60 protein-coding genes and 2 pseudogenes are annotated in these 54,218 nt (G+C 67.2%); 37 read left to right on the forward strand and 25 right to left on the reverse strand.

Annotation, left to right across the window (positions count from 1 at the left end; translation table 11 throughout):
- The coding region (locus E1261_RS08685) for an MFS transporter (RefSeq protein WP_132404589.1) at positions 1–1,386 on the reverse strand (1,386 nt) is incomplete at its 3' end.
- Between the two features lie 121 nt (positions 1,387–1,507).
- Here E1261_RS08685 and E1261_RS08690 point away from each other — a divergent pair.
- From E1261_RS08690 to E1261_RS08710, 5 genes are read left to right on the forward strand one after another with little or no spacing between them, the layout of a single operon-like run.
- A complete protein-coding gene (locus E1261_RS08690; RefSeq protein ID WP_132404591.1) occupies positions 1,508–2,698 on the forward strand; it encodes a cytochrome P450 in 1,191 nt (396 codons plus the stop codon).
- Positions 2,698–3,345, forward strand: coding sequence for a TetR/AcrR family transcriptional regulator (locus E1261_RS08695; RefSeq protein ID WP_202874512.1), 648 nt, complete (start codon positions 2,698–2,700; stop codon positions 3,343–3,345). Before E1261_RS08690 ends, E1261_RS08695 begins: the two co-directional genes overlap by 1 nt.
- Positions 3,342–4,535 (forward strand): NAD(P)/FAD-dependent oxidoreductase, encoded by a 1,194-nt coding sequence (locus E1261_RS08700; protein WP_132404593.1) that lies wholly within the window; start codon positions 3,342–3,344, stop codon positions 4,533–4,535. The genes E1261_RS08695 and E1261_RS08700 overlap by 4 nt, the downstream gene beginning before the upstream one ends.
- Before the next feature lie 25 nt (positions 4,536–4,560).
- The gene (locus E1261_RS08705; RefSeq protein ID WP_132404595.1) at positions 4,561–5,775 is read left to right on the forward strand and encodes a cytochrome P450; all 1,215 of its coding nucleotides are present in this window, start codon (positions 4,561–4,563) and stop codon (positions 5,773–5,775) included.
- Between the two features lie 20 nt (positions 5,776–5,795).
- Positions 5,796–5,990, forward strand: a complete 195-nt coding sequence (locus tag E1261_RS08710) for a ferredoxin (RefSeq protein ID WP_132404597.1) — start codon at positions 5,796–5,798, stop codon at positions 5,988–5,990.
- Between the two features lie 75 nt (positions 5,991–6,065).
- Here E1261_RS08710 and E1261_RS08715 read toward each other — a convergent pair whose 3' ends face one another.
- Positions 6,066–7,262, reverse strand: a complete 1,197-nt coding sequence (locus tag E1261_RS08715) for an IS110 family RNA-guided transposase (RefSeq protein WP_202874498.1) — start codon at positions 7,260–7,262, stop codon at positions 6,066–6,068.
- Between the two features lie 1,089 nt (positions 7,263–8,351).
- Here E1261_RS08715 and E1261_RS08720 point away from each other — a divergent pair.
- Positions 8,352–9,410 (forward strand): IS110 family RNA-guided transposase, encoded by a 1,059-nt coding sequence (locus E1261_RS08720; protein ID WP_132404599.1) that lies wholly within the window; start codon positions 8,352–8,354, stop codon positions 9,408–9,410.
- A 150-nt stretch (positions 9,411–9,560) separates the two neighbouring features.
- Here the strand turns inward: E1261_RS08720 and E1261_RS08725 are convergent, their stop codons facing one another.
- On the reverse strand, positions 9,561–9,869 hold the full coding sequence (locus E1261_RS08725) for a DUF6506 family protein (protein ID WP_132404601.1): 309 nt from the start codon (positions 9,867–9,869) through the stop codon (positions 9,561–9,563).
- 71 nt (positions 9,870–9,940) lie between these two features.
- Here E1261_RS08725 and E1261_RS08730 point away from each other — a divergent pair, with 71 nt between their 5' ends.
- From E1261_RS08730 to E1261_RS08745, 4 genes are all read left to right on the forward strand, one after another.
- On the forward strand, positions 9,941–10,435 hold the full coding sequence (locus E1261_RS08730) for a MarR family winged helix-turn-helix transcriptional regulator (protein ID WP_132404603.1): 495 nt from the start codon (positions 9,941–9,943) through the stop codon (positions 10,433–10,435).
- A 251-nt stretch (positions 10,436–10,686) separates the two neighbouring features.
- Entirely contained in the window at positions 10,687–11,202 is a 516-nt protein-coding gene (locus E1261_RS08735; protein ID WP_132404605.1) for an RNA polymerase sigma factor, read from the forward strand.
- Positions 11,199–11,762 carry a hypothetical protein gene (locus tag E1261_RS08740; RefSeq protein WP_132404607.1) on the forward strand — a complete coding sequence of 188 codons (564 nt, stop codon included), beginning with the start codon at positions 11,199–11,201 and terminating at the stop codon, positions 11,760–11,762. Before E1261_RS08735 ends, E1261_RS08740 begins: the two co-directional genes overlap by 4 nt.
- A gap of 48 nt (positions 11,763–11,810) precedes the next feature.
- Positions 11,811–12,521, forward strand: coding sequence for a VOC family protein (locus E1261_RS08745; protein WP_132404609.1), 711 nt, complete (start codon positions 11,811–11,813; stop codon positions 12,519–12,521).
- On the opposite strand, the gene E1261_RS08750 is transcribed toward E1261_RS08745, so the two are convergent.
- On the reverse strand, positions 12,522–12,875 hold the full coding sequence (locus tag E1261_RS08750; RefSeq protein WP_132404610.1) for a hypothetical protein: 354 nt from the start codon (positions 12,873–12,875) through the stop codon (positions 12,522–12,524). It lies immediately after the preceding gene.
- 96 nt (positions 12,876–12,971) lie between these two features.
- On the opposite strand from E1261_RS08750, the gene E1261_RS08755 reads away from it, so the two are divergent.
- Positions 12,972–13,661: a GAF and ANTAR domain-containing protein gene (locus E1261_RS08755; protein WP_238176084.1), complete on the forward strand. Its 690-nt coding sequence runs from the start codon at positions 12,972–12,974 to the stop codon at positions 13,659–13,661.
- 19 nt (positions 13,662–13,680) lie between these two features.
- On the opposite strand, the gene E1261_RS08760 is transcribed toward E1261_RS08755, so the two are convergent.
- The 3 genes from E1261_RS08760 to E1261_RS08770 all read right to left on the reverse strand — a co-directional run bounded on the left by E1261_RS08760 (position 13,681) and on the right by E1261_RS08770 (position 15,372).
- A complete protein-coding gene (locus E1261_RS08760; RefSeq protein ID WP_132404612.1) occupies positions 13,681–14,403 on the reverse strand; it encodes an ANTAR domain-containing protein in 723 nt (240 codons plus the stop codon).
- Positions 14,400–15,098, reverse strand: coding sequence for a GAF and ANTAR domain-containing protein (locus E1261_RS08765; protein WP_132404614.1), 699 nt, complete (start codon positions 15,096–15,098; stop codon positions 14,400–14,402). The genes E1261_RS08760 and E1261_RS08765 overlap by 4 nt, the downstream gene beginning before the upstream one ends.
- 70 nt (positions 15,099–15,168) lie before the next feature.
- Complete coding sequence (locus E1261_RS08770; RefSeq protein ID WP_132404616.1) at positions 15,169–15,372, reverse strand: ANTAR domain-containing protein; 204 nt, start codon at positions 15,370–15,372, stop codon at positions 15,169–15,171.
- A gap of 99 nt (positions 15,373–15,471) precedes the next feature.
- Between E1261_RS08770 and E1261_RS08775 the strand changes: the two genes are divergently transcribed.
- The gene (locus tag E1261_RS08775; protein WP_132404618.1) at positions 15,472–16,644 is read left to right on the forward strand and encodes an alcohol dehydrogenase catalytic domain-containing protein; all 1,173 of its coding nucleotides are present in this window, start codon (positions 15,472–15,474) and stop codon (positions 16,642–16,644) included.
- On the opposite strand, the gene E1261_RS08780 is transcribed toward E1261_RS08775, so the two are convergent.
- Entirely contained in the window at positions 16,634–17,812 is a 1,179-nt protein-coding gene (locus E1261_RS08780; protein WP_132404620.1) for an MFS transporter, read from the reverse strand. The genes E1261_RS08775 and E1261_RS08780 overlap by 11 nt on opposite strands.
- Positions 17,809–18,309 carry a MarR family winged helix-turn-helix transcriptional regulator gene (locus E1261_RS08785; protein WP_132404622.1) on the reverse strand — a complete coding sequence of 167 codons (501 nt, stop codon included), beginning with the start codon at positions 18,307–18,309 and terminating at the stop codon, positions 17,809–17,811. The genes E1261_RS08780 and E1261_RS08785 overlap by 4 nt, the downstream gene beginning before the upstream one ends.
- Between E1261_RS08785 and E1261_RS08790 the strand changes: the two genes are divergently transcribed.
- Positions 18,308–18,907 (forward strand): DUF1360 domain-containing protein, encoded by a 600-nt coding sequence (locus E1261_RS08790; protein ID WP_202874500.1) that lies wholly within the window; start codon positions 18,308–18,310, stop codon positions 18,905–18,907. The two genes, E1261_RS08785 and E1261_RS08790, sit on opposite strands and share 2 nt — an antisense overlap.
- A gap of 4 nt (positions 18,908–18,911) precedes the next feature.
- Here the strand turns inward: E1261_RS08790 and E1261_RS08795 are convergent, their stop codons facing one another.
- On the reverse strand, positions 18,912–19,607 hold the full coding sequence (locus E1261_RS08795; protein WP_132404624.1) for a GAF and ANTAR domain-containing protein: 696 nt from the start codon (positions 19,605–19,607) through the stop codon (positions 18,912–18,914).
- Between the two features lie 197 nt (positions 19,608–19,804).
- On the opposite strand from E1261_RS08795, the pseudogene E1261_RS47085 reads away from it, so the two are divergent.
- Positions 19,805–20,146: pseudogene (locus E1261_RS47085) on the forward strand (CinA family protein); the annotation flags it as partial.
- Between the two features lie 60 nt (positions 20,147–20,206).
- Here the strand turns inward: E1261_RS47085 and E1261_RS46820 are convergent.
- Genes E1261_RS46820 through E1261_RS08815 form a run of 3 tightly spaced genes read right to left on the reverse strand, consistent with a single transcriptional unit; the run spans position 20,207 to position 22,855 of the window.
- Positions 20,207–21,022, reverse strand: coding sequence for a phytoene desaturase family protein (locus tag E1261_RS46820; protein WP_132404626.1), 816 nt, complete (start codon positions 21,020–21,022; stop codon positions 20,207–20,209).
- Positions 21,015–21,323, reverse strand: a complete 309-nt coding sequence (locus tag E1261_RS08810) for a hypothetical protein (protein ID WP_132404628.1) — start codon at positions 21,321–21,323, stop codon at positions 21,015–21,017. The genes E1261_RS46820 and E1261_RS08810 overlap by 8 nt, the downstream gene beginning before the upstream one ends.
- Positions 21,324–21,352: 29 nt before the next feature.
- The gene (locus E1261_RS08815; protein WP_132404630.1) at positions 21,353–22,855 is read right to left on the reverse strand and encodes an FAD-dependent oxidoreductase; all 1,503 of its coding nucleotides are present in this window, start codon (positions 22,853–22,855) and stop codon (positions 21,353–21,355) included.
- 91 nt (positions 22,856–22,946) lie between these two features.
- Between E1261_RS08815 and E1261_RS08820 the strand changes: the two genes are divergently transcribed.
- Positions 22,947–23,399: an SRPBCC family protein gene (locus E1261_RS08820; protein ID WP_132404632.1), complete on the forward strand. Its 453-nt coding sequence runs from the start codon at positions 22,947–22,949 to the stop codon at positions 23,397–23,399.
- 54 nt (positions 23,400–23,453) lie between these two features.
- Here E1261_RS08820 and E1261_RS08825 read toward each other — a convergent pair whose 3' ends face one another.
- Both E1261_RS08825 and E1261_RS08830 read right to left on the reverse strand, forming a co-directional pair.
- Entirely contained in the window at positions 23,454–23,678 is a 225-nt protein-coding gene (locus E1261_RS08825) for a DUF7218 family protein (protein ID WP_132404634.1), read from the reverse strand.
- The gene (locus E1261_RS08830; RefSeq protein WP_132404636.1) at positions 23,678–24,235 is read right to left on the reverse strand and encodes a hemerythrin domain-containing protein; all 558 of its coding nucleotides are present in this window, start codon (positions 24,233–24,235) and stop codon (positions 23,678–23,680) included. Before E1261_RS08830 ends, E1261_RS08825 begins: the two co-directional genes overlap by 1 nt.
- A 190-nt stretch (positions 24,236–24,425) precedes the next feature.
- Here E1261_RS08830 and E1261_RS08835 point away from each other — a divergent pair, with 190 nt between their 5' ends.
- The 3 genes from E1261_RS08835 to E1261_RS08845 are packed head-to-tail and all read left to right on the forward strand — an operon-like array spanning position 24,426 to position 27,216.
- Positions 24,426–25,232, forward strand: coding sequence for a sigma-70 family RNA polymerase sigma factor (locus E1261_RS08835; RefSeq protein WP_238176085.1), 807 nt, complete (start codon positions 24,426–24,428; stop codon positions 25,230–25,232).
- 15 nt (positions 25,233–25,247) lie between these two features.
- On the forward strand, positions 25,248–26,423 hold the full coding sequence (locus E1261_RS08840; protein WP_132404640.1) for an MFS transporter: 1,176 nt from the start codon (positions 25,248–25,250) through the stop codon (positions 26,421–26,423).
- A complete protein-coding gene (locus E1261_RS08845) occupies positions 26,416–27,216 on the forward strand; it encodes an endonuclease/exonuclease/phosphatase family protein (protein WP_132404642.1) in 801 nt (266 codons plus the stop codon). The genes E1261_RS08840 and E1261_RS08845 overlap by 8 nt, the downstream gene beginning before the upstream one ends.
- A 7-nt stretch (positions 27,217–27,223) precedes the next feature.
- On the opposite strand, the gene E1261_RS08850 is transcribed toward E1261_RS08845, so the two are convergent.
- Positions 27,224–27,460 carry a hypothetical protein gene (locus E1261_RS08850; protein ID WP_132404644.1) on the reverse strand — a complete coding sequence of 79 codons (237 nt, stop codon included), beginning with the start codon at positions 27,458–27,460 and terminating at the stop codon, positions 27,224–27,226.
- 152 nt (positions 27,461–27,612) lie between these two features.
- Here E1261_RS08850 and E1261_RS08855 point away from each other — a divergent pair, with 152 nt between their 5' ends.
- Genes E1261_RS08855 through E1261_RS08865 form a run of 3 tightly spaced genes read left to right on the forward strand, consistent with a single transcriptional unit; the run spans position 27,613 to position 29,700 of the window.
- Positions 27,613–27,945 carry an ArsR/SmtB family transcription factor gene (locus E1261_RS08855; RefSeq protein ID WP_132404646.1) on the forward strand — a complete coding sequence of 111 codons (333 nt, stop codon included), beginning with the start codon at positions 27,613–27,615 and terminating at the stop codon, positions 27,943–27,945.
- The gene (locus tag E1261_RS08860) at positions 27,945–28,679 is read left to right on the forward strand and encodes an SRPBCC family protein (protein WP_132404648.1); all 735 of its coding nucleotides are present in this window, start codon (positions 27,945–27,947) and stop codon (positions 28,677–28,679) included. The genes E1261_RS08855 and E1261_RS08860 overlap by 1 nt, the downstream gene beginning before the upstream one ends.
- Before the next feature lie 46 nt (positions 28,680–28,725).
- The gene (locus tag E1261_RS08865; RefSeq protein WP_132404650.1) at positions 28,726–29,700 is read left to right on the forward strand and encodes a helix-turn-helix transcriptional regulator; all 975 of its coding nucleotides are present in this window, start codon (positions 28,726–28,728) and stop codon (positions 29,698–29,700) included.
- Positions 29,701–29,747: 47 nt separating this feature from the next.
- On the opposite strand, the gene E1261_RS45875 is transcribed toward E1261_RS08865, so the two are convergent.
- Positions 29,748–30,545, reverse strand: coding sequence for a M4 family metallopeptidase (locus tag E1261_RS45875; protein WP_202874510.1), 798 nt, complete (start codon positions 30,543–30,545; stop codon positions 29,748–29,750).
- On the reverse strand, positions 30,542–31,957 hold the full coding sequence (locus E1261_RS45880; RefSeq protein WP_132404654.1) for a M4 family metallopeptidase: 1,416 nt from the start codon (positions 31,955–31,957) through the stop codon (positions 30,542–30,544). Before E1261_RS45880 ends, E1261_RS45875 begins: the two co-directional genes overlap by 4 nt.
- A gap of 302 nt (positions 31,958–32,259) precedes the next feature.
- Between E1261_RS45880 and E1261_RS08880 the strand changes: the two genes are divergently transcribed.
- Entirely contained in the window at positions 32,260–32,544 is a 285-nt protein-coding gene (locus tag E1261_RS08880; RefSeq protein WP_132404656.1) for a hypothetical protein, read from the forward strand.
- A 138-nt stretch (positions 32,545–32,682) separates the two neighbouring features.
- Positions 32,683–33,165 carry an NlpC/P60 family protein gene (locus E1261_RS08885; RefSeq protein ID WP_132404658.1) on the forward strand — a complete coding sequence of 161 codons (483 nt, stop codon included), beginning with the start codon at positions 32,683–32,685 and terminating at the stop codon, positions 33,163–33,165.
- 23 nt (positions 33,166–33,188) lie between these two features.
- On the opposite strand, the gene E1261_RS08890 is transcribed toward E1261_RS08885, so the two are convergent.
- Genes E1261_RS08890 through E1261_RS08900 form a run of 3 tightly spaced genes read right to left on the reverse strand, consistent with a single transcriptional unit; the run spans position 33,189 to position 35,061 of the window.
- A complete protein-coding gene (locus E1261_RS08890; protein ID WP_132404660.1) occupies positions 33,189–33,608 on the reverse strand; it encodes an arsenate reductase ArsC in 420 nt (139 codons plus the stop codon).
- 20 nt (positions 33,609–33,628) lie between these two features.
- On the reverse strand, positions 33,629–34,705 hold the full coding sequence (gene arsB / locus E1261_RS08895; RefSeq protein ID WP_132404662.1) for an ACR3 family arsenite efflux transporter: 1,077 nt from the start codon (positions 34,703–34,705) through the stop codon (positions 33,629–33,631).
- Positions 34,702–35,061 carry an ArsR/SmtB family transcription factor gene (locus tag E1261_RS08900; protein ID WP_132404664.1) on the reverse strand — a complete coding sequence of 120 codons (360 nt, stop codon included), beginning with the start codon at positions 35,059–35,061 and terminating at the stop codon, positions 34,702–34,704. Before E1261_RS08900 ends, arsB begins: the two co-directional genes overlap by 4 nt.
- A 94-nt stretch (positions 35,062–35,155) precedes the next feature.
- On the opposite strand from E1261_RS08900, the gene E1261_RS08905 reads away from it, so the two are divergent.
- Both E1261_RS08905 and E1261_RS08910 read left to right on the forward strand, forming a co-directional pair.
- Positions 35,156–36,496 (forward strand): FAD-dependent oxidoreductase, encoded by a 1,341-nt coding sequence (locus E1261_RS08905; protein WP_132404666.1) that lies wholly within the window; start codon positions 35,156–35,158, stop codon positions 36,494–36,496.
- Between the two features lie 122 nt (positions 36,497–36,618).
- On the forward strand, positions 36,619–37,146 hold the full coding sequence (locus E1261_RS08910) for a Fur family transcriptional regulator (protein WP_238176086.1): 528 nt from the start codon (positions 36,619–36,621) through the stop codon (positions 37,144–37,146).
- Positions 37,147–37,165: 19 nt separating this feature from the next.
- Here the strand turns inward: E1261_RS08910 and E1261_RS08915 are convergent, their stop codons facing one another.
- Positions 37,166–37,504, reverse strand: a complete 339-nt coding sequence (locus E1261_RS08915; protein WP_132404668.1) for an ArsR/SmtB family transcription factor — start codon at positions 37,502–37,504, stop codon at positions 37,166–37,168.
- Between the two features lie 87 nt (positions 37,505–37,591).
- Here E1261_RS08915 and E1261_RS08920 point away from each other — a divergent pair, with 87 nt between their 5' ends.
- From E1261_RS08920 to E1261_RS08965, 10 genes are all read left to right on the forward strand, one after another.
- Positions 37,592–38,695, forward strand: a complete 1,104-nt coding sequence (locus E1261_RS08920; RefSeq protein WP_132404670.1) for a cation diffusion facilitator family transporter — start codon at positions 37,592–37,594, stop codon at positions 38,693–38,695.
- Between the two features lie 59 nt (positions 38,696–38,754).
- Positions 38,755–39,768 (forward strand): LacI family DNA-binding transcriptional regulator, encoded by a 1,014-nt coding sequence (locus E1261_RS08925; RefSeq protein ID WP_132404672.1) that lies wholly within the window; start codon positions 38,755–38,757, stop codon positions 39,766–39,768.
- 140 nt (positions 39,769–39,908) lie between these two features.
- Positions 39,909–41,153, forward strand: a complete 1,245-nt coding sequence (locus E1261_RS08930; protein WP_132404674.1) for a polysaccharide pyruvyl transferase family protein — start codon at positions 39,909–39,911, stop codon at positions 41,151–41,153.
- Positions 41,153–42,076 carry an ABC transporter permease gene (locus E1261_RS08935; RefSeq protein ID WP_132404676.1) on the forward strand — a complete coding sequence of 308 codons (924 nt, stop codon included), beginning with the start codon at positions 41,153–41,155 and terminating at the stop codon, positions 42,074–42,076. The genes E1261_RS08930 and E1261_RS08935 overlap by 1 nt, the downstream gene beginning before the upstream one ends.
- Positions 42,073–43,023, forward strand: a complete 951-nt coding sequence (locus tag E1261_RS08940; RefSeq protein ID WP_132404678.1) for a carbohydrate ABC transporter permease — start codon at positions 42,073–42,075, stop codon at positions 43,021–43,023. Before E1261_RS08935 ends, E1261_RS08940 begins: the two co-directional genes overlap by 4 nt.
- 36 nt (positions 43,024–43,059) lie before the next feature.
- The gene (locus tag E1261_RS08945; RefSeq protein ID WP_132404680.1) at positions 43,060–44,688 is read left to right on the forward strand and encodes an extracellular solute-binding protein; all 1,629 of its coding nucleotides are present in this window, start codon (positions 43,060–43,062) and stop codon (positions 44,686–44,688) included.
- Positions 44,685–45,749 carry an alginate lyase family protein gene (locus tag E1261_RS08950; RefSeq protein WP_132404682.1) on the forward strand — a complete coding sequence of 355 codons (1,065 nt, stop codon included), beginning with the start codon at positions 44,685–44,687 and terminating at the stop codon, positions 45,747–45,749. The genes E1261_RS08945 and E1261_RS08950 overlap by 4 nt, the downstream gene beginning before the upstream one ends.
- A gap of 12 nt (positions 45,750–45,761) precedes the next feature.
- Positions 45,762–46,709, forward strand: coding sequence for a heparin lyase I family protein (locus E1261_RS08955; protein ID WP_132404684.1), 948 nt, complete (start codon positions 45,762–45,764; stop codon positions 46,707–46,709).
- 53 nt (positions 46,710–46,762) lie between these two features.
- Positions 46,763–50,188: an alginate lyase family protein gene (locus tag E1261_RS08960; RefSeq protein WP_132404686.1), complete on the forward strand. Its 3,426-nt coding sequence runs from the start codon at positions 46,763–46,765 to the stop codon at positions 50,186–50,188.
- Between the two features lie 103 nt (positions 50,189–50,291).
- On the forward strand, positions 50,292–50,822 hold the full coding sequence (locus E1261_RS08965; protein WP_132404688.1) for an RICIN domain-containing protein: 531 nt from the start codon (positions 50,292–50,294) through the stop codon (positions 50,820–50,822).
- 90 nt (positions 50,823–50,912) lie between these two features.
- On the opposite strand, the gene E1261_RS45180 is transcribed toward E1261_RS08965, so the two are convergent.
- The 3 genes from E1261_RS45180 to E1261_RS08975 form a co-directional block, all read right to left on the reverse strand.
- Entirely contained in the window at positions 50,913–51,056 is a 144-nt protein-coding gene (locus E1261_RS45180; protein ID WP_165952429.1) for a hypothetical protein, read from the reverse strand.
- A 63-nt stretch (positions 51,057–51,119) separates the two neighbouring features.
- Complete coding sequence (locus tag E1261_RS08970) at positions 51,120–51,539, reverse strand: DUF4259 domain-containing protein (protein ID WP_132404690.1); 420 nt, start codon at positions 51,537–51,539, stop codon at positions 51,120–51,122.
- Positions 51,540–52,130: 591 nt separating this feature from the next.
- Positions 52,131–52,775 carry a hypothetical protein gene (locus E1261_RS08975; protein ID WP_132404692.1) on the reverse strand — a complete coding sequence of 215 codons (645 nt, stop codon included), beginning with the start codon at positions 52,773–52,775 and terminating at the stop codon, positions 52,131–52,133.
- A 182-nt stretch (positions 52,776–52,957) separates the two neighbouring features.
- Here E1261_RS08975 and E1261_RS08980 point away from each other — a divergent pair, with 182 nt between their 5' ends.
- Together E1261_RS08980 and E1261_RS08985 are read left to right on the forward strand one after the other, a co-directional pair.
- Complete coding sequence (locus E1261_RS08980) at positions 52,958–53,314, forward strand: M20/M25/M40 family metallo-hydrolase (protein WP_132404694.1); 357 nt, start codon at positions 52,958–52,960, stop codon at positions 53,312–53,314.
- Between the two features lie 148 nt (positions 53,315–53,462).
- Positions 53,463–54,218, forward strand: a pseudogene (locus E1261_RS08985) (hypothetical protein); the annotation flags it as partial.

A 54,218-nucleotide genomic window follows, 5' to 3' on the forward strand; every position in this document is an offset into this window, starting at 1 on the left:
GGTGGGGATGCAGGCGGCTATGGCCAGGGCTACCAGGGCTGCGGCGGCGCCGGTGATGAGGACTACTCGGAAGCCGTTCTCCGACGGGAGGGTGTAGGTGCCGAGGTTGATGGTGAGTTGGGCGAGGATGACGCCGGCTACTGCGCTGGAGACCGAGGTGCCGATGGAGCGCATCAGGGTGTTGAAGCTGTTCGCGGCGGCGGTCTCGGAGACGGGGACGGCGGACATGATCAGGGCGGGCATGGCGCCGTAGGCGAGGCCGATGCCGGCGCCGATCAGGAGCGAGACCAGGACGATCTCCCAAACCGAGCCCATGAAGACGCTGCCGACGCCGTAGCCGGTGGCAACGACGATCGCGCCGAGCATCAGGGTGATCTTCGGTCCGCGGGCGGCGGAGAGCTTGGCGGACAGCGGTGCGGTGATCAGCATGATCAGGCCGGACGGGCCCATCACGAGACCGGAGGCGAGCATCGACTGGCCGAGTCCGAAACCGGTTGCCTTCGGCATCTGCAGCAGCTGCGGGACCACCAGCGACATCGCGAACATCGCGAACCCGAACACCATCGACGCCAGGTTCGTCAGCAGTACCTGTGGTCGCGCGGTCGTCCGCAGGTCGACCAACGGCTCGCTGGTACGGCGTTCCCACCAGCCCCACATGACGATCGTGGCGACTGCCAGCGCGAACAGCCCCAGTGTCGGAGCGCTCGTCCAACCCCAGTCGGCACCCTGAGAGATTGCCAGCAGCAACGAAATCAGTCCGACCGAAAGACCGACACCACCCAGTACGTCGAAGCGGCCGCCCGAGCGGACGGTGGATTCGGGGACGAACCGCAGTACCAGCCCGAAGATGACGATGCCGAGTCCGGCCGACACCCAGAACAATGCGTGCCAGCTGAGGTTCTCGGCCAGCAAGGCCGCGGCGGGCAGCCCGAGTGCCCCGCCGACCCCGAGTGACGCGCTCATCTGCGCGGTCGCCGTACCGAGGCGGTCGGACGGCAGTTCGTCGCGCATGATGCTGATCCCGAGCGGGATCACGCCGGCCGCGAAGCCCTGCAGGGCGCGGCCGACGACCAGCGGGATGAGTGAGCTGCTGAGTGCGGCGACGATCGAACCGGCGATCAGCAGGCCGATGCTGATCAGCAGCATCCGGCGCTTGCCGTACATGTCGCCGAGCCGGCCCATGATCGGGGTGGCGACCGCGGCCGCGAGCAGGGTGGCGGTGATGGCCCAGGCGGTCGCGCCGGCCGAGGCGTTCAGGAGCCGCGGCAGTTCGGGGATCACCGGGATCACCAAGGTCTGCATCAGCGCGACCGTGATGCCGGCCGACGCGAGCACTGGAACCACTGCACCAGTGCGCCCCGGCGCAGTAGTGGGGACTGCGGACATCGAACGCCTCCGAGAGCCGAAGAAATAGTTGGTTTCTGCAACCATAGATTAAGTCAGGCAGTTGACTTAAACAAGCTGCCGAGGCAAAGTGGGAGTCAGACCCACACGGAGGTGATGTCTCGTGACCGAGCGTGACGCGATTGACTATCCATTGGCACCCATTGCGGCGATCGAACCGCCGGCGGAGTGGGAGGAGCTGCGGCAGCAATGCCCGGTGGCCCATGTCCGGCTGCCGAGTGGTGACCAGGCAGCCCTACTGACCCGGTACGACGATGTCCGCCAACTGATCGCCGATCCGCGGTTCGCGCGGAACTCCAGCGAGAAGGACGCGGCGCGGATCTCGATGCTGGACCAGCAGGAGTCGCCGATCCCTCGGCTCGGTGAAGGGCATCAGCGCTGGCGGCGGATGCTGACCAAGTGGTTCACCGCCAAGCGGATGGCGGAGCTGCGGCCGCGGATCGAGGCGATGGCCGAGCAGCTCGTCGACGAGATGGTCGCTCAGGGGCAACCTGCCGATCTGCGCGCGAGCTTCGGCTTCCCGCTCCCGGTCTGGGTGATCTGCGACCTGCTCGGCGTGCCCAACGAGGACCGCGATCGCTTCTCACACTGGTCCGACACGTTCCTGAGCGTCAGTCGCTACACCCAGGACGAGGTCGACACCGCGCAGGCGGAGTTCACGACGTACATGGCCGGCCATGTCGCCGCCAAGCGGGTCGCCCCTGGCGAGGACCTGCTCGGCGATCTGATCACCCGCGCCGACGCCGCCGGCGAGTATCTGAGCGACGACGCACTCGTTGCCACTGGCAAGGGTCTGCTGATCGCCGGGCACGAGACAACCACGAACATGATCGGCAAGATGATGGCGATGCTGCTCGCCGATCGCACACACTGGGAGCAGTTGCTGGCCGATCCGACGCTGGTTCGCACCGCGGTCGAGGAGACGTTGCGGTACGACGCGAACGCCGGCTTCGGCCTGACCCGGTACGTCGATGAAGACGTGGAACTGCCGGGTGGAACACTGCCCGCCGGTACGACGGCGATCTGCAGCCTGGGTTCGGCGAACCGCGATGAGTCGGTGTTCCCGGATGCGGCTGACTTGGATCTGTCTCGCAGTCCGAACCTGCATATCTCCTTCGGCGTCGGACCGCACTCGTGTGTCGGCCAGTCGTTGGCGCGGACCGAGTTGCAGGTCGTGCTGGAGGTCCTCCTGCGGCGACTGCCGACGCTGGCTCTCGGCGTACCGGTGGGGGAGTTGCCGCCGGTCAAGGGTCTGCTCGTCGGCGGGCTGCAGAAGGTGCCGGTGGTGTGGTGATGATGATGGCCAAGACGGTGCGGACCCAGCGGGTCAACGCGACGCGGGAGCTGATTTTGGCTACCGCTGAGCGGATGTTCGCCGAGCGCGGTCTGCATGAGGTTTCCAACCGGCAGATCAGCGAGGCCGCTGGGCAGGGCAACAACACCGCGGTCGGGTATCACTTCGGGACGAAAGCCGATCTGGTCAGGGCGATCCTGCAGAAGCACTCGGTGCATGTCGAGCGGCGCCGGGCCGAGCTGATCGCCGAGGCGGGGGACAGCCAGGACCTGCGGGTCTGGGTCGGCTGCCTGGTGCGGCCGAGCACCGACTACCTCGCGACGCTCGGCGTCCCGAGCTGGCTGGCCCGGTTCAACGCGCAGTTGATGAACGACCCGGTGTTGCGGAGTCCGCTGGTCGACGACCTGCTGACCTCGCAGTCGATGCAGTGGATCGTCGAACGGCTCGACGTGATCCTCGCCGATCTTCCGTTGGAGGTCCGGATGGAGCGCGGCGCTATGACCCGTCTGCTGATCCTGCAGATGTGCGCCGAGTACGAGCGTGCGCTCGCGATCGGTGAGCCGACCAACCGGGCGACCTGGCACGACATGGCGACCGGGCTGATCGATGGGATCGTCGGGGTCTGGAATGCGCCGGTAACGAAATGAGCGTGTTGATCGCCGGGGCGTCCGCGGCTGGGTTGTCGACGCTGGAAGCCCTTCGTAGGCAGGGATATCAGGAGCCGATCACTGTGCTCGGCGCCGAGACCCACCTGCCGTACGACCGCCCGCCGCTGTCCAAGCAGTACCTCTGTGGTGACTGGGACGAGGTGCGCACCCGGCTGCGGCCGGAGGAGATGCTCGCCAAGCTCGACGCCAACTTCGTGCTGGGCGACCCGGCAACCGCCCTGGACGTAGAACGCCGCCTGGTGAGCACCGAGTCCGGCCGCGAACTGTCAGCCGATTCAATCGTCATAGCCACCGGTCTTCGCGCCCGCATGCTGCCGGGGCAAGAGGGTCTCGCTGGGGTGCACGTCCTACGCACGCTAGGCGATGCGGACGCTCTGCGCCGCGACCTGGCAGGCGCATCCGGGGCGGGGGACCTTGGCGACGACTCCTCCAGGACGCAGCCGCGGTTGGTGGTGGTTGGAGACGGCGTACTCGGGGCTGAGGTGGCTGCTACTGCTCGCAAACTCGGTTGCTCGGTGACTCTGGCCGGGCCGCAGGGGGCTCCTTTGGAGAGCTTGTTCGGGGCGGTAGTGGCTGGGTTGCTGGGGGAGCTGCATGCGGCCGAGGGGGTGGAGCTGAGGTTGGGTACGGCGGTCAGTGGGTTGACCTCGGCCGGTGGCCGGGTGACCGGCGTACAGCTGGCTAGTGGTGACCATCTGCCGGCTGATGTTGTGGTCGTGGCGCTCGGGGCGACGCCGGCTACGGAGTGGCTGGTGGATAGCGGGCTCACGCTCGACAACGGCGTGGTGTGCGACTCGCAGTGCCGGGCGGCCGACGGGATTTACGCCGCCGGTGATGTTGCGCGGTGGCGGCATGACGGGCTGGATGCCTTGCTGCGCTTGGAGAATCGGACCAACGCCACCGAGCAGGCCGCCTGTGTCGCCGCGAACATCCTCGGCGAGAACCGTTCCTACGCACCGATCCCGTACTTCTGGACCGACCAGTTCGCCACCAAGATCCAGGTGCACGGCCTACCGAGCGCCGACGCCGACGTCACAGTCGCCGAAGGGGCGATCGACGAACGCCGGTTCGTCACCCATTACCGCCGCGACGGCCGCACTGTCGCCGTACTCGGCTGGAACATGCCCAAACAAACCCGCCTGCACCGCGCACACCTGGTACAGACGTAAACCCTCTTCTGGGGAAGGGAATGCGATGACCGCAACACAGCAAGCTCCGGAGTATCCGATGGCCCGCGCGGCCGGATGCCCGTTCGATCCGCCACCGAAGTTGCGGGAGCTGCAGGACGAGGCGCCGCTGGTGAAGGTGGATGTCTTCGGCCAGTCCGTCTGGCTGGTCACCCGGTACGACGAGCAGCGCCGGCTGATGTCGGACCCGCGGCTCAGCTCGGATGTCACGAAGCCGGGCTATCCGAACCAGCAGCCGGTGCAGCTGCCGAAGGATGACGACGGTCCCGGGATCGGGTTCATCCTGATGGACGACCCCGAGCACGCGCGGCTGCGCCGGATGGTGACTGCGCCGTTCATGATCAAGCGCGTCGAGGCGATGCGCCCGCAGGTGCAGAAGATCGTCGACGACCTGATCGACGACCTGCTGGCCGGGCCGAAGCCGGTCGATCTGGTGCAGGCGTTCGCACTGCCGATCCCGTCGCTGGTGATCTGCCAGTTGCTCGGCGTTCCGTACGAGGACCACGACTTCTTCCAGGTCAACAGCAGCATCCTGCTGCGCACGACCGAGACGATCGAGGCGCGGAACAAGGCCCGCGGCAACATCGGCGGCTACCTGCACGAGCTGATGGGCGACAAGCTGGAGAACCCGAAGGACGACCTGCTGTCCGGGCTCGCCGAGCGGGTCCGGGCCGGTGAGCTGAGCCGCAAGGACGCGGCCGGGATCGGTGTCCTGCTGCTGATCGCCGGTCACGAGACGACCGCGAACATGATTGCCCTCGGCACCCTTGCGCTCCTCGAGCACCCCGACCAACTCGCCAAGCTGCGCGACACCGACGACCCGAAGCTGATCGCCAGTGCGGTCGAGGAGCTGCTGCGGTACCTGAACATCACCCACAACGGCCGTCGCCGGGCGATTCTCGAGGACATCGAGTTCGACGGGCAGATCCTGAAGGCCGGCGAAGGGGTGATCTTCCCCAACGACATCGCCAACCGGGACCCGGAGATGTTCCCGGAGCCGGACACGCTGGACCTGACCCGGGACGCGCGCCGGCATGTCGCGTTCGGGTTCGGCGTTCATCAGTGCCTTGGGCAACCACTTGCCCGGCTCGAACTGCAGGTCGTCTACGGCACCCTCTACCGGCGGATCCCGACGCTGCGCCGGGCGATCGAGCTGGACGAGGTCCCGTTCAAGCACGACGGCGCCGTGTACGGCGTCTACTCCCTCCCTGTCACCTGGTAACTCGAGAAAGAAGCAGAACCATGAAGGTCATCGTCGATCAGGACAAGTGTGTCGCCTCGGGTCAGTGCGTGACCGCGGCCATGGACGTCTTCGACCAGCGGGACGAGGACGGCATCGTCGTCCTCCTCACCGACACCCCGCCCGACGAACTCGCCGTCGACGTCCACCAGGCCGCCGCCGTCTGCCCGGCGCTGGCAATCGTCGTCGAGGACTGACCCGCCCGCCGGCCGGCCCGCTCACGTGTCGGTAGCGACACGTAGAGGTGTGGGGGGGTGTCCCTATGGGTTTCGTCAAGCGGCTGTTGGGGTTGGGTGTTGGTAGAGGGTGCGGGTGCGGAGCATGGCGTGGAGGACGTCGATGCGGCGTCGTGCGAGGCAGATGAGTGCGGCGTTGTGTTTCTTGCCGGCGGCTCGTTTGCGGTCGTAGTAGGCCCGTGAGGTGGGGTCGGACAGTGCTGCGAACGCGGCGAGGAAGAAGGCTCGCTTGAGCTGTTTGTTCCCGCCCCGGCTGGGGTGCTCGCCACGGATCGAGGTGCCGGAGCGGCGGGTCACGGGCGCGAGTCCGGCGTAGGCGGCGAGGTGTCCGGAGGTGGGGAACGCGGTGCCGTCGCCGACCTCGAGGAGAATCCGTGCTCCGGTCCTGACGCCGATCCCCGGCACCGAGGTCAGGACCTTGGAAAGAGGGTGCGCATCGAGCATCTCCTCGATCTGCCGGGCGGCATCAGCTCGCTGGGTCAGCAGCCCGGCGAGGGTGGTGGCGAGCTGGGGCAGGACGAGCTCGGCAGCGCGGGTGCCGGGCACGGTGACGGTCTGTTCGGTCAGCGCCTGCTCGATCGCGTCGACAAGCTTGGCGTATGAGCGGGGAGCCCGGGGCTTGGTGGCGGCGACCAGCTGCCGTCGCGTCGCGGTGGCGAGTCCTTGAGGGCCGCCGAAGCGGGTCAGCAGTTCGAGCACGGCGGGGTGCTGGACCTTCGGGCCTAGCGCCCGTTCCAGCGCTGGGTGTATCTGGGTCAGCAGGCCGCGGATGCGGTTGCTGACCCGGGTGACCTCGCCGGCCAGGTCGTCGTCGTAGCCGACGATGACCTGCAGGTCGGCCAAGGCATCGTCGTCGGTGCCGACCCGGCGCAGCGTATGCGGCATCGACCGGGCGGCTTCGGCGATGATGTAGGCATCACGCGCGTCGGTCTTGGCGTTGCCCGGGTGCAGGTCCGCGATCCGGCGCATCGCCAGCCCGGGCAGGTAGGCCACGTCGATACCCAGCTCGCGGGCCACCGTGACCGCCAGCGCTCCGATCGAGGCCGGCTGGTCGACGACCACCAGCACGGAACCGCGGACCGACAGCGCCTCGAACACCGCGCGGATCTTCGCCTCCGACTGCGGCAGCACCTTGTCGTGGACCCGCTGGCCGTCCGGGTCCAAGCCGCAGGCATGGTGCTCCTCCTTGCCCACATCCAGACCCAGGAACACGGCGTACTCGCGACGGCCCACACTGCCTCCTCAAAACGGAATCGACCTGGCCACCAGATCAGGCGAAGGATGCCGGCACCCACGTTACGAAGAGACCTACCCATCGGTGGCCCTGTCCCTATCAGCGGTCAACCAACGCCACCAGACCTGGCGACAACACCCCCCGGATCATGCACACGACAGGGGCAGTAAGTCATACCAGGCCCGGCGACCAGACACCGCTTGTTCACGGTGCACGAAGAAGGTAACGGGGTGGATCCTCCCCAGATCCCCTCGCGGCCGGTGCCAGCCCTCCCCAAACCGGTTTGGGGAGGGACATGGGCCGGGCAGGGCCAACATCCACCCCACCTTCAGCAGCGGGTCACTGGTGATGCGACGGAACCTCAACTTCCCAGCCATGGCCCAGCGACCCCGGCTTCATCTTGCCTGGGGCTGACGGGCTGTGGCTGAGCTAACGCACCCCGGCCGCCCCGGCACCCGAGACCGTCGTCCAGAGCCACCTTGTGCACCCACCAACCACCCGACCACCCGCCCGGATGGTCGAACCGTGCTCAAGGTCGGGCGGGCGGCTCACCTTGGGCGCCCGTCGACCAGGTTCTGAGTGGGTGGATGGTCGAGTCGTGCTCAACGTCGTACCGGTTCGCCTTGGGCGCCCGTCGACCAGGTTCCGAGTGGGTGGATGGTCGAGCTGTGCTCAACGTCGTACCGACTCACCTTGGGCGCCCGTCGACCACGTTCCGAGCAGATGGATGGCTGAGCCGTGCTCAAGGTCGGGCGGGCGGTTCACCTTGGGCGCCCGTCGACCACGTTCCGAGCGGGTGGGTGGTCGAGCCGTGCTCAAGGTCGGGCCGGCGGCTCACCTTGGGCACCCGTCAACAGTGATGATGTGGGTGTGGCTCCGCAGCGGCCGTCCTGACTCACCCTTCAACTGACTTCGGGTCTTCGTCTGGATCTGTCGGTCGGCTTGCTGCGGAGCCACTGCACTCACCGGACCAGAGGATTCGTGACTTCATAGGAGCCTGTGCCAGCAGGCACCCATCACTGTTCTGTCCGCTTGCCTCGGCTGGTGCGTGCCGCCCTAGCCCTAGCAAGAGGACGGCAACAACAACGATGACACGCGAAAACACCCAGCTCCAGTCCACGGTCACCGGCGGTGTCGACACCCACCGAGACACCCACACCGCCGCCGTGATCGACAGCGTCGGCCGGCTCCTGGGTCATCGGATGTTCCCCGCGACAACACCGGGATACCGCGACCTGCTGGCCTGGCTGAACAGCTTCGGGACACTGCTGAAAGTCGGCGTGGAAGGAACCGGCGCCTACGGCCACGGCCTGACCAGATACCTCACCAGCCAAGGCATAAAGGTGATCGAGGTCGACCGACCCGACCGCAAAACCCGCCGATCCGCCGGAAAATCCGACCCCCTCGACGCCGAAGCAGCAGCCCGGTCCGCACTGTCCGGGAATCGCACCGGAACACCAAAAATCCGCACCGGCCACATCGAAGCACTACGCAACCTGCGAGTCGCCCGCCGCAGCGCGATCACCCACCGCGCCGACTGCGTCCGCAGAATGAAATCACTCATCATCACCGCACCCGACCAGCTCCGCGACCAGCTCCGACGCCTCACCATCGCGCAACTCATCAAAACCTGCACCGCGCTGCGCCCCGACACCACCCAAGCAGCCGACCCCGCCCAAGCCGCCAAGATCGCACTCCGCAGCCTCGCGCGCCGCTACCGACACCTCAGCGACGAGATCACCGACCTCGACGCCCTCATCACCCCACTCACCCACGCCGCCAACCCCGACCTGCTCAAACTCCACAGCGTCGGCCCGGACAGCGCCGGCCAACTCCTCGTCACAGCCGGCCAAAACACCGACCGCCTCCGCTCCGAAGCCGCCTTCGCCATGCTCTGCGGCGTCGCCCCCATCCCCGCATCCTCAGGCCAAACACGCCGCTACCGCCTCAACCCCGGCGGCGACCGCCAAGCCAACGCCGCCATCCACCGCATCGTCATCTGCCGCCTGCGCTGGGACCCACGCACCCGCGCCTACCTCGAACGACGCACCGCCGACGGCCTATCCAAAAAAGACGCCATCCGCTGCCTCAAACGGATCGTCGCACGCGAGATCTACTACGTCCTCACCAAACCACAGACCACTTGACATCTATAGGAGCGTCCACGTGATGCCCGCCGGAACGGTCGAGCCGTGCCCAAGGTCGCGCGGCCGGCTCACTTTGAGCGCCCATCAACCACGTTCTGGGCGAGCAGGTGACTGACCCGTGCTCAACGTCGTACCGGCGCTGACCAATCGTCAGGAGGTCGGGAAGAGGGCGGCGAGGCCGTGGATCGACTCGACGCCGTAGTTGGTGCCGCCGACCGGGACCTTGCCGTCGGTGGCGGCGAGGACCTCGGCCACCACGGACGGGCCGAGGCCGCCGCAGAGCTCGATGAGCTGGGCGCCGTCGGCCACCAGTTGTACGGCGACCTCGGTGGCCGCGGCCCGGTCCGGTACCGGCACGATCGTGGTGGTCAGACCGCCGACACTGATCACCGCGCGGTCGCGGACCGGGTCCTCCGTGCCGAGTCCCAGGTAGATGAAGGCCCAGTTGCTGAACGCCATGTGAACTCTCCCGATGCTAGATAGCTTGATGCCAAGCTAATTTGACTTGATGCCAAGCTAAACTGCGGAGGGTGCAGAAAGATTCCGTGGACCGGATGATCGACGCGTGGGCCGGCACGCAACCCGACCTCGACGTCAGCCCGCTCGAGGTCGCCGGCCGCCTCCTGCTGTGTGCCCACCACCTCCAGCAGTCCCTGACCGAGGCCCTCCAACCACTCGGCCTGACCTTCCCCGACTTCGACGTCCTGAACACGCTCCGCCGCCGCGCCGACCCCACCGGTACGAACCCGACCGACCTGGCCGAGTCGGCGCTCATCACCACCGGCGCCATGACCACACGCCTCCACCGCCTCGAACAGGCCGGCCTCATCCGCCGCGTCCCCGACCCCGCCGACGGCCGCGCGGTCCGCGTCAACCTCACCCCCCGAGGCCGAGCCCTGGCCAAGCGAGCCCTCACCAAGGTCCTGGCCGCCGACGAAGCCTTCCTCAACCCCCTAACGCCCACCCAACGCCAAACCACCGCCACAACCCTCCGCCACCTCCTCCTCCCGTTCGAACCCGAGTAGCCGAGCCGACGCCGCCGAGGTTGGTGAGTGGTGGCGGTCCGCATCACCCGAAGGACAGGACGTACCTGGGTACGTATGCGCTCTCGCCCGCCTGAGGTGAGCGGGGGACGGGCGATCGCGGGCTATACGTCCTGTCGGTCGGGTGATCGGCCGCCGAGATTGGGGACTGCGGATGCATGCGGCCTACTGGGGTCGCCAGCAGTGCACTGAAAGAATGGGCGAGGGGCCGGACAGGTGGGGGTGTGACTTCCATGCGTGAGCCTCGGTTCGAGGCGTTGGTGCGGGCGGTCGGCGTGCCGTTGCATCGTTACCTGGTACGGCGAACTGACCCGGCCGCGGTTGACGACGTACTGGCCGAGACGATGCTCGTGCTCTGGCGGCGGATCGACGACGTTCCGCACCTGGACGACGTACTGCCGTGGTGCTACGGCGTGGCCCGCGGCTGCCTCGCCAATGCCCGACGTGCCGAGCGACGCAGACTTCGGCTGGTCGATCGGTTGTCCCGGACGGAGCCGGTGGCCGAGCCTGCCGAGCACATCGAGCTGTACGACGCGTTGCGCACGCTCGGCGAGCTCGATCGCGAGGTGGTCATGCTCTGGGCGTGGGAAGGACTCGCGCCCCGGGCCATCGCCGAGGTCATCGGCCTGACGCCGAACGCGGTGAGCATTCGGTTGCACAGGGCAAAGAAAAAGCTGGCCGTCCAGCTCGACCGAAAGAACGGCGCGACGGCCGGACAGGAACAGGTCAAGAGAGGGAGTGAACTGTGAGCGACGACGAACTGCTGGCCCGGTTGAAGGCCGCCGACCCGGCGTCACGACGGGATGCTCCCCAACCAGACCTAGACCGCCTGCTGGAGATTCCCATGACCACAACCACCCAACGCCGCCGCCGTCTGTTCCCCGCCGTCGCCGCCGGCCTCCTGATCGCCACCGGCGGCCTCATCTGGGGCATCACCACCGCCAACGACCAGCCCCCCGCTGCCACACCCGCCGTCAAACTGACCGTCGGCAGCGGAGCCGAGGGCAAATGCCGCGCCCCCGAGGTCGCCGATCTCCAGCGACTCCCCATCGCCTTCGAAGGCAAGGTCACCGCGGTCACCGGCGACCTCATCTCCCTACAGGTAGCCCACTGGTACCGCGGCGGCCCCGCCGGCAACGTCGAGGTCCAAGCCATGCCCGAAGACGTCGCCACTCTCCTCGCCGTCGACTTCCAGGTCGGCGAGACCTACCTGGTCTCCGCCGCCAACAACCAAGTCACCATCTGCGGCCTCAGCGGCCCCGCCACCCCCGACCTCCGCCACCTCTACGAACAGGCCTACACAAGCTAGTCGTACGCCGTACGGTACAGTGGACGGTTCAGGTGAGGAGGCGTTTGGATGGCTGGTGAGGTGTCGGTGCCGTGTCTGCCGTGTGAGTCGATCGACGAGGTGGTGGCGTTCTACAAGGTGCTGGGGTTCGAGCAGACCTACTACCAGCAGCGGCCGAACCCGTACGTCATGCTGCAGCGGGAGGACCTGCAGCTGGGCTTCTTCGGGATGCCGGGCTTCGACCCGGCGAACTCGTACGGGACCTGCGTCGTGATCGTGGCGGACACGGGGGAGATCTACCGCGCGTTCGCGGACGGGATGCGGGCGGCGTACGGGAAGGTCCTGGTCGCCGGGGTCCCGCGGATGACGCGGCCGCGGAAGCGGAAGAACGTCGAGAATGTTTCCGGGTTCTCGGTGATCGATCCGGGCGGGAACTGGATCAGGTTCTACGCGGCCAAGCCGACCGAGGAACCGGCTGATGCCGTGCAGAGCAGGCTGGGGAAGTCGCTCAAGAGCGCGGTGGTGATGGGTGATTCGCGCGGCTCCGAAGAACAGGCGATCCGGATCCTCGACGCGGCGCTCGGGCGGTACCGGGACACGGCGACGGTGCAGGACCTGGTCAGCGTGCTCGCCTACCGCGCCGAGTTGGCGGTACGGATCGACGACGCGGTCGGGGCACGGGAGTACGTCGCACAGATCCGCGAAGTGCCGTTGACACAAGAGCAACGCGCTGGTCTGGCGGACGTGCTGGCCGGCGTGGAGGAGTTGCAAGAGGGGTGATCAGGAGTGGTCGCCGTCGAGGAGTTCGTGGAGTTCGGCGACGGCCTTGGTGATGTGGTCGTAGTCGTTCTGGGCGGCGCGTGACTCGGCGCTGATCACCCCGCACCGGTGCAGACGGCGGAAGTCGCCGTACGGGAACTTGTAGTGGCCCTTGGTCTCTTCGTCCAGTTCGGTGTCGAGGCCGAGGTACCACAACCCGTACTCGTCCCACCCGTGCTTGTCGAGGTACGCGTTCTCCTCGTCGGCCGTGGGGGCGTGCTCACTCCAGTCGTCCCGCTCGTCCTTCGCCGTCTGCCCCTTCGCGACCAGCTCCTTGGCATGATCGAAGGCAGCCTTGTTGAGCTTCACAGTCATGCCTCCCGGTTACCACCAGAACCCCGCACAAACCACGATTCGTGCTGCTGACGAGTAGGCTGGTGGGGTCGGCTGGGGGATAAAAGGGGGTACGCCGTGGATCCGCGGGTACTGGTGGCGGCGATCGACGAGGTTGCGGCCTCGCTGGCGTTGCCGATGGATCTCGACGCGACGCTGGCCCGGATCACGCACAGCGCGGTCGAGGCGATCCCGTGTGTCGACTACGCCAGCATCTCGATCACCGCGACCGGTGGCGGGATCAGCACGCTGGCCCCGACCGATCGCCGGGCGAACGAGGCCGACGAGCTGCAGTACAAGCTGCACGAGGGGCCCTGTTACGCGGTGGTGCGCGGGCTGCCCGTCGTACAGGTCGATGACCTGAGCGCGGATACCCGCTGGCCGGAGTACGGGCGGCAGGCGGTTACGGAGTTCGGGTTGGGGTCTCAGCTGTCGTTCCAGTTCCACGCGGCGCCGAACGCGCGTGGCGCGCTGAATCTGTACTCGAGTCGCGTCAACGGGATCACTGCCGAGACCCGGCAGCTCGGCTGCATGTTCTCGCGGCTGGTCGCGATCGCTCTGGGCTGGGCACAGCACGACGAGGAACTGGGCCACGCATTAGTGACGCGGCAACACATCGGTCAGGCGGTCGGCATCCTGATGGAGCGCTACCAGCTGGACGCGGATCACGCGTTCGCGTTCCTGGTGCGGGTCTCGCAGTCCGGCAACATCAAGCTCCGCGATGTTGCCGACGGCATCATCGACGACACGCTCGGCAAGACGCCCTAGACAACACCGGTACGGCGGTTCAGCTGCCGCCCCGGGAGGCGTGGCCGACGACGTCGGTGGCGACGAGTGTCAGTGGCCGTTGCTGTTGCCTGGCCAGCTCGATCAGCCGGTCGAAGGCGGCATCCACCGAGACGTTCTCGGTGTAGGCGATGACGCCCTTGGCCTGCTCGATGACGGTTCGTTCCGCCAGGGCGGCCTTGGTGCGGGCGGCGAGGTCGGCCGCGGACAGGGATCCGCCGTGCACGATGACCAACGCGGTGATGTCGGCAAAGGCCTGCGCGACCAGTACGACGTCCGCGACCGGGCCGGCCTCGTCGAAGAACAGGTTGAGCGCGCCGAGCGTCGTGTGCTGCCAGTTCACCGGGGCCGCGTGCACTCCGCTGAAACCCGCCGTACGGAAGGGCTCTCGCAGTTTCGGCCAGCGGGCGGCGATGGCGTCGAGACCGATGACGGTCAGCGGCTGACCGGTCGTCACGCAGTCCTTGGCTGGTCCGTCTTCGATCTGAACCTGGTACAGCTCGAGGTGCTGCGCGCGGTGGTCGGTCGCGGCCAGGAACTCGAGCCCGTCCTCGGCCATGATGAGGCCCGCCGCGCTGGCCTGGACGGAGTCGGCGCAACCGGCGAGCAGGTTCGTGATGGTGCCGACGACGTCGTGTTCGGTGACGAGTGCTGCGGTGGCGGCCGCGAGTTCACGCACCGCGCGCTCGGGCAGCGCAGAGGGTGCGGTGTCGTGGCCGGTCATGATTCTCCTCGGAAGTCGAGTTGGCGGGTGATGATCTGGTGAGCGATGGCTCCGAGCGTGGTGTCGTGGGCGTAGGCATGGGCCCGCAGCAGGGCGAGCGCGTCGTCGGCGGAGATCCGGAGCTGGGCGATGACCATGCCGGTGGCCTGGTGGATCTCGGCGCGCGCTGACCACATGCCGTTGGTCAGTCCCCGGTCGGGCTCGGGGACGGGTTCCTGCAGGAGTGCGGCGCCGATCGTGTCCGCGAGGAACTGGGCGGTCTCCGCCGACTCCGACCACGTCGTACCGGAAGTCAGATAGCAGGCCAGTACGCCGAAGGGCTCGTGATCAGGCCGCATCGGAAAGACATGCATGGTCAGCGGCCCGAACCGCTGCCAGGCCGCCCGGCTGAACTCCGGCCACCTGGGGTCGGTCTCCTGCTGCACGACCGCGGTCACCGGGGCGTCGTCCTCGAAGGCAGTCCGCCCGGGTCCCTGCCCGACGACATCCTCAAGATCTTCCAGCGCCGATGCCGTGGGGTCTGTGGCACTCAAGGGGAGCTGATGAGTCGGCTCACCCTGGATCGTGATCCACACACCGTCGACGGCGAGCATCACTCGCGCGGCCTCGCAGAGTCGATCCGCCAGATGCTTGTGATCTGCCCCGACCGCAGCCAGCCGAGCCAGCTTCGCCAAGATCGCCGATCGCTCGGTCACCGCCCGCACCTTCCCGGTCAGCCCCTACCCGGGGTCACCTCACAGTACCCCGATCGGCGGCGGGCATCCGTCAAGGCAGAGTGCCCGCGGTCAACAGCCAGCGTGCCGCTTCGACGAGTGGAATTCCGGCCGCCCGCGCCCTGAGCGCGAGTACGGCGTCGGCCGAGGCGATCGAGACGCCGTACCGCTCGGCGATCACCCCCTGGGCCATGCCGATCGAATACCGGGCGGCGCTCTCGACTGGGTCGAGCAGGTCGTCATGGTTGGTGCCCATCCGGACCACCACCCCTCCACGCTCCAGGCTACCCGTCCGGGCAGGAATAGCCAGTCACCCAAGGGGAACCGGCACGCTATCGACGACGGGAGCGGACGAGTGAAGGCCCTGACCTGGCAAGGCAAACGGAAGATCGAGTACGGCGAGGTGCCGGATCCGCGGATCGAGGAACCGACCGATGCCGTCATCAAGGTGACGTCCGCCGGGATCTGCGGTTCGGACCTGCATCTGTACGAGGTGATGAGCCCGTTCCTGGACGCCGGTGACGTGCTTGGGCACGAGTCGATCGGGATCGTCGAGGAGACCGGTTCCGCGGTCACGAACCTCAGCGCCGGCGATCGCGTCGTCGTACCGTTCCAGATCGCGTGCGGGTCATGCTTCATGTGCGAGCACGATCTGCAGACGCAGTGCGAGACCACGCAGGTGCGCGACCTGGGGATGGGCGCGGCGCTGTTCGGCTACACGAAGCTCTACGGTCAGATCCCCGGCGGTCAGGCGGAGTACCTGCGCGTGCCACAAGCGCAGTACGGGCCGATCAGGGTGCCGCACGGTCCGCCGGACGATCGGTTCGTGTACCTGTCGGACGTGCTGCCGACGGCTTGGCAGGCGGTCCAGTACGCCGGGATCCCAGCAGGCGGGACCGTCGTCGTACTGGGGCTCGGCCCGATCGGTGACATGTCCTGCCGGGTCGCACTGCACCAGGGCTTCCGGGTGATCGGCGTCGATCTGGTCGCGGACCGGCTGGAGCGGGCGCGGCGCCACGGCGTCGAGATCCTCGAGTACGGCGATGACGTCGCGGACGCGATCCGCGACCTGACCGACGGCCGTGGACCCGACTCGGTGATCGATGCCGTCGGCATGGAAGCGCATGGTTCGAAGGGAGCCAAGTTCGCTCAGCAGGCGGCCGGGTTGCTGCCCGATGCGGTCCAAGGTGCGTTGATGCAGAAGGCCGGTGTGGATCGCCTGGCCGCGCTGCTGCTGGCGGTCGATGTCGTACGGCGAGGTGGAACCATCTCACTGATCGGCGTGTACGGCGGGATGGCCGACCCGCTGCCGATGCTGACGATCTTCGACAAGCAGATCCAGCTCCGGATGGGCCAGGCCAACGTCCGCCGCTGGGCCGACGACATCCTCCCGCTCCTCACCGACGACGACCCCCTGAAGGTCGACACCTTCGCCACCCATCACCTCCCACTGTCCGAAGGCCCCAACGCCTACGACATGTTCCAGAAAAAGCGCGACGGCGCCGTCAAGGTCCTCCTCACCCCGTAGATATCCGTTCAGGCCTGTATGTGTCGCGGCCGATCACCAGCGAGGCCACGGCGCCGGCGGCTGTGCAGCTCAGGGCGGAGATGGCGAGGATGCCGGCGGGAGAGTAGTGGTCGAGGGCCAGCGCTCCGCAGGCTGCGCCGATGGGTGAGGCGATCGACAGGAGGGCGCGCTGGGTACCGAACATGGCTCCGTGCGTCGCTGGGTCGGCCCATCGTTGCAGGGCAGTGGTCTCGATCGCCGAGTACGGTCCCCAGACCGCGCCGGAGATGACGAAGATCAGCGCCGCGGCCGGAAGGTTGTGGACGGCAACGATCGGCAGCGTGACCAGCCCCCACAGCACAGCTCCCAACGCGTTGACCAGACCTGGGCGGTGTCTGCCGAGCCGTGCGGCGAGCGGCACGGTCGCCAGTGCTGCAAGGCCGAACAGAACCCAGAGCACGGTGTAGCCACCGACGCCAGTGCCGAGCTGCCCGCGCGCGAAATGTGGCAGCACGCTTTCGAACGGCCCGTACGTCGCGTGGTAGGCGACCGACAATGCGACCAGACTGACGATCGGTGCCGACGCCCATTTCCGCCGCACCTCGGTCTCCCGCTGGGAATGTGCGACACCGACGGGCAACCGAACCGCCAGTACGCCGACGCACAGCATCAGCCCGAGTGGGACGAGGAACGCCCGTCCCGGACCGAGGAATCCCAGCGCCGGTCCGCTCAGCGCGGCGCCCAGCACCATCGGCACCTGATCGCCGACCCCGAGCCAGGCGTTGGCGCGGGGGAGGTCTTCGTCGTCAACCAGCCGTGGGACCAGGGTGCGCGCGGCCGAGTAGGACAGCGGCGCCGTCACACCGGCCGTTGCACACAAGGCGAGCACGACCCAGACGGAGAGGTGCTGACTCCACCCGACGATCGTCAGTGCTGTCAGCAGAACCGCGCGAACACCCGCGTCGAGCAGGATCATCGACCGCGGGCCGAACCGGTCCACAGCCCGGCCGCCGAGCAGCCCGCCGGCCACAGTCGGCAGGCGGATCGCGACCACGAGCAGAGCAGTCTGCGCACCGGTCCAGCCCTGCGGGCCGGCGATCCAGAGCAGCATGAACAACACGATGTTGTCCGCGGTCGACGCCAGCGTCCACAGCGTTGCCAGCCGGGCGATCGGGGATCGCCGGTTCATGGCGACTCGCTCACCGATTCGTCAACTGGGCATGGAGAACAGGTACGCCAGTCACAGAGCCGGCAGGTCGAGTCGGCTGCTGCCCGAGCCCGTTCGGTACGGCGAAGTGCGACGGTCAGCAGCTCGTCCAATCGCTGCTGCTCGTCAGGGGTCAGTACGTCGAGGACGGATCGCCCGGCCTCGTCCCGGGCCTGCTGCCAGTCGTCGAGCAACTGCTGCCCGGACGGCGTCAGGCTGAGTGCGAGTGTGCGCCCGTGCCGGGTCCGAACGACGTACGCGAGCTTCTCCAGACGGTCGATCAGCCGCACGGTTCCCGACTGGGTGAGCCCGATCCGGTTCCACAGCCAGTCGGCCGAGCACCCGTCATGACTCGCGATCAGCGTCAGCGCGGCCAGGTCCCGCTGGCCCAGTCCGGCGGGCACGACCGCAGCGGCCGCCGTACTGAGTGCGTCGTGGCTCCGAAGCGTCCAGGCGGCCCAGAGGTTCGTTTCGGACATGACTCATTCATATGACTGGGGCATGTGTTGGCGCAACCCCTCGTGCTTGCCGGAGTCGGAGACGGGTACCGGCCGCGACATGGACAAGGTGTTCGATGCGGTGGAGTCGGAGGCGGACCAATACCGGCAGGGTGCGGTCCGGCCGCTGGGTGGGTATGCGGTGGTGATGGCGGTGTTCGCCGGGCTCGTCGGGCTGGCCGGCGGAGTCGCCGCGCTGCGCGGGACCACGGGGCGCCGGATGTCGCCGTACGAGCTGATGTTGATGACCGCGGGGACACACAAGCTGTCGCGGCTGGTGACCAAGGATGCCGTCACGAGTCCGTTGCGGGTGCCGTTCACGCGCTATCGCGAGCCGGGCGGCCCGGCTGAGGTGATGGAGGAGGTCAGGGAACGCGGTCAGCTACGGCACGCCGTCGGCGAGCTGCTGACCTGCCCGTTCTGCGTGTCGGTATGGATCGCGACGGGCTTCTCCATCGGCTTTCTGTTCGTGCCGGGATTCACGCGCATGGTCGCCTCCGCGCTGACCGCCGTTGCCGGAGCGGACTGCCTGCAGCTGATCTACGCCCGCCTGCAACAAGCCGCCGAGAGCGACACATAAAGGATCAGCGCGGGAGTTTGCGGGTGTTGATGAGTTCTTGGGCTACGTCGCGGAGTTTGCGGTTGGTGTCCTGGGAGTAGCGGCGGAGGACCTCGAACGCGCGGTCGCCGTCGAGGTCGTAGCGTTCCATCAGGATGCCCATCGCCTGGCCGACCAGCTTGCGGGCGTCGACCGCCTGGGCCAGCTGCTGCTCGTTGCGGGTGGTGGCCACCGCGACCGAGGCATGGCGGGCCAGGATGTGGGCGACCGCCAGGTCGTCCGGCCCGAAGGCGTCCGCGTTCGCGCTGTACAGGCCGAGCACCCCGAGGGTGCCGACGGTGGTGGTCAGTGGCACGTCGAGGACGCTGCGGACGCCCAGCTCGAGGACTTTGCCCGCCCACTCAGGCCAGCGCCCGTCGGTTGCGGTATCGGCGACGAGCACGGTCGAGCGTTCCCGCATCGACTCCGCCAGCGGGCCTTTGCCGCCGTTCATCTGCAGTTGGTAGATCTCGGACACGACCGGGTCGGTGACGGCGGGGATCTCCAGCCGGCCACCAGCCAGTGACAGCGCCACTCCCGCGTGTGAACAGTCCAGCGCCTGCAGCGCGAAGTCGACGACCGCCTGGACGGTCTCCTCGACCCCTTCCGTGGAATGGAGCTCGACGGCGAGTTCTGCGAACCTCTCAGCCGCGTCACCCGCGGCGAGGTCGAAGTTGGGCATGGCAGGCTCCTCCGGACTGGTGAATCCGGAGGCCGTGGGCCGGCTGTCGTGATCCATGTTCCTCATCTTCTCTCACGGCGCCCGGACGTTCCAGCAACGCGGGCCCGGCGCGAAGGAATGCGGCCGGGTACCAAGAGGTATGCGACCTAGTGAGAGTCAGGATCCGGCGGAGCAGGTCGCTGCCTTGGCGAAGGCTCGTGGCCTCCAGATCGCGGTGGCGGAGTCGCTCACCAGCGGCAGGATCGCGGGGCCGGCTGGGCGCAGCGTCGGACGCGAGTACCTGGTTCGCGGGTGGAGTCGTCGCGTACGCCGCGGAGGTCAAGTTCACCGTGCTGGGCGTCGAACCCGGCCCGGTTGTGACTGCTAGGTGCGCTGCGCAGATGGCCTCCGGGGTCGCACGCCTGCTGGGTGCCGAGATCGCGGTCGCGGCCACCGGGGTCGGCGGGCCCGAACCGGACGAGGGCCACCCGCCGGGGACTGTTTACCTCGCGGTCAGTTCAGGCGGGCGCGTCGATGTGGTCAAACACCGGTTTGACGGGGATCCGTCCCAGGTCGTCGACGCCGCGACCCGCACCGCCTTGCAGCTGCTCCACACGGCGCTAGTCGGCGTGGAAAAGGGCGGCGCGGGCGGCATTGCCGTCGCGGATGACGATCCGCGCGACCCGTGCCTGGCAGACGGTCGTGCCGCCCCGGGCCGCGAACCGATCGGCCAAGGCCCGGGACAACTCCCCGGCACCGCCACGAGGCACGGGGTAGCCGTACTGCTGGGCGATCATCACCAGCAGCCAGCCCATCAAGCCCGATCCTGGTGCGGTCGGAGCGATATCCGCGTGCTGCGAGTTCGTTGCCATCAGCATCTTTGCGGCCTCGCCCGCGAACCGGCGGTTGCCGACCCACTGGACCGGCCCGAGCAACACCTGCAGGCGTTTCAATCCCCTTGCTCCCAAGAGCTCCCGCAGTACGCCGAGACCCGCGCGAACCGGTGGAAACGGGCTGAGCAGGGCCTCGATCACGGCGGGCCCGACACGTTCCCAGTCGGCGTACAGATCGAGCCAGGCTTGACCGTCGCCAGGGTGCAGTGCGTCGAGTGCTTTGGCCGTGTCGGTCGGCTCTGGGTGCACAAGGGCCCAGCCGCCAGTGGACAACGGGTTGCCGACCGGGGACGGCGCGTTCGACCATTCCAGTCCGTAGTCGGCAAGCTTCAGGTCCCTGATGGTCGGCGACACCGCGGCCAGAGGATAGAACGAGCTGAACGTGTCGTGCACAAAGGCTGGATCGACATCCCTCGAGCTCCGGACCGCGCCGCCGATCGCGTCGTTCGCCTCGAGCAGGACAACATCCCAACCAGCATCAACCAGCAGATTCGCGGCAACCAATCCATTCGGCCCGGCTCCGACGACAACGGCATCACTCACGGGATCCCCGCCTGCGTCGCCACCCCGAGAGCAGGACCATGCCACCGACGAGCACGATCAGGACGATCAGGCCGATCACGACCAGCGGCGCCTGATCGAAGTCCTGAGGGTCGCCGTCACCGGCACCGGGTGGGTTGGGCCCGGTCTGCGGTGTTGCGCCCAGTGTCGGCGTGGGGGACGCCTGCGCCTGGACCACTGAGGCGGCCTGGCCGTCGGAGCCGATCCACCCCGCGATCGGGCGAGCGCCGACAGCGGCCACGATGAAGAGGCCGGCCAGCAAAACTATGTACAGGCGTCGCATGGATCCCCTGTTCCCTCGTTGCAGGCGTACTAACGCTCAGCGGTGTCCGGAGTGGCGAGTGGTGTGGTGGTCGGTCCGTCCAGGACGGTGCCGTCGGGGTTGAAGCGTGAGCCGTGGCAGTTGCAGTCCCAGGTGGCGTCGCCTTGGTTCCAGCGCAGCGGGCAGCCGAGATGCGTGCAGACCGGTACGACGGTGTGCAGTCGGCCGTCGCGATCGCAGTACGCGCCGACGGTTGTGCCGTCCAGGTCGTACAGACCGCCTTGACCGACCTCGACGTGGTCGAGGCCGCCGCCGGCCAGCCGACGCAGGTGACCGGCCGCGAACTCCTTGCCGACCTTGAGATTGTCCTTCACCAGGGTGGCCACCGAGTGCGCGTCACCGATCCGGCCGGCGTCGTACAGGAGGTGGAACTCGTTGTCCCGTTGAAGGATCAGATCTCGAAGGATGCCAGCGGCAACGGTTCCGTTGCTGAGTCCCCATTTGTGCATGCCGGTGGCAACGAGGACCGGAGAGCCGGGCGCCTTGCCGACGTACGGGAGTTGATCCGGAGTGCTGTAGTCGTGCGCCGACCATCGGTAGTCCGGTTCGAGGCGTTCGTTCCACAGTGAACCGGCCCAGTCACTGAGACTGCGGTAGGCGGCGTCGGTGTCGGTCTGGTCGCCGACTTCGTGACCGCTGCCGACGATGATCAGTCCGTTCGGGCCGCCGCCGGGCCAGGGCCTGGTCGATCGGGTCGGCCCGTCGGCCGAGATCGTCATACCGGCCGGTGCCGGGACCGGCAGCCGGAGGGCGATGCCGTGGGACTGCTGTGGGCGGGTCCGCGCGAAATATCCGCCGAGGGTTCCGATCGGGAGCAGCGTCGCCATGACCGCGTGATCGGCGCGGATGATCGGACCGCGTTCGGTACTGGCCTCGATCCCGTCCTCGATTTCGGTCACCCGGGTGTGCTCGAAGATCGTCCCGCCGGCCGCGGTGAACGCTGCCGCCAGACCGGCCAGGTAGCGACTCGGATGCAGGTGAACCTGGTTGTCGAAGCGGACGACCTCGGTGGCCTTCACCGGCAGTCCCAGTTCGGCGGAGTCCGCCGAGTGCGCCGGCAATCCGAGCTCGGCCGCGACCTCAGCCTCCCGACGCAGATCGGTTCCTTCCGTGGCATAGACGAACGCCGGAGCGCGGGTGAACTCACAGTCGATACCGAACTGGTCGATCAGGCTCGCGACTCGTTCCACCCCTGCCTGGTTGGCCATCCCGTACTGGCGCGCCGCCTCGAGGCCATGCCGATCAGCCAGTTGCGCATAGATCGCGCCGTGCTGCGAGGTGACCTTCCCGGTCGTGTGTCCGCTGGTCCGAGACCCGATCCGATCGGCCTCGACGAGCAGGACGTCCGCGCCCGCCAGTTGCAGTTCCAAGGCCGTGGTCAGACCGACCATTCCGCCACCCACCACCAGTACGCCGGTACGGCGGTCGGCGGCGATCGCGTCGTACCGGGGCATGGTCGCGGTGGCTGGCCAGACGGATGCGGAGTTCGTCATACCTCGTTCGGTACCCACCCGGGAATCAACGAGCCGACGACGGGCACCGGGGTTGGTGATCGAGCGAGCGAGAGACCTTGGAGGTAATGCGATGAGCACGATCACGCAGTCCATCGACGTCGCGGTTCCGGTGACGACGGCGTACAACCAGTGGACGCAGTTCGAGTCGTTCCCGCAGTTCATGGAAGGCGTAGAGGAGATCCGGCAGCTGGACCCGACGCACAACCACTGGGTGGTGAAGGTCGGTGGCGCGACGCGGGAGTTCGACGCGACCGTGACCGAGCAGCATCGCGACGAACGGGTGGCGTGGAAGTCGGACTCGGGTCCGCAGCATGCCGGCGTCGTGACCTTCCACAAACTGTCCGACACCAGCAGCCGGGTGACCGCGCAGATGGACATCGATCCGGACGGCTTCCTGGAGAAGGTCGGTGACAAGTTCGGGGTCGTCGAGGGGCGCGTGAAGGGTGATCTCCAACGGTTCAAGGAGTTCATCGAGCAGCGTGGCGGGGAGACCGGCGCCTGGCGCGGCGACGTACCGCGGTAGTTGCCTGAATCAACGGATCCCCCACCTGCTCAGGTGGGGGATCCGTTGCTGTGCTCAGGATTTGTTCGCCGCGGCCTTACCGCCCTTGCGGCCGGCTTCCTTCTTCTGGGCCGTGGTTCCGCCCTGGTTGCTGTTGCCACCGGAACCGCTCTTCTCGCCGCCGTGCTTGCTGGACTTCGGCGCGTTGGCGATCTTGGCCGCGCGCTCCTTCGACATCCCCTTGTCCTTGAGCGCTTCGTACTGCTTCTCGTTCTTCACGTTCGCCGACTTCGACGGCATCAGCGTTCTCCTTCGCTCTCGACCTTTTTCTTCAGCTCGTCCTTGGGCAGGCCCGAGGTGCCGGAGATGTCGGCGTTGGCGGCCTGCTGGGCGAGCTGGTCCCGGGTCATGTCGCCGGGCTGTTCACCGAGGTGTTCCTTGCGGCTGGCAACGAATGCGTCACCGAGCTCCGCCCGGCGCTGCTCGGACAGGTTCGACCGCATTCCGGGGAGGACCTTGGTCTCTTCCTCCTCGACGTGGTGAGTGACCGCGTCGATCAGGTTCTGCAGCACGGTGTCGAACTGGGCCGACGCCGGGTCGGTCGCGGCGAGTTTGGCCAGCAGTTGGTCGGCCTCGATGTGCTCCTGCTGGCTGTGCGAAACCTCTTCCTTCTCACCAGCCTCCTCCGCGGCGACCGGGTAGACCTCCGCCTCCTCGGCGCGGCTGTGAGCGGTCAGCAGCGTCGTCAGCACCGGCAGGAGATTCGGGCGTTTCTCCGGGCTCGCCTTGAGTTCGTCGAACAGCCGCTCGACTTCACGGTGGTCCTGCATGATCAGGTCCACGACGTCTGCAGACATCGTTGTCTCCTTCTGTGGTTGGGATGGCGCCGCTCCGGTACCCAGCCGAAACCACCGGATTTGGATCGAATCTCGGGCGTGGCGCGCATGAGATCGGGGCGGCTGGGTAGTTGAACAACGCCATTTGACCGCGGTTCAGATGTGTGCCGCGCCGTGACGTCTTTGTCGCGAGGTCAAAATGACTGTTTCTGTGAGTGAGTCCGTGCCGACGCAGTGTTCGTCGGCCAAGGATCGGGCCGCCCGGGAGGCGGCGACGGTGGAACTGTTCGAGCAGCGAGCTCGAACGTCGGATCCGGTGGAGCAACAGGTTCTGCTCGAGCGGATCGTGGAACTGAATCTGGAGATCGCCCGGGGGATCGCGGGGCGGTTCCGCGGCCGGGGTGTCGAGCTCGAGGACCTGGAGCAGGTGGCGTTCCTCGGGCTGATGAAGGCCGCGACGAACTACCGGCTGGATGCGGAGACGCCGTTCATCGGCTACGCCGTACCGACGATCAGAGGTGAGGTACGGCGGTACTTCCGCGACTCGGCGTGGACCGTGCGGATCCCGCGGCGGCTGCAGGAATTGCAGGGGCTGGTGTCGGCCAAACTGCCCGATCTCGAGCAGGAGCTGGGCCGTGAGCCGTCGACCGAGGAGCTGGCCGAGTATCTCGAGGTCGAGGCTGAGGAGATCGAGCAGGCGCTGGCGGCCAAGGGCTGCTTCAACACCCTCTCGCTCGATCGGCCGGCCGACGACAACGGGCTGAGCCTGGCCGAGGTCGTGCCCGACGAGGAGGACATCGCGGTCAGCCAGTTGGAGGCAGTGGACATGCTGCAGCCGATTCTGGAGGACCTCGGTCCGCGCGAGCGGCGGATCCTGGAGCTGCGCTTCATCGAAGGATGGACGCAGTCCGACATCGGCGCCGAAATCGGTGTCAGTCAGATGCAGGTCTCACGACTGCTTCGTCGTACCCTCACCGACCTTCGGGAACGTCTCTCCCCGATGTCGGTAGCAGCTTGATCGGTGGGGTGGACCATGCGTGAAAGCGTGGTCCACCCGGACCGCCAATCGGTGCTGACGGCCGTCCTTCCGGGGACGGCGATGATCGCGGTGACGTTCGGCCTCGGACGGTATGGCTACGGCCTGCTCCTGCCGGACATGCGGGCCGAGCTCGGCGTCAGTACCGGTGCGGCCGGGGTGATCTCGTCGGCGGCGGGCGTGTCGTATCTGGTCGGCAACCTGGCTGTCGTTCCGCTGACGAGCCGTCGCGGTTCACGGGTGGCAGTGGCCGCCGCAGCATTGTTCGCGGCGGTTGGGATGTGCCTCGTCGCGATCTCCCGCGGTACGGCGTCCTTGGCGCTCGGAGTGATTGTTGCCGGAACCGCGGCCGGGCTGGCGTTGCCGCCGTACGCGGATATCGTGGCGGCCCGGATTCCGGCGGAACGGCGCAAGCACTCCTGGTCGATCATCAGCTCCGGAACCGGGTGGGGAGTGGCGATCGCAGGGCCGGTCGCCATCGTCGCCGGCAGCAGTTGGCGCATCGGCTGGCTGCTGTTCGCGGTTCTCGCGCTCGCCGCCGGCGCCCTGGCCACCGTGCGAGCTGGACCGGCAACGAACGCCGAGAGAACCCGCCGTACCGGGCCTCCGTGGTTTCGCCGACCGACAGCCGGTGCCCTGGTGGTTTCCGCTGTCCTCATCGGCGCCGGCAGCGCAGCCTGGTGGGCCTTCAGCGTCGACGCTCTGCGCGCGGAATCGGTGGGCACCACGGCTGCCCGCATCATCTATGCGCTGACCGGAGCGGCGAGCTTGCTCGGTTCGTTCAACGCAATTCTCGTTGCCAGGTTGGGCTTACCGGGCAGCTACCTGACGACGGCCGGGGGTCTGGGCCTCGCCATCATCGCCTTCGCCCTGCTGACCGGCCACCCGATCCTCGCCGCGATCGCAGCGGCCGCCTTCGGTGCGACGTACGCCGCAGTCGTCGCGACCCAAGGCCTCTGGAGTGCCCAGATCTTCCCCGAGCACCCCACCGCCGGCGTCGCCCTCTTCACCACGGCCCTCACCGCCGGAACCCTCGTCGGCCCCACCGTGTCCGGCCTCACCATCGAGCACCTGGGCTACCGCCCAACCTTCCTCAGCGCAGGAGCCCTCGTCCTGGCCGCCCTCCTCGTCCGCCCCAACCAATCGACTTCGAGAGGAACAGGTGATGACTGATCACCAGGTCCGGCTGATGACGTGGAACATCTGGTGGCGCTTCGGACCACGGTGGTGCGAGCGGCAACCGGGCATCCTCGAGACGATCCGCCGCTTCACGCCGGACATCGTCGGATTGCAGGAAGTGTGGGGCACTCAGGGCACAACGCAGGCCGACGAGCTGGCCGATGCCCTGGGCCTGCACGCCGCGTTTGCCGCGCCCTCGTATCCGGCTTCGAACCAATCCGACGTCGAGCTGGGTGTCGCGCTGCTCAGTCGCTGGCCGATCACGCAGTACGACGGCCTCCCGATGCCGGCACGTCATCGCGCCTGGGATCCCGTCGTACTGAAGGCTGCAGCGGACCATCCGGCGGGCCGGATGCCGATTCTCGTGGCCTGCTTGGAGCACGCGACCACCTATAGCGACGATCGATTGGCGCAAGCCACCCTGCTCGCCGACCTCGCGACCGACCCGTCAACCGACGGACCCTGCCCGTCCCTCGCGATCGGCGACCTCAACGCTGCCGCGGACAGCGCCGTACTGCGGCCGTTGCGTGAAGTGTTGATCGAGGCCTGGACCGCCGGCGGTGGCGCCGCGGATGCGATCACCCTGCCGTCCAGCCACCCGTCGGCCCCGCTCGAGGCAGGACCAGAGTTGGTCGATCAACGCATCGACCACATCTTCTACCGGCCAGGCCACGAGGATCAGTTGGTCGGCGTGGAATCAGCGAAGATCGCAGGCGATTCGTACGACGGCATCTATCCGTCCGACCATCGCGCGGTCATCTGCGACCTTCGCTGGCACGACCGCTAGCCGCACGTCAGTTCCACCAGTAGAAGTGGTAGCCGCCGCCCTTGTAGTAGATCTCGCTGACGATGTAGTTCTTGACGAAGCCGTAGTCGTACCACTGGGCCCAGCACGCGTCGTACTCGTAGCCGCAGGCGACCTCGCCTTGGGATTCGACGACCGGATCAGCCGCGTGTGCTGCGGTGGCCCCGCCGCAAGCCACCGCCACGACCATCGCCGCCACCGCGATCATTCGTCTGCTCGTTCTCATCACTCCGCCCTTCCACCCGATTCTTGCCCTGCGCAACCTCGTTACGCCTTGTAGATCGACCGGTACCCACCGTGATCGCGGTGAAGCTGGCCGATCGACAGGCGTCGTACATGCTCTTGCGGTTATATAGCTGCCTGGATATGTTGGGTTTCGTGAGTGCTCCCTTTGAGGTCCTGGCCGAGCCGAGGCGGCGGCAGATTCTCGACTTGCTGCGGCAGCGGCCTCGGTTGGTCGGTGAGCTGACCGACGAGCTCGGGCTCAGCCAGCCGGGTGTGTCGAAGCATCTGCGCGTGCTGCGCGAGGCGGGGCTTGTCGGTGTGCGGCAGGACGCGCAGCGGCGGTGGTACGAGCTCCGGCTGGAGCCGTTGCGCGAGCTGGACGCCTGGCTGCATCCGTACCGGATCCTGTGGGACCGCGCTCTGGACGACCTCGAGGACCACCTGGACACGATGCCGGACGAGGTCCGGCCCCGAACGGAAGGCTGATGATGGCGAACGAAACCTTGCGGACGATCGAGGGCCGCTCGGTACTGCGGATGGAGCGGCAGCTGCGGCACCCGGCCGAGAAGGTATGGCGCGCGCTGACCGACCCCGCTGAGCTGGTCCACTGGTTCCCCGCGACCGTGCAGTTGGAGCCGCGGATCGGTAGTCGCGTCGAGTACGTGATGGACGGTGAGCCGGGCGGTGACGGGGAGGTGCTCGAGTTCGATCCGCCGCGGGTGTTCGCGATCACCTGGAGCGGCGAGGTGCTGCGGTGGGAGCTGCTGCCCGCCGAGGACGGCTGTCTGCTCGTCCTCAGTCACACCTTCGACGATCACTTCGGTGCGGCGAGCTTCGCATCGGGCTGGACGCTCTGCCTGGAAGCCCTGGGCCTCCGCCTCCTCGGCAAACCGATCGACATCGAGCCGGACACCGGCGTACTGCACGACCATTATCTCGAACAGCTCGGCCTCGACCAGGGCACAGCCGAAGAGACGTCAGACGGCTGGACGGTCCGCTTCGAACGCCAACTCACCCGCCCCGCCGAGACGGTACGACCCCTACTTGCGGCGTACGACGACGCCCGCTGGGAGCTGACCACCGGCACCGGCCACGGTGCCCGCCTGATCGTCACGCAGACCGGCCTGGCGACCCCGGATAAGGCGCTGGTGGAGTGGCGTGAACGCCTCGACAAACTCGCCGCCGACCTGCTGAAAACCCCGCCTGCGAAGCTCAACTGAACGACAAACCCTCGCGCAGGGGCGCAGGAGGTGGTAGGACGTGCAAATGGGACTGTCCATCCTCTCTGACGCCGCGGAGCCGCTCTACCGTGCTGCCGTCGTGAGCGGGCGGACGAGCCTGGAGGATCTGGCCGAACGCGCTGGTATCGACCGCGCCACGGCTGCACGCGAGGTCGAGGTGCTTGCCGCCATCGGTCTGCTCGACGTGAGTGAGGGGATGATCGAAGCAGCCGCTCCCCGGATTCCGTTGGAGCACGTGGCAGCCGAGCATGCCCGGGCTGCGGACGCCACTCGCCGGATCGCCTCGGTGTTCGCCGACATCTGGAACGAGGCCGGCGACCGGCTGAACTTCGTGGAGGTCATTGCCGACGAGGCGCGGATCCAGGCCGTCCACGCCAAGCTGATGGATGACACGACCTCGACCGTCGATGGCTTGTGCATCGGCCCGGTGTCGCCGCGGAAGATGCAGCCTGGCATGAAGATCCCGCGGCCGCAGGTGGCGGACGGATTCTTCGACGCTTTGGAGCGCGGCGTGCGGGCCCGCGGTTTGTACGGCGTCTCTCTTCTCGAGGACTTCGAAGGACTTGCCGCCGTCCATCAGTGCATCGCGGCCGGCGAGCAGGCGCGCGTCTTCGCTCAGGTGCCGCTCAACCTGATGCTGTTCGATGACCGGCGGGCGCTGATCGCCGTACCGGGTCAGCGAGGGGCACGGCGTTCGGTCATCGTCGTCCACGAATCCGGCCTGCTCGACTGCTTGGTCGGCCTCTTCGACGTTTTCTGGCAGATGGGCGTGCCCTTGTCGGCGGAGTCTCGGGCGGTTGACGCGCTGGACGGTCCGGATCCGGAGGAGCAGCAGTTGCTGTCCTACCTTGCCGCCGGTCTCACCGATGAGGCGATCGCCCGCGACCTGGGGGTGAGTGCTCGCACGGTTGGCCGGCGGATCGCTCGTCTCGAAGAGGTCCTCGGCGCCCACAGCCGATTCCAGTTGGCGATCCAGGCGAGCCGTCGAGACTGGATCTGAGCTGTAGAACGGCTCCGGCGCGCATCGCCGGAGCCGTCCGTGCAGGGTTACTCAGATACAGAGGCCGTGAATGCGCCGGATCCGGAGTCGGCCTTCACCACGAGGCGGTAGGTGCCCGCCGTGTTGTTGTAGGTGAAAGACTCGTCCGGGTTCGGAGTGATGCCCTGGGCAACGGTCACCCAGTAGTAGCCGAACAGCTGCTGCTGCAGGTAGACGTCGAAGTCGCTACCGGTCGGCCCGTCGAGGCAGACCTTGAGCTGGCCCGCGTCGCTGTCGCTGAAGGCGGCGAAGGTCTTGCTGCCGCCCGCGGTGAGGGTGCCGCTGTACTTGAGCTCGCCGGTGCAGGCCCCGCCACCGCCAGCGCCGGACACGACCCACGAGAAGGACACGCTGGCCGTCTTACCCGCGGCGTCAGTGACCTTCGCCGTCACCGAGGAGGTGGCTGCGGTGGTCGGGGTGCCGGAGATGAGACCGGTCGAGGCGTTGACCGTGAGACCTGCCGGGAGACCTGTCGCCGACCACGAGTACGGCGTCGTACCGCCCGTCGCTGCGAGCTGCAGCGTGTCCGCGGTCCCGGCCGTGCTCGTCTGCGCGCCCGGGTTGGTGACCGTCGGCGTACCGGGGTCGGGGTTGCCGGTGCCACAGGTCTCGGTCGTCGCAGCGACGGCGATGGCCGTGAAGGCCTTCTCGACCGCTTGGCATTCCGCCGAGCCCGCGCCGTACAGGTCCTTGGCGGACTTGACCGCGCCGGTGCGGGCGTTGGCGTACTTGCTCGACGACGTGAGGTAGGTCGCCAGCGTGCGGTACCAGATCTTCTCCGCCTTCGCGCGACCGATGCCGGTCACGCCGCGGCGCCGGAACAGGTGGGGGAGTTGTAGCTGACTCCGTTGATCGTCTTGGCGCCCGAGCCCTCGGAGAGCATGTAGTACCAGTGGTTGAGCGGGCCCGAGGAGTAGTGCGGGTCGAGGCCGCCGAGCGTCGAGGACCAGCAGTCCTTCGACGCACCGTCCTTGCTCGGCTTGTCCATGTAGCGCAGCGGCGAACCATCGCCACGGATGTTGATCTCTTCCCCGATGAAGTAGTCCGGTACGTCGTTGGCGTTGTTCACGTAGAACTCGACCGCCGTACCGAAGATGTCGGACGTCGCCTCGTTCAGGCCGCCGGCCTCACCGCTGTACACGAGTCCTGCGGTGTTCTCGGTGACACCGTGGCTCATCTCGTGCGCGGCGACGTCCAGCTCGGTGAGCGGGGCAGCGTTGTTCGCGCCGTCGCCGTACGACATCTGCGTGCCGTCCCAGAACGCGTTGACCATCGCGTCGGCGAAGTGAACGCGCGAGCGGGCGCCGCGGCCGTCGTTCCAGATGCCGTTCCGGCCGAGCTGCGTCTTGTAGTACTCGAAGGTCTTCTGCGCGCCGTAGAGCGCGTCGACCGCGGCGGACGCACGGTCGGACTGCGCACCGCTGCCCCACTTGTCGTCGGCGTCGGTGAAGAGGTCGCCGTCCGGGCCTTCACCCGTGTTGGGGTCGCCCTGGTTGTGTACGTCGGTGGCCGTGTTGCCCGCCGCGTCCTTCATCTCGAAACCGCCGCCCGACTTGGCGGTGGTGTTGATGGTGACGTTGCCGACGAAGATGCCGTCGCCGGTGCCGGTCTTGATCTCGTCGTCGGTCAGCAGTACGGCGCCCGTGGCGGCGTCGACGTACGTGTGCAGGCGGGTCGGCACCTGGTTGGCGCGAATACCGGTCGTCAGTACGTCGTATGCCAGTTTCGGACCCTGGTCGGTGACGAGAACGACGAGTTCGTTGCCGGCGGTCTTCTCCTCTTTGGCGCCCTGTGCGGTGGCGAGTCCCTTGGCCTGGGCTGCTGCCTTGGAGATCTTGGCGGTCCGCGAAGCAGGGGAGATGTTCTTGCGGCCGTAGTTGTACGTGACTGCCTTGACCGAGCCCTTCGCGTCCTTGTGGGCAACGAAGTCACCACCGATGACCCGTAGCCCGTCGAGCGTGCGCTCGTAACGCACGTGCCTGGCGCCACTGGCATCCTCGATGACCGCTTTGACGGTCAGCTTCTCGCCCGATGCCAGGCCCAGCGCGGAAGCGCTCGCCGGGGCGTTCGTCTGCTCGTTGGCAGCCAAGGACTTCGACTCGTGGGCAACGGCGCCAGGGGGTGCCTGGTCGGCGCCACCAGCGAAGGCGGGCGACACCACCAGCACAGCAGCGAGGAGACCGCCGGTGGCGGCCAACCTGGTTCGGGGACGATTCACAACTGCTCCTTTGGCGGGGTCGACGATCAGCCGACCTGGGACGCGCCGGACAGGCGCTTGGGGTGCTCCGAGTTTGAGCACGCCCCCCAACCAGCGGAAGGCGTCGATGTGGCCGAGATCGGCACCGCCGATTTACGACATCAAGATCGTTGCCAAAGGCACACTGTGAGTAGCTGTCGGATCACAGCATGAGCCCACAGGTCACGGCCGGTGTGCTTGCCCGAGGCAAGAGCTGACAGCTGCGACACTGTCCTCCACACTGAGCTGACAGGGGAATCTCGGCACGGGGTGAGGGAGCAGCTATGTACGCGGTCGTCGGTGTATGGGAGATGGACTCGGCGCAGCGTGAGGCGCAGCAGTCCGCGTTGGAGGGGATTGTTGCGGGCGTCAGCCAGCTGCCCGGCATGGTGAAGGGCTATTGGAGCGACTACGAGGACCCGGCGCGTTCGCACACGTTCATCGTCTTCGACGACCGCGATGCGGCCGCGGCCTTCGCAGACAGCGTTCGTGGCAACGTCGAGAACCAGACCCGGTCCGGAGTTCGCAACATCAGCGTGGACATCTTGGCGGTCAAGGCCACGACCTGAGCCGCCTAGGTAATTTGCCTACATGAAGTATCAAGAACTCGTGAATATCTGACGTTGCCCACTGCGACAACGCGGTCACGCTCTGATTGCCTTGCAACAAGCCGCCATCATCGCAGTTGAGAGTGAAAGGCAACCATCATGAGGTCTTCCTTTGTCCGGTCTCTCGCACGCCTGACCGCGACCGCCGCCGTCCTCGGCGGGCTGGTCAGCACTGTTCCCGCCACCGCCACGGCAACCCCCGCGCCGGCTCCGATCACCAGTACCTCGTTCGGTCCCCAGTCGCGGGCCGACGATGCGATCGCCTGGTTCAGGGCCCGCAACGGCTCCACGTCGTACCAGGGATACTGCGAGAAGGCCGTCGAGAACGCGTACGGCAGAACCGGCATCTATGCGTCGGCGATCGCCAACTGGAACGACGCCGTACGGCGGGGCGCAGCGCACCGGGGTGACCTGAACCCGCCGAAGGGTGCGCTCGTGTTCTGGAACATCAGCGCCTACGGACACGTCGGAATTGCCACTGGTGACGGCAACTTCTGGGCCACGAGTGTCAACGGCAGGATCGGCAAGGCGAGGCTGCCGTACTTCTCCAGCTACCTCGGCTGGGCGCAACCGAACTTCTAACGGTTGCCCAGTGCAACCGCCCGTCAGTTGGCCTCGGTTGGTGTAAGGAGTTCGGCGAGGAGTGCTTGGACCCGGGTGTCGATGTCGTCCCGAATGGGACGGACGGCGTCGATGCCCTGGCCGGCGGGGTCTTCGAGTTTCCAGTCGAGGTAGCGCTTGCCGGGGAAGTAGGGGCATTCGTCACCGCAGCCCATGGTGATGACGACGTCGGAGGCTTTGACCGCGTCATCGGTCAGTGGCTTGGGGAACTCCTTGGAGATGTCGAGGCCCAGCTCTGCCATAGCTTCGACGACCGCCGGGTTGAGCTGGTCGGCGGGCTGGGAGCCGGCCGACCGTACGACGACGCGCCCGGCGGCGTGGTGGTCGAGGAGTGCTGCGGCCATCTGAGAACGGCCGGCATTGTGGATGCAGACGAACAAGACCTCGGGTGTGGTCTCGGACATGACGAGTACTCCTTGGTGGCTCAGCTGACGGTGTCGGGATAGAAGCGGCGCCTGGCCCACAGTGACACGTAGACCAGCGCGACCAGGACGGGAACCTCGATCAGCGGACCGACGACGCCTGCGAGGGCTTGGCCGGACGTGACGCCAAAGGTGCCGATGGCAACGGCAATAGCGAGCTCGAAGTTGTTGCCCGCGGCAGTGAACGCGAGGGTCGCGGTCTTCGCGTAGCCGAGGCCGAGTTGGTGGCCGAGGGCAAAGGATCCGCCGAACATGATCACGAAGTACGCCAGCAGCGGCAACGCGATCCGTACGACGTCGAGTGGCGCGCTGGTGATCGCATCGCCTTGCAGTGCGAACAACATCACGATCGTGAACAGCAGCCCGTACAAGGCGACCGGCCCGATCTTGGGCAGGAACCGTGATTCGTACCAGTCGCGGCCGCGTGTCTTCTCGCCGATCGTCCGGGTCAGGTAGCCGGCCAGCAGCGGAATTCCGAGGAACACCAGGACGCTCAAGGCGATGGCGCCGATCGAGAACTCCGCGCTGGTGGTCTCCAGTCCCAGCCAGCCGGGCAGGGTCTGCAGGTAGAACCAGCCGAGTCCGGCGAAGGCGATGATCTGGAAGACCGAGTTGATCGCGACCAGTACGGCGGCCGCTTCGCGGTCACCACAGGACAGGTCGTTCCAGATCAGCACCATGGCAATGCATCTCGCCAGCCCCACGATGATCAGGCCGGTGCGGTACTCCGGAAGATCAGGCAGCAACAGCCACGCGAGCGCGAACATCAACGCCGGGCCGAGCACCCAGTTCAGCACCAACGATGCGATCAGGAGTTTCCGGTCGCCGGTGACACGACTGGTTTCGGTGTAGCGGACCTTCGCCAGCACCGGGTACATCATCAGCAGCAGTCCGATCGCGATCGGCAGACTCACTGAGCCGACCTTGACCGCGTCGAGCGCGTCGTCCAGGCCAGGGATGATCCGGCCGAGGAGCAGCCCGAGCGCCATGGCGGCGATGATCCAGACCGCGAGGTACCGGTCAAGAAACGACAGCTTCGCAACAACCGCTGGTGTGGTCGGTACGGCGGTGTCGGTCACGCGCTAGCCGGCTCAGGCACGGACAGCAGGGTGGAGATCCACTGCTGCCGGTCCGGCAGCGGCCAGTAGTAGACCCAGGTGCCGCGGCGCTCGCAGTCGACCAGTCCGGCCTCGCGGAGCACGCGTAGGTGGTGGGAGATCGTGGGGCCCGACACGGTGAAGTGTGGGGTGATGTCGCAGACGCAGACCTCCGCACCGGCCGAGGCGATGATCGACATCAGGCGCAGCCGGATCGGGTCCGACAATGCCTTGAAGACCGCCGCGCCCTCGGACGCCGTGGCCTCGTCGAGGGCCGCGACCGAGATCGGCGTGCAGCAGCCACCGCTGCGGCTGATGGAGACGTCTTGTTTCGACATATGTCTATCTTGACTTCTGTCTAAGCAAGATGCAAGGTGGGGATCGCTGTTTAGATGAACATCAACTTAGTGCCGTACAGCTTGGAGAGACATCATGAGCGTCACAGCTTCCGACCTGCCGGTCGTGGTCATCGGTGCGGGCCCGATCGGCCTGGCCGCTGCCGCCCACCTGGCCGAACGCGGCCTCGACTTCGTCGTCCTCGAGTCCGGTCCGAGCGTCGCCGCCGCGATCGACGAATGGCGCCACGTGAAGCTGTTCAGCCCGTGGCGCTACGACATCGACACCGCTGCGCGCAGACTGCTGGAGCAGGCTGGCGGCTGGACTTCGCCAGACCCCGACATCCTGCCCACCGGCGGCGACCTGATCGACGCCTACCTCGCGCCCCTGGCCAAGACCCCGCAGCTGAGCGACAAGATCCGCTACAACTCGCCTGTGGAGGCAGTGACCCGAGTCGGGTTCGACCGGATCCGCACCGCCGGTCGCGAAGACGCGCCCTTCCTCGTCCGCCTGTCCGACGGATCCGAGTTGCTCGCCTCGGCCGTGATCGACGCGGCCGGCACCTGGCGGCGCCCGAACGTACTCGGCGGCTCCGGCATCTCGGCCCGCGGTGAGGCGGTCGCGGCAGCCAACATCTCCCGGGCGCTGCCCGACGTTCTGGGCCGCGATCGTGACCGCTTCGCAGGACGCCGTACGGCGGTCGTCGGCGCCGGCCACTCGGCCGCAACCACGTTGCTGGACCTCGGTGATCTGGCCGAGCAGGTTCCGGGCACCGAGGTCGTCTGGGTGGTGCGCGGCGCTGATCAGGCCCGCACCTACGGCGGCGGCGATGCCGACGAACTGCCCGCTCGTGGCGCACTCGGGTCCCGCCTGCAGAACCTCGTCCGGACCGGCCGGGTCGAGCTCGTCAGTAGCTTCCGGATCGAAGCAGTCGACCAAACCAGCGACGGCCGCATCGAACTGGCTTCCGGTGAACGGCGCGTCGTCGCCGACACGGTCGTGAACTCGACCGGGTTCCGCCCCGACCACAACATGGTCGGCGAACTGCGCCTCGACCTCGACCCGATCCTCGGCTCGACGCGCGCGCTGGCCCCGCTGATCGACCCCAACCAGCACTCCTGTGGCACAGTCCCGCCGCACGGCGTCGACGAGCTCGCGCACCCCGAGCCGGGCTACTACGCCGTGGGCGCGAAGTCCTACGGCCGCGCGCCGACCTTCCTGCTGGCCACCGGTTTCGAGCAGGCCCGTTCCGTGGTCGCCGGCCTGGCAGGTGACTGGGACGCGGCCCGCGACGTACAGCTCGACCTGCCGGAGACCGGCGTGTGCTCGTCGAACCTCGCGCCGGCCGGACGTGGTCTCGCCACCGGCATCGCCGGCGGCCTGCTCACCGTGATCGACGCCGAGCCCTCCTCCGCCACCGCAGGCTGCTGCAACTGACGGGGCTCCACGTTGCCTGTGGCCCCCGCCCCACGCAGTGCACCTTGAGCACCCCTCAACTGCCCCATTGCGGCGAGGCAAGATAGACATGGAAACCATGTTCATTTAGCCTGGGTGGAAACGTGAGCCGACCGGGAGATGTGGTGAGCGACGCGGGGACGGATGGTGCCGGCCGGTTCCGTGCTGCTGAGATCGGCCCGCGGCGAACGCGGCAGCGGGCCGCGATTCTCGAGGCGCTGGCGGACTGCCGGGACTTCGTGTCGGCGCGGGAACTGCATGCCCTGCTGGGTTCTGCCGGTGTGCCGATCGGCCTGACGACGGTGTATCGCGCGCTGCACGGCCTCGAGCGGGCCGAGTTGGTTGACGTCGTACGGGACGAGGCCGGTGGGCGGTACTACCGGCCGCGCCCGGCGGCCGGGCATCACCATTACCTGATCTGCCGCTGCTGTGGTCTCAGTGTTCCGGTCGACTCCGAGGACGTCGAGCGCTGGGCGGAGCGGCTGGCCGCGGACTCGGGGTTCACCGGCGTCGAGCACACGCTGGAACTTGCCGGCGTGTGTGCCGGTTGCTTGCCCACTGCCACTGAAGGAGAGCCGCCGTGCCGACAGGTATCCCACGTCCCCAGCGATCGCCGCACCTCTCGGGACTGAAGGAACCGTCCGGCCGGCGTCAGTTGTGGGGTGGCTCGCCGGTGACGGTGTGATCGGCGTGGAACAGCGCTTCGGCGATGACGCGGCGCAGGTGCACGCCACGGATCGAGTACAGGGATCGACGGCCATCTCGGCGTACCTCGACCGCACCTGACAGGCGCAGTCGCGCAAGGTGCTGCGATGTCGCCGGCTGTGCCATCCCGACTCGCTCGGCCAAGGTGCTCACATCCATCTCCGCACCGTCGGCCAACGCCCACAGTAGCCGCAGGCGCGTTCCGTCCGCGAGCAGTCGGAACGTCTCCACGGCCACCGTCACCTGGTCGTCGCTGGGCGCCGCGAGTTCTTCGTCCGACTTCATGACTGCATCCATGCGCATCTGCGCATATGACATGGTAACGTCGAATGCAGCTGTGCGGCAACGCAACGCGACGAGCGCGAGGAACCCATGACGCCTTCCCCTTCCGATCAGGGCACCGACGATAACCCGCCCGTCCCCTCATCCGAGCCAACCCACGGCCATGGCCACGGTCACGGACATGGGCACGGTCACGACCACGCGGGTGGGATCAAAGGCTTCCTGCTGTCGATCTTCCGGCCGCACAGCCATGACGCGGCCGATTCGATCGACTCCGCGCTGGAAGCGAGCACCGAGGGCATCCGCGCGCTGAAGATCAGCCTGATCGGTCTCGGCCTCACCGCGGTCGCCCAGCTGGTCGTCGTACTGCTGACCGACTCGGCCGCACTCCTCGCCGACACCATCCACAACTTCTCCGACGCACTCACCGCCGTACCGCTGTGGGTCGCCTTCGTCCTCAGTCGCCGCGCGGCGACCCGCCGCTACACCTACGGCTTCGGCCGCGCCGAGGACCTCGCCGGTGTCTTCATCGTCGCGATGATCGCTCTGTCGGCGGTCGTCGCAGGCTACGAATCCATCCACCGCCTGATCGATCCACAACCGGTTTCCAAGCCGTACGTCGTCCTCGCGGCCGGCCTGATCGGCTTTGCAGGCAATGAGTTGGTGGCCGTGTACCGGATCCGGGTCGGCCGCAAGATCGGTTCCGCCGCGCTGGTCGCCGACGGCCTGCACGCCCGCACCGACGGGTTCACCTCCCTGGCCGTCGTCGTCGCCGCACTCGGCGTACTGGCCGGGTTCCCACTGGCCGACCCGATCATCGGCCTCGCGATCACCGTCGCGATCCTCGTCGTGCTGAAGGGTGCCGCCACCGATATCTACCGCCGCCTGATGGACGCGGTCGAACCCGAACTCGTCGACGCGGCCGAACGCTCATTGCGCGGCACAACCGGCGTACAAGACATCACCAGCCTGCAACTGCGCTGGACCGGCCACCGCCTCCGCGCCGAAACCAGTGTCACCGTCGACCCGGCCCTCGACATCGTGACAGCCCACGGCATCGCAGTCGACGCCGAGCATGCGCTCCTGCATGACGTACCACGCCTCGTCGCAGCCACCGTCCACCTCAGCCCAGCAGGACCAGCCGGCGACGAACAACACCAAACCCTCGACCACCACCGCGTCGGCACTTCATAAGCCCGCGACGAAACCTCGCGGTCGGGGCCGGCTGGGTCGGACTTCGTTAGGCTGGCGGCGTGACCACGATCAAGGACGTTGCGCAGCGGGCCGGGGTATCCACGGCTGTGGTTTCCGCGGTGGTCTCCGGGGCGCGCGGCAACGTCCGGATGAGCGAGGCGACCCGGCTGCGCGTCGAGCAGGCGATCCAGGACACGGGTTATCGCGTCAACCACGCCGCGAAGTCGCTGAGTCTGTCCCGATCGGGAGTGATCGCGGCGGTGGTGCCGAAGATCGCGAACCCGGTCTTCGAGCTGGCGATTCGTGGCATGCATGCGGCCGCCGAGGAACACGGTGACGTGCTGTTGCTGGCCGACGCACTGTGGATCAGGCCCGGCAGCCACCTGATGAGCCGGATCGTCGGCACGGGCATGGTCGACGGGGTGTTGTTGCGGTCCACCGAGTGGGGGAACGAGACCGCAGAGGAACTCACCAAGCGGTCGATCCCGTACGTCATCCTGCAGAACCCGCGACCGGACGACTCCGTGTCGGTGTGGATCGACGACGCGGCCGGGATCGGTCTGGCCACGACGCACCTGCTGGGGCTCGGGCACCGCCGCATCGCACTGGTCGGCGGCCCCGTCCTCCCGATCGCCAGTTGCGCCCGGGTCGACGGCTACCGCTCGGCGTTGCGGGCAGCGGGGGTGCGCTACGACCGGTCGCTGATCAAGCAGGTCGGCTACGAGCCGCCGGACCTGGCGGCCGCGACGCGCGAGCTCCTGGGTTCGGCCCGGCCGCCGTCCGCGCTGATCATCGACAACATCATCGCGGCACCGGGAGCGATCGCGGCCGTGCTGGACCTCGGCTTGCGGATTCCCGCCGATCTGTCGATCGTCGTGTACCAGGATCTGCCCATCGCCGACGCCATGCGGCCGGCACCGAGCACGGTCCGGATGCCTGTGCAGCAAGCCGGAACGCGCGCCTATACGACGCTGCGCCGGATGATCGACGGCCGCCGCGTCCAGTCGGCTCAGGTGACGCGGCCGGCGCCGAAACTGATCGATCGAGGATCGACAGCACCGTACGCCGGCTGAGCGCCGATCTGCCGCGAGCCCACGCTCGCGGACTTCTGAGGTCTTGATTAACCGGTGAATCATCGGCATGATGCTCGTCGTTGCTCCGAATCGACCGCAAGCCCAGCGTTGCTCGAGCTGGGCTGGACAGGGAATTCCTCATGGTTCACGTCGTTCTCGCCTCCGGTTGGCAGACCGTCAACATCGGCGACGTCGCCCATACGCCTGGCGCGCTCCGGGCCTTTCAGCGCTACGCACCGGAGGCGAAACTCACGCTGTGGGCTCGTAGCATCGACGAGGGTGTACGGCGGATGCTCGGCCGCTACTTTCCGGACGTCGAGATCGTCGAGGACCGCGTTGTGCCCGGCGAGCCGCTCAGCCCGGCCCTGGAACGGTTGTTTGCCGAAGGCGACCTTCTGGTCCACGGGTCGGGGCCATCGCTCGTTGCCCAGGTGGAGGTCGCCGAATGGCATCGGCGGACCGGGAAGCCGCATGGCATCTTCGGGGTGACGGTCGATCCGCTCCGGCCCTACGGCTCGACGCTGGCCCGCGCGGCGAGCATGATCAGCGCGATCGACGGTGACCTGCTCAGCGAGCTCGAGCGCGAGGTGCTCGACACGGCGGCGTTCGTCTACTGCCGGGACTCGTTGACCGAGCGGTTCCTGGCCGGACAGAACCTCGGGGCGCCCACGATCGCGTTCGGTCCGGACGCCACCGTGATGTTCGACGTGGTCGACGACGGCGACGGCGAGGCCGTACTCGCGGAGTACGGGTTGACGCCCGGACAGTTCCTCTGCGTCGTACCGCGGCTGCGTTTCACGCCGTACCACCAGATCCGGAACTACGCGCCCGGGGCCGAGGAGGTTCGCCGGTCGGCCTACAACGCGGGCTATCTGAAGTCCGACCTGGACGTTCTGCGGCAGACCGTGATCGGCTGGGTGCGAGCCACTGGCCAGCCGGCGCTCGTCGTACCGGAGATGAGCTACGCGATGGAAGTCGCCGAGGCCGAGTTCGCGGGGACCTTCCCTGCCGATGTGGCCGGCCTGGTTCACATCCTGCCGCGGTTCTGGGACCTGACCGAGGCGGCCGCGGTGTACCGGCGGGCCGGCGCGGTCGTGAGCATGGAGTGCCACTCACCGCTGATCGCGTTGGCCGAAGGTGTTCCGGCGGTCTACCTGCGCCAGCCGACCGACACGATCAAGGGTGAGATGTACAACGATCTCGGCCTGCCGTTCGTCGAGCTGGGACCTGGGGCCGAAGCGGAGGCCGGGCAACTCCTGCAGAAGATCGTCGACGACCGGCCGGCCGCAGCCGAAGTCGCGCGGCAGGCGCGGGACGGCGCGCAGGAGCGCGTGCGGGGGATGGTCGAGGCCGCCATCGCGGCGGTCGGCAGCAGGATCCTCTGATGTCGTCGCGACGCGGGCAGCTCGCGACCCGATGGCACCGGGACCGGGTGCTGCTCGTGCTCGCCGTACCGGGCGTGATCGTCCTGGTGCTGTTCCACTACCTGCCACTGCTGGGCAACGTGATCGCCTTCCAGGACTACCAGCCGTTCCTCGGCATCAGCGGATCGGATTTCGTTGGCCTGAGCAACTTCTCGGTCATCTTCAACGGTGACCCGGAGTTCCTGAACGCGCTCGTCAACACCCTGATCATCACGATGGTCCAGGTGCTGTTCGTGTTCCCGCTGCCGATCGCGCTGGCCCTGGTCCTCAACTCGATGCTGAACGAACGAGCCAAGCGGCTGACGCAGTCGATCCTCTACCTGCCGCATTTCCTGTCCTGGGTCATCGTCGTGGCGTTGTTCCAGCAGATGTTCGGCAACGGCGGAATGCTGAACGAGTGGCTGCGTTCCGCGGACCTGGGAACCTTCCAGATCATCGGCGTACCGGAGCTGTTCAAACTGCTGGTCACGTCGCAGGTGATCTGGAAGGACACCGGATGGTCGACCATCATCTTCCTGGCCGCGCTCTCCAAGGTCGACCTGAACCTGTACGAGGCAGCGGCGATCGACCGGGCCAGCCCGCTTCGGCAGCTGTGGCACGTCACGCTGCCCGCGATCCGGCCGGTGATCGTGCTGCTGCTGATCCTGCGGCTGGGTGATTCGCTCACGGTCGGTTTCGAGCAGATCCTCCTGCAGCAGGGTCCGGTCGGCGCGCAGGCTTCCGAAGTGCTCGACACCTACGTCTACAACAACGGGATCATCGGCGGGAACTGGGGTGTCTCGGCCGCGGTCGGCCTGGTGAAGGGCTTCGTCGGCGTGGTTCTCGTCCTCGGGGCGAACCGGCTCGCCCACGTCATGGGGGAGCGGGGGGTGTACTCGAAATGACCGGACTACTGGAGACCACCGCTGAACGCCGGGCTCGGCGCGACCGTCAACCGGCGTCGGACGAGCGGCCTGCCTGGATGGGCCGGCAACCGCGCTGGGTGACCGGGGCGCGCGGTGTGCTGCTGACCGTTGCCTGCCTCGCGGTGATCGTCCCGTTCGTCGCTGTCGTGATGACGAGTCTGGCGCCGCAACGCGACATCAGCGCGCGCGGTGGACTCGTCCTCTTCACCAGCGATCCGTCGCTCGCGGCGTACCGGGCCGTTCTGTCCGGAGGAGTGGTGACGCGGGCCCTCACCGTGTCGGTCGTGGTCACCGTTGTGGGCACGGTCCTGTCGCTGGCCTGCACCATCATGCTCGCGTACGCCCTGTCGCGGCCGGGATCGCTGTTGCACAAGCCGATCCTGCTGATGACGCTGTTCACCCTCTTGTTCAATCCGGGCATGATCCCGATGTACCTGACAGTCAAGCAGCTCGGGCTGATCGACAACCTGGCGGCGTTGATCCTGCCGGTGGTGGTCAACGCCTTCAACGTGATCGTGATGCGGTCCTTCTTCCTCGAGCTGCCCAGTGAGCTGACCGAGTCGGCGAAGCTCGACGGGGCCGGCGAACTCCGGATCCTCACCCTCATCGTCCTGCCGCTCTCGAAGGCCGTCGTCGCGGTGGTCGGCCTGTTCTACGCGGTCGCCTACTGGAATGCGTTCTTCTCTGCCCTGCTCTACCTGCCGTCGCCGGAGAAGTGGCCGCTGCAGCTGGTCCTGCGGACGTTCGTCGTGAACCAGACGCCGCTCGGCACCGACGAACTGTCGGCGTCGACCGAGTCGCTGCCACCCCAGGCATCGATCCAGATGGCGATTCTCGTCATGTCCGTCATCCCGATCTTGATCATCTACCCGTTCATCCAGAAGCACTTCAGCAAGGGACTTCTGATCGGCGCCGTCAAAGGCTGATCGACCGGACGCCCGCCATGAGGAGGGACCGTAACCATGGATTCGCTTTCGCGCCGTACGTTGCTCAAAGGGCTGTCCGCGGCAGCCGTCGCAGGCGTCACCGGATCAGCTCTCGGCTGCTCCGCCAAGACGACGACGGGAACCTCCGGCCGGATCGGAGCGGACGTTCTCCCGACGTTCGCCCAGGCCGGGAACGCCGTACCCGCACTGAAGAGCGCGAGCCCGCTCGGCATGAACGGGTACTTCGAGTACCCGCCGAACCCGGTCGCGGCGGTCGGTAAGCCCCCGCTGTCGGGTGGCCAGATCTCCGCCCTCACCTACACCTTCGACCCGGTGGCACCCGGCAAGTCCGACAATCCGCTGTGGCAGGAGGTCGACACGCGACTTGGTGGAAAGCTCGACATCACGTATGCGCCGGCGGCTGACTACGCCCAACGGTTCGCGACGACCGTGGCCGGTGGAGATCTGCCCGACGTGGTGTCGATCTACGGCTCGGTGCAGCAGTTGCCCGCGTTGCTGAAGGCAAAGTTCACCGACCTGAGTGAGTACTTGTCGGGCGATGCCGTCAAGGACTATCCGAACCTGGCGGGTCTGTCCACCGATTCGTGGCGCAGGACCGTGTACGGCAACGCCCTGTGGGGAGTGCCGATCGCCCGGGTACCGATCCCGGCGGTCGCCTGGATCCGCGCCGACCTCGTCGCCGGTACCGGACTGCCCGCGCAGCCCAAGAACATCGGAGAGTTCAAGGCACTGCTGAAGGGGCTGACCAACGAGCGCAAGTCCCGCTGGGCCTGCGGCGATCCGGGGAACACCCTGACCATGATCGCCGGTTCCCTGGGCATCGCCGCCACCTGGATCGAGGACGGCGGGAAGTTCACCTCCAACATCGAGCTCGAGGAGTACGAGAAGGCGCTGGCCGACACCCACGAGCTCGCCGCCGCCGGCGTCTTCCATCCGGACGGCCTGGTGGCGTCCAACAACCAGCGCAACGACTGGTTCACCAACGGGACCACGCCGATCGTCTTCGGCGGGTACGCCGGCTGGAGCAAGTACGAGATGTGGGGAGCCGAGGTGCCGGGCTTCAAGCTTGGATCTCTTCCGATGTTCGGCTACGACGCGGCGAGCAAGCCTGTCCATCCTCGGGGGAGTGCGGCTCAGGCCTTCACCGCGGTGACCAAGGCCGAACCGGACCGGGTCCGCGAGGTGCTCCGGGTACTCGACTGGCTCGCCGCACCGTTCGGATCGTCCGAGTACCTGCTGCGCAACTTCGGGATCGAGGGGCAGACGTTCAAGCTCGAGGGCAAGGACCCCATCTTGAACTCGCGTGGCCAGAATCTGCGGCTGGTGCCGTTCGGGTACGTCAGCGGACCGACCCAGGCCATCTACGACCCGGGCCGGCGCGATGTCGCCCAGGCCCGTTTCGACTACCAGGAAGCCGCTTTGCCGATTCTCGCCCCTGATCCGACCCAGGGCCTGTACTCCGAGACCGAGGCGGCCAAAGGCCTGCAATTGGGCAAGGGCCTGACCGATGCACGGAACGGCATCCTGGCCGGCCGCGCACCCGTGTCGAGCTGGAAGGCGGCCGTGACCAAGTGGCGGAACGGCGGCGGCGACAAGATCCGGGCCGAGTATGAACAGGCCTTCTCGCAGGCGGGACCCAAATGAGCCGTCAGCTGATAACCCGAGCCGACGAGTTCCTGGCCGGCCGGCCGTATTCCATCCTCGACCGGGAGCCGTCGGACTGGGCCGGAGATGCCCACGACTACTACTCGGTCGGCAACTACTCCTGGCCGAATCCGGAGACAGCCGACGGTCTGCCGTACATCAGGGTCGACGGCCAGCGGAACCCGGACGCGTGGCGCGATCGCTACGACAAACGGCGGTTCCGGCAGACAGTCGCGGCCGTCAACACCCTGGTGCAAGCACACCTGCGAACCGGCGAGGCACGGTACGCCGACGCCGCGGTCGAACGTCTCGAACGGTGGTTCCTGGACCCGGCGACCGCGATGCGCCCCAACTTCGCGCACGCTGCCGCGCTGCCCGGTCAGCACGACGGTGCGGCGATCGGGCAGATCGAGGCGACGCTCCTGACCGACCTCCTGGATCACGTCGACCTGCTGGTGAAGGCCGGACGATTCACCGAAGGCCTCCCGCTGCTGCAGGACTGGTTCGCCGAGTTGACCCACTGGATGAGGTCGAGCGAACTCGGCCGGCAGGAAGAATCGATGACCAACAACCACGGAGTGTGGTGGGACGCGCAGGTACTGCGCTATCTGCAGTTCGTGGACGACCGGCCCGCGCTCTCCAAGATTCTCGACCGGTTCGACATCCGGCTGCGGCACATTGCTCCCGGCGGCGCGCTCCCGAAAGAACTGGCTCGTCCCGACTCGTTGCTCTACACCATCTACTGTCTACGAGCCTTCGCTGTCTGCTGCCGAGTCGCAGCTGCTGAAGGCCGCGACCTCTGGAACGCACCCGCCGAACCCGGCTTCGGCAGTCTCCGCGACGCGTTCCACTTCTGGGCCGGCAACGCTGACGACGACCGTCGATGGATCTGGCCCCGGCAGCCCGCGGACCTCGACCGAACCGCGCTCTGGCTCGCCGACGAAGCCGCCGCCGTCTATCAGACCCCGGGCCTCAAAGCCTTCGCGGAAACCCTGCGAAGGCAAGACCTACCCGCCCCCGAGATCCCGTCAACCGCAGCCCTGGAACACATCCCGACCTGAGAGGAAACCACCATGTTCACGAGGTTCTCGATCTCGGCCCCCGGCCGATTTGCTCGAAAAACGACGATTCTCGCCGTGGCGGTAGCCCTGAGCGCCTCGCTGGGGATCGCCGCAGTGACGACCACACGACCCGTCGACGCGGCAACCACGGCGGTTCCCAGCTACTCGGTGGGTATCGCAGGTGGGAGCTGGACGATCGAGAACCCCGGTGCGTGCGGTCCGGGGATCGGCGACGGCGGCAACTACCGGGATGGCGACGACTTTCTTCAAGGCAGGTGTCAGGGAGCGGCGCAGCCGCCCCAGATCACCGGGTCGGACCCGCGGGCGTTGACGTTCCGCACGAACAAGGACTTCGTGGAACCGGGCACCCTCCGGGACCGCTCGGAGCTGGCGACGGGCTGGAACCTGCCGTTCCACACCGACGTGTGGGTCGGGTTCGACATTCGCATTCCTTCGGCCACCGATGACGTGACGGGCAGCGGTGCTTACGTGATGCAGCTGTGGCAATGCGAGGCGAACCCGATCGGCGGCGTACGCATCCAGTCAGGCGCCGGCAACGGCCACAATCTGCAGTTCGTCCGCCGAGGCGATCAGCCGGGCATGGAGACGGAGTACAACAAGGCGATGGCGACCAGGAGCGTCGGGACGGTCGACGAATGGCATTCCTTTGTCATCAGGTATCACGTGGCGCCCTACCACGAGGGTGCGGCGAAGGGGCGGATCACGGTTTTCCACAAGAGAGTGGGGGCGACCACCGTCGAGAACCCCGTCTTGGACCAGGAAGAGTACTTCGGCTACGGGAAGCGTGACAGCTGCAAGGACGACTCCTTCAAGAACCTCTTCAAGATCAAGTTCGGCATGTACAAGGACTACCAGCCGGGCGCGACCTTCCGTTCCGACTACCGGAACCTGCGGATCGGCGACAGCAAGGAAGCTGTACAGCCCTACAACCGCGGCTGACCGCCTGAGCCGTCCGGACTCAGCCAACACTCTTACGGGTAAGGGAGAAGACCATGGTGAGGCGAAGTTGTTTTCCCTGGCACAGGCGTCGCCGGGCCCGTACGGGTGCCGCCGCGATGCTCGTGCTGGCTCTGGTGGCGACGGTCCTGTCGCCGGGCCGGGCGGTAGCGGCCGGTATGTCGGATCTCGGCGAACTGCTCGACCTGACGCGGCCTGAACTCGCCGCGGTGGCGGCAAAGCTTGCTGCTGGCAACGAAGCGGGCGCGGCCGAGGAACTCAAGGCGTTCTACGCGGGCCGCTCCAACGTTCACTACCCCGCTCCGACCGACGGCCTGGGCGGTGGCGACTCGGGACCCGACGACCTCGCGGCGGGGATCTTCCGGTTCGGCGCCGAGACCCGCAACTTCTACAACAGCGCCGAGCAGCGGATCGACGTCGACTGGGACGACGCCTGGGGTGGGACTCAGACCACCCCGGGCGGCGCGCAGGTTCTGATGACCGACCTCACGTTCATGCCCAAACTGACCTTCGCCTACGTGTCCGAGAGCGACCCGGTGAAACGTGCGGCGTATGCGCGCGCGTGGATGGACATCTCGCTCGACTTCTTTGCCGACGTACAGAGCTGGCCGCAGGGCCGCAACCTGTCGGCCGCCAAGCGGCTCGCCCAGCTGGTCAGCGCGTTCTCCATGTTCCGGACCGATCCGGGCATCAAGGCGAACGACCTCGTTGCGTACCTGTCCGGCGTGCACGCCACGACGGACTTCCTCGTCGGCGTGATGCAGATCCACGTCGGGAACAACTGGTACGTGTCGATGGCCCGCTCCGTCCACGCGGCCGCCGTGTTTCTGCCCGAGTTCTCGGCCTCGCGTGGCTGGGAGGGGTTCGCGATCCGCTCGGCAGAGCGGTTCCTGCGCGCGCATTTGAAGGGCGACGGCGTGTACCGCGAGCCGGCGTTCAACTATCAGGCCTACGTCGCGGATGTGCTCAACTCCGTCATAGCGGTTGCGGAGGCCAACGGGCGAACCGTTCCTGAGTCGATCGTCCAGGCGGTGGACTGGATCGCGGATTCGCTGTTCGCGACCCGGCAGCCGAATCTCGAACCCGCGGCGATCGGCGACACCCCGAACAACTACGCGGGTACGTCGGCCATCCGCAGGAGCGGCGTACGCAACTCCTGGCCCGATTTCACCTGGGTCGCGTCCGGCCGAACCGAGGGAACCACGCCGACGCTGCCGTCCACGGTGTTCCCGATCAGCTTCGCCGTACAGCGTTCCGGATGGGACGCCGACGCGCGGTACATGCTGATCAACAACCAGAATTCCAGCTACACGGCCTCGCATCGGCATCCGGACGACCTCAGCCTGGTGATGGCGGCGTACGGGCGTCCACTGATCGTCGACTCCGGCGTGGGGGACTACAGCGCGACCCCGACGAACGACTGGATGCGTCGTACCACCGAGGCGCACAACACCGTCGAGGTCGACGGAAAGGCACAGACCGCCGGCGTCCCCCGTACGACGTCGCTGTGGCGCTCGAACGCGGGCCTCGACATCTACCGCGGTGCGACCAAGGGCTACCAGCCGGTCGTGCACGATCGGGCCGTCTACTTCATCAAGCCCGGCTACTGGGTCGTCTCCGACGACCTGACGGGTGACACAGCCGCGCACGACTACCGGCAGCTCTGGCACTTCCCTGGTGATCCAGTCACCGTCAACCCGAAGACGAAGGTCGCCACGGTCGGCTTCGACACCGTGCCCGGAGCCACGCCGGGTGCCGGCGTGCAGCTCGTCCCGGTGGCCCCGGACGGCGTCGCGGTCACGCCCACTGTCAAGAAGAACGGCGCTGTGCGCGTCGGCGAGCAGGTACTCACGGACGTCGACTACCTGTCGTACGACTGGCGCGCCACGGGGTCGACGGGACTGGACACCGTGGTGGTTCCCGGCAAGGCCGGCGCGGCGCCCAAGGTGGCTGCGAAACGTATCGCCATGCCTGGGGTGGGTCACTCCGTGGCGACGGCGATGGAGATCGGCCTGCCGGGTGCGACCGGACGCTTCTACCTCTCGCGGGAGGCGACTCCCTCGTGGAGGGCGTTCGGGGCCGCCACGACCAACGCCGAGACCGCTTACCTCGAGCGTGCTTCGAGCGGCAGGCTGAACCGGTACGCGTTGACCCGCGGGTCGGTGCTGGTCGACCACCGTGCCGTCGTTATCGACGCATCCGCGCCGGTGTCCGACGTCAGTGTGGAACTGCGCGGAGCGACCGCCGAGATCTCGCTGGGGGACCCGTTCACCGGCAGGCTCACCATCAACGCGCCGAAGGTCAAAGCGGTGAAGGTGAACGGCACCCCGACCGCGTTCATCCGCACGGGCGACCTCATCACGTTGTGGGTGCAGTCGTCGTTCTCCCCGGTAACCGTGCTCGAGGAGCAGTTCGCCGATGCCGGCCTGGACCGGACCGTCTACGACTTCAACGGATCCTTTGACGGCTGGACGCCGGTGGAGGGCAACTGGGCGCTCACGGGCACGCAGTTGGCACAGACCTCGACCGCGGACAGTGTGTCGTTCGCGGCGCTGCAAGATGTACCGGATGACGTGGTGATGTCCGCGGACATCGTTCCTGGTGCCAGCGGTCAGACGACGGCCCGTACCGGTCTCGCGTTCCGCTACCACGACTCCCGAAACTACTACCGGGCCAACATCCTCAACTCCTCGACGGGGGCGACGCTGCAGCTGGTGAAGATCTACAGGGCGGAGACCTTCGTTCTCGCGGAGACCGCACTGCCCGCCGGCGCCAACGCCGCGCACAAGCTGGTCGTTTCCGCGATCGGGAGCCATCTGACCGCCAAAGTCGGTGACACGTCGATCTCCGCGGACGACTCACAGCTGCCGACAGGTGGTGCCGCCGCCTTCACCCATCGGCGGGCCGCCACCTTCGACAACATCGTGATCAGGGAAGGGATCGATCAGGCCAATTGGCGAGCAATAACAGGCGCTGTCTCCGTCGCCTCGGGGAAGTTGCGCCTCACGCCTCCCGCCGGTGGCAGGGCGCACGTCCTGGCCGACTCGACACTGCCGTCGCGCTTCTCCGAGGCGTGCGACTTCGTCGCGGAGACCACGGTCACGATCAACGGATCCGCCGGTAACGCAGGAATCTCGCTACGAGATTCCACGGACGCGTACGGCTACCGCATCCACATCGGCAAGACGAGCGAAGGAAGCCGGTACGCGAACATTGTCCGCGAGGCTCACGCGTCAGGCCCGGTCGCGTTGGGCTCGGCCTCAATCAGCAACCCGTTGACCGGCCCCGTCCGACTGCGCGCCGCGATCCACGGCGACCGCATCACCGTGACCCTGAACGGCGTCGAGATTCTGCAAGCTCGCGACACCGTCGTCCGCACCGGCGGCGTCGGCCTCTACGCATCCACCGAAAGCACCTTCGAGAACGTCTCTATCGCAAGCTCCTGCGAGCGGGGTGCTTAGGGGCCGTCGTGGCTGCCTGAAGGTGCCTGATCGGTCTGCAGCGGATCTGCAGCGGGGTCCGCTCTGCCATCGTGACAGGAGGCCATACAAACAAGGGGGATCCATGAGCCTGAAGACTTGGGGTGCGCTCGTGCTCGGCGTTGTCGCGCTGATCGGAGCGACGACTCCACTCGCACACGCAGGGGACAGCATCCCGCTTCCGATCACCAACAACTGGAACGGCCGCTGCCTGGACGCGAACGCGAACTACCTCAACCAGAACGGCACACCGGTTCAGCTGTGGGACTGCAACGGCTGGCACAACCAGCAGTGGATCATGCGGTATGTCAGCTACGGCAGTGAGTTCCAGATCGTCAACAGATCCAACGGTCGCTGCCTCGACGCCAACACCTCCTGGGGAGGCCGCAACGGCACACCGGTTCAGCTGTGGGACTGCTACAGCCCCGGTCACCACAACCAGATCTGGTACGTCTACCGCGAGAGCGGCGAGAACCACGATTACACCATCAAGAACAAGGCCTCTGGCCGAGTTCTCGACGCGAACCTGTCCTACATCGGCTCCAACGGCACCCCCATCCAACTGTGGGACAACCTGGGAGCCCAACAGCACAACCAGCGCTGGCGAGTCTTCTAACTATTCAACGGAGTCGGCGGTGCGGGCCCAGAACGGTAGAAGCCCCCGTCCGGAACGCCTAGCGCTCCGGCCGGGGGCGTGTCCCGGCGATCAGGTCCACTCGAATCCGTCGCTGTGTCCCTGGCCGGCCGACGTCCCGCTTGCGTCCACCGTGGTCGTCGGCTTGACGAGATAGGCCCCGGCCACGATCAACGCCGCCGAGGCGAACAATGCTGCAACTCGCTTGATGGTCATTCCAGTTCCCTTCGGTCCGATGTACAGACCACCGTAGGAACCATCGATGAAATTCCGATGACACTATCCAGCCTCGGCCCTGCTCCGTAGGCGTTCCCGCAGATCGTCGGTTGTCTTCAGCCACGCGGTCTCGTCTCCCTCGGCCCACAGCTCGGCCAGCTCGGAGTCGTCCGCGACCACCCGGTCGACAGCTCGGATGGCGACCGGGGTCAAACTGGCCAACCTGGCGCGGCCGGACGCCCATTCGAGCGCTCGCTCGTTGTAGGCATTTGCATCAGTTGGGGCGCCGGCCGCGGCCGCAACGATCTCAGCCGCAGCCAGTGCCTGCACGCCCTTGGAGTACCTCAAGTACTCGGCACCGGCCGAGCCGGTCGCGCGCTCCAGCGCATCAGCGACCAACTGCTCCAGGTCGGCGTTGACCAGAATGTCAGCCCAGTCGGCCGCATCGTCGTTTCCGAACACCGTTGCGTCCCAGGTACCCATGACCGACACCGTATCCGGATCGGCAGACCTGCACGGCCGACGATCTGCTGGAGCAGCCCGCCAAGGCCGGCTAGTTAAACCCGCCTCTCCGTATCCCCGGTCCCCGCTGCCTCCACGACCGAAGAACCCCAGCCATTTCGCTGGTTAGCCACCGGCGTTGGGGGTTCTGCACCCTTAACCAGAGTACAGAACCCCTAATCTGCCTGCCCAGCCAGCCAAATCGGGATCCGCCCCAAACCGGTTCGGGGAGGATCCGCGACGGATTCGGGGGGTGTCCTCCCCACATCACCTTGCGGACGGTGCAATCCCTCCCCGCATCACCTTGCGGACGGTGCCATCCCTCCCCAAACCGGTTTGGGGAGGGTCAGGGCCAACCCTCGGGGCCCGAGATCGCGGGCCGGGCGTCACCTTGAGCACGCACCAACCATCTGATACCCCGTCGCAACGGTCGAACCGTGCTCAAGGTCGCCCGGCCAGCTCACCTTGAGCAGCCATCAACCAGATTCGGAGAGCGTACGTGGTTGACCTGTGCACAACGTCGTACCGGCTCGTGTGGAGAGCCTGAACTGACCGGCTCTGGGAGTAGGCCGTTCAGAGTTCGCGTAGCGCGGCGAGGGCTCGGTCGCGGCCGCTGCGGACCCGGGCGAGGTCCGAGCCGCCGTACCGGGCGCTGATGCGCGTCAGCCGTTCGTAGCAGGTGACGGCCAGCTCAGCGTGTTTGCGAACCCAGGCCTGCTCCTGGACATCGGCTGGACTCAGCGGCTGGCCGCCGATCGGCTGGTAGTGACCGGCGGACCGCGCGTACTCAGCGGCCTCCTGCCGCGATTGCACAAGCCCCACCGCCCTGAGCCGAGCGAGCCGCACCAGCGCGTCCGCCGCATGCGCAACGGCCTGCTCGTCCTCGGCTTTGAGGGTGTTGTTCACTTTCGTTGGATCACCACCGGTCGGGTCGAGCCGGTGGTACAGCTGCCAGGCCTTCTCCGCCTGCGCCAGCGCGGCGTACATGTGACCGCCGACGCTGTAGATCTCGGTCAGGTCGTAGTGCAACGACGCCAGCACCTGCTCGTCCTTCGACGTCAACTTCGACGCCGCGGCAGCACGCCCGATCGCCATCTGCGCACGCTGGTTGGCGACTGTGGCGAGCCGCCAGTTCTGCGACGCGACGGCGGCCTGACTACGCAGCAACTGCTTCTGTGCCACTCGCCGCCAGACATCGGCCGACCGCCAGAACGTCATGAACCGACGCTAACGGCTCCCTGGGCGAGGAGCGACGGGCTGTCAGGAACCGGTCATCATGATGTCGGCATGCCGGCGGATCCGCAGGGACAGGAAGCACCGCGAACAGAATCGTCACCACGGCCGGTTCAGCGAAGCACGTGGTTGCCGGGTCGGCGTGGGCGGATATCGGGTTCCGGTTCATGGATCCCGAGACCGAGAGCGCCGTGTTGGAGGCAGTCATCGCACTGCCGGCACTGCGGGCCGGGGCCGTTGTCGAGGTGAAGGTGATGTCGAATCGGCCGGCCTGGCAGCCCTCGGTGGCAACCGAGGAGCTGCTTGCGACTGTGGTTGCGGCTGGGGAGTCGATCGGTCAGGAGGCAGGCGGAGCGGCCGCATCGGGCGCGGCGGATACCAATCTGACCGGCTGGCTCGGGATTCCCACGCTCGACGGGCTGGGCCCGGTAGGCAAGGGCGCGCACGCCGTCCACGAACAAACAGTCGCCGCCAGCCTCGCCGAACGAGCCGCCCTCGTCGCCGCCATCATCACCACGACCTGATCCAGCAGCCCCACAGGCCAAGCGCTTCGTCGCCCAGATCATCCTGGGGCCCGGCGCGACGCCTGGCCTCCGGCGGTAGACCTGGCGGATCCCCTTGCATGTAAGGGAGGATTTGCCGCGTTATCGTTTCGTGACTATAGTCGAACACATGTTCGAGGAAGAGTTGTTGACGCTATCGACGGCCGACTTGCTGGAGTCGGCCGCCGAGGAACGTGCGGCCGAGTCCCGGTCAGCGGCACGCTCCCTCGTTCATGCTGTCGTGTACGCCGATCGTTTCCATCCTGACGTGGCGCCGGAGCGCCCAGGGCGTCGTGCGAGCGATGGCCGGGAGCGTGCTGTGGTGCTGGGTGGTGACGGCTGTCCGCCCGTGCTGGAGTTCTGTGTCTCCGAGTACGGCGCGGTGGTCGGCATGTCGCCGGGTGTGGCGCGGGACTATCTCGCGAACGCGCTGGCGTTGCGGCACCGGTTCCCGTTCGTCTGGGCGAGGGTGCTGAGCGAAGAGGTCACGGCCTGGAAGGCGCGCAACCTCGCCCGCGACTGCGAGAAGCTGTCCCTGGCCGCGGCGCTGTACGTCGACAAGCGCGTAGCGCACCTGCTGGACACGATCTCACCGACCCGGCTGGCCAAGATCATCAAAGCCGCGAAGATGCACGCCGACCCCGACCTGGCGAAGGCCGAGGCTGCTGAGAAGACCGACGAGCGCGGTGTCTGGGTAGGCCGCTCCGACGAGCACGGCACGAAGACCTGCGTGATCAAGGCGTCCTCGGGGGCGGTCCGGCGGCACAAGGCAAAGATCGACGAGATCGCCGACGCCCTGCTGGCCCTCGGCGACAAGCGCAGCGTCCAGCTCCGCCGCGCAGAAGCGGTAGGCATCCTGCCCGACACCGCCTTCACCAACGAACTC

The organism is Kribbella albertanoniae, from assembly GCF_004348455.1.
Taxonomy (GTDB): Bacteria; Actinomycetota; Actinomycetes; order Propionibacteriales; family Kribbellaceae; genus Kribbella; species Kribbella albertanoniae.

What these genes read in the sequence shown, in the direction of transcription:
- E1261_RS08695 (WP_202874512.1), top strand. Translation starts at nt 2,698, where the DNA reads ATGATGATGGCCAAGACGGTGCGGACCCAGCGGGTCAACGCGACGCGG.
- E1261_RS08700 (WP_132404593.1), top strand. Translation starts at nt 3,342, where the DNA reads ATGAGCGTGTTGATCGCCGGGGCGTCCGCGGCTGGGTTGTCGACGCTG.
- E1261_RS08705 (WP_132404595.1), top strand. Translation starts at nt 4,561, where the DNA reads ATGACCGCAACACAGCAAGCTCCGGAGTATCCGATGGCCCGCGCGGCC.
- E1261_RS08710 (WP_132404597.1), top strand. Translation starts at nt 5,796, where the DNA reads ATGAAGGTCATCGTCGATCAGGACAAGTGTGTCGCCTCGGGTCAGTGC.
- E1261_RS08720 (WP_132404599.1), top strand. Translation starts at nt 8,352, where the DNA reads ATGACACGCGAAAACACCCAGCTCCAGTCCACGGTCACCGGCGGTGTC.
- E1261_RS08725 (WP_132404601.1), bottom strand. Translation starts at nt 9,869, where the DNA reads ATGGCGTTCAGCAACTGGGCCTTCATCTACCTGGGACTCGGCACGGAG.
- E1261_RS08735 (WP_132404605.1), top strand. Translation starts at nt 10,687, where the DNA reads ATGCGTGAGCCTCGGTTCGAGGCGTTGGTGCGGGCGGTCGGCGTGCCG.
- E1261_RS08745 (WP_132404609.1), top strand. Translation starts at nt 11,811, where the DNA reads ATGGCTGGTGAGGTGTCGGTGCCGTGTCTGCCGTGTGAGTCGATCGAC.
- E1261_RS08750 (WP_132404610.1), bottom strand. Translation starts at nt 12,875, where the DNA reads ATGACTGTGAAGCTCAACAAGGCTGCCTTCGATCATGCCAAGGAGCTG.
- E1261_RS08760 (WP_132404612.1), bottom strand. Translation starts at nt 14,403, where the DNA reads ATGACCGGCCACGACACCGCACCCTCTGCGCTGCCCGAGCGCGCGGTG.
- E1261_RS08770 (WP_132404616.1), bottom strand. Translation starts at nt 15,372, where the DNA reads ATGGGCACCAACCATGACGACCTGCTCGACCCAGTCGAGAGCGCCGCC.
- E1261_RS08780 (WP_132404620.1), bottom strand. Translation starts at nt 17,812, where the DNA reads ATGAACCGGCGATCCCCGATCGCCCGGCTGGCAACGCTGTGGACGCTG.
- E1261_RS08790 (WP_202874500.1), top strand. Translation starts at nt 18,308, where the DNA reads ATGACTCATTCATATGACTGGGGCATGTGTTGGCGCAACCCCTCGTGC.
- E1261_RS08785 (WP_132404622.1), bottom strand. Translation starts at nt 18,309, where the DNA reads ATGTCCGAAACGAACCTCTGGGCCGCCTGGACGCTTCGGAGCCACGAC.
- E1261_RS08795 (WP_132404624.1), bottom strand. Translation starts at nt 19,607, where the DNA reads ATGCCCAACTTCGACCTCGCCGCGGGTGACGCGGCTGAGAGGTTCGCA.
- E1261_RS08810 (WP_132404628.1), bottom strand. Translation starts at nt 21,323, where the DNA reads ATGCGACGCCTGTACATAGTTTTGCTGGCCGGCCTCTTCATCGTGGCC.
- E1261_RS08815 (WP_132404630.1), bottom strand. Translation starts at nt 22,855, where the DNA reads ATGACGAACTCCGCATCCGTCTGGCCAGCCACCGCGACCATGCCCCGG.
- E1261_RS08820 (WP_132404632.1), top strand. Translation starts at nt 22,947, where the DNA reads ATGAGCACGATCACGCAGTCCATCGACGTCGCGGTTCCGGTGACGACG.
- E1261_RS08825 (WP_132404634.1), bottom strand. Translation starts at nt 23,678, where the DNA reads ATGCCGTCGAAGTCGGCGAACGTGAAGAACGAGAAGCAGTACGAAGCG.
- E1261_RS08830 (WP_132404636.1), bottom strand. Translation starts at nt 24,235, where the DNA reads ATGTCTGCAGACGTCGTGGACCTGATCATGCAGGACCACCGTGAAGTC.
- E1261_RS08840 (WP_132404640.1), top strand. Translation starts at nt 25,248, where the DNA reads ATGCGTGAAAGCGTGGTCCACCCGGACCGCCAATCGGTGCTGACGGCC.
- E1261_RS08845 (WP_132404642.1), top strand. Translation starts at nt 26,416, where the DNA reads ATGACTGATCACCAGGTCCGGCTGATGACGTGGAACATCTGGTGGCGC.
- E1261_RS08850 (WP_132404644.1), bottom strand. Translation starts at nt 27,460, where the DNA reads ATGAGAACGAGCAGACGAATGATCGCGGTGGCGGCGATGGTCGTGGCG.
- E1261_RS08860 (WP_132404648.1), top strand. Translation starts at nt 27,945, where the DNA reads ATGATGGCGAACGAAACCTTGCGGACGATCGAGGGCCGCTCGGTACTG.
- E1261_RS08865 (WP_132404650.1), top strand. Translation starts at nt 28,726, where the DNA reads ATGGGACTGTCCATCCTCTCTGACGCCGCGGAGCCGCTCTACCGTGCT.
- E1261_RS08880 (WP_132404656.1), top strand. Translation starts at nt 32,260, where the DNA reads ATGTACGCGGTCGTCGGTGTATGGGAGATGGACTCGGCGCAGCGTGAG.
- E1261_RS08885 (WP_132404658.1), top strand. Translation starts at nt 32,683, where the DNA reads ATGAGGTCTTCCTTTGTCCGGTCTCTCGCACGCCTGACCGCGACCGCC.
- E1261_RS08890 (WP_132404660.1), bottom strand. Translation starts at nt 33,608, where the DNA reads ATGTCCGAGACCACACCCGAGGTCTTGTTCGTCTGCATCCACAATGCC.
- E1261_RS08900 (WP_132404664.1), bottom strand. Translation starts at nt 35,061, where the DNA reads ATGTCGAAACAAGACGTCTCCATCAGCCGCAGCGGTGGCTGCTGCACG.
- E1261_RS08905 (WP_132404666.1), top strand. Translation starts at nt 35,156, where the DNA reads ATGAGCGTCACAGCTTCCGACCTGCCGGTCGTGGTCATCGGTGCGGGC.
- E1261_RS08915 (WP_132404668.1), bottom strand. Translation starts at nt 37,504, where the DNA reads ATGAAGTCGGACGAAGAACTCGCGGCGCCCAGCGACGACCAGGTGACG.
- E1261_RS08920 (WP_132404670.1), top strand. Translation starts at nt 37,592, where the DNA reads ATGACGCCTTCCCCTTCCGATCAGGGCACCGACGATAACCCGCCCGTC.
- E1261_RS08930 (WP_132404674.1), top strand. Translation starts at nt 39,909, where the DNA reads ATGGTTCACGTCGTTCTCGCCTCCGGTTGGCAGACCGTCAACATCGGC.
- E1261_RS08935 (WP_132404676.1), top strand. Translation starts at nt 41,153, where the DNA reads ATGTCGTCGCGACGCGGGCAGCTCGCGACCCGATGGCACCGGGACCGG.
- E1261_RS08940 (WP_132404678.1), top strand. Translation starts at nt 42,073, where the DNA reads ATGACCGGACTACTGGAGACCACCGCTGAACGCCGGGCTCGGCGCGAC.
- E1261_RS08945 (WP_132404680.1), top strand. Translation starts at nt 43,060, where the DNA reads ATGGATTCGCTTTCGCGCCGTACGTTGCTCAAAGGGCTGTCCGCGGCA.
- E1261_RS08950 (WP_132404682.1), top strand. Translation starts at nt 44,685, where the DNA reads ATGAGCCGTCAGCTGATAACCCGAGCCGACGAGTTCCTGGCCGGCCGG.
- E1261_RS08955 (WP_132404684.1), top strand. Translation starts at nt 45,762, where the DNA reads ATGTTCACGAGGTTCTCGATCTCGGCCCCCGGCCGATTTGCTCGAAAA.
- E1261_RS08960 (WP_132404686.1), top strand. Translation starts at nt 46,763, where the DNA reads ATGGTGAGGCGAAGTTGTTTTCCCTGGCACAGGCGTCGCCGGGCCCGT.
- E1261_RS08965 (WP_132404688.1), top strand. Translation starts at nt 50,292, where the DNA reads ATGAGCCTGAAGACTTGGGGTGCGCTCGTGCTCGGCGTTGTCGCGCTG.
- E1261_RS45180 (WP_165952429.1), bottom strand. Translation starts at nt 51,056, where the DNA reads ATGACCATCAAGCGAGTTGCAGCATTGTTCGCCTCGGCGGCGTTGATC.
- E1261_RS08970 (WP_132404690.1), bottom strand. Translation starts at nt 51,539, where the DNA reads ATGGGTACCTGGGACGCAACGGTGTTCGGAAACGACGATGCGGCCGAC.
- E1261_RS08975 (WP_132404692.1), bottom strand. Translation starts at nt 52,775, where the DNA reads ATGACGTTCTGGCGGTCGGCCGATGTCTGGCGGCGAGTGGCACAGAAG.
- E1261_RS08980 (WP_132404694.1), top strand. Translation starts at nt 52,958, where the DNA reads ATGGATCCCGAGACCGAGAGCGCCGTGTTGGAGGCAGTCATCGCACTG.